This is a genomic window from Paenibacillus sp. BK033 (genome assembly GCF_004345425.1).
GTDB lineage: Bacteria > Bacillota > Bacilli > Paenibacillales > Paenibacillaceae > Pristimantibacillus.
In genome coordinates, this window is record NZ_SLVP01000002.1 from 460696 (window position 1) to 518366 (window position 57671).

The window sequence follows — 57671 nt, forward strand, 5'->3', positions numbered from 1 at the left end:
TTGACCCGTTTCCTTCTTGAAGAGGTAGCTTAAATAGCTGGGCGTTAAATAGACCTGTTCGGCAATTCCCTCTAGAGAGAGGTCCTGATCGTAACGCTCCTCGATCATCTGTTTGATCTGCTCAATGATCCTATTCGCGGATTCTTCTTTGTTCCTGGCGCCGGTGCAGGATTCTACCAGGTCGAAGACGCCGAGCATCAGATCCTTCAGCTCGTGCAAAGAAGAAGACCGGGAGATTTTGTCCAAGTAATCGTTAATAACCGCAAGACTTTTCTTATGCTCTTTCACCAGCAGCTTGTTCATGATCTCCGAGCATAAAAATTTCGTGTAGAGCGAAGAAAAATGACCTGTTGTTTTCAAATAGGAGAACAGCAGCTCGACCCCGTATTTGGCGCCTCGCAAGTCGCTGAAATTTACGCACTGGTAAATTTTATCCGAAATCGACTGTAATTCTACCTCGTCAAAAGAAGCTTCGGAGAAATGTTCTTCGGCAAACAAAATCGCTTGTTCATTCATGAAAAACTTGAATTCCAGCAAACGCTCAATCCCGCAGTAAGCGGAATGAACGCCATCCCATCCTTCGGCAGCGGCGCCGACAATAATGCCTACCGTCTGCCCGTAACGCTCTAACGTGCTTGCGGAGACCGTTTCGGCCAAAAACCGGAGTGTCTCCCTGGACAACGGAACGGGATGGCGGATGAACAGAAGGCTTTGATTCTCGTTCACGTTCAAATAGTCGAAAGGGAGATTGAGGCGTTCATGGAGCATCGCCAAAAAATCGTCATTATGCATATCGAAAAAATGACGAGGGCACTCCACGAGCAAGAGATGGATGGACTCCGGTTCCGCGTCATCTATTCGAGCAGCTGCGGGGGGCTTCATCGGTCTGGTTCCGTTTATCGCATCCAGCAGCATCTTTTCTCTCTCGTATGCCATTCCTAAGCGGTAGCCTTCCAGCAGCTGAAGCTCCCGCTTTCTATCGGCCTCCTTCTCCAGGCAAGCGTCCGTCGCCCGCTGGATCGCCGCAAGAAATTCAGGCACCTGTATCGGCTTCAGCAGGTAATTCGAAACGTTGGCGCGCATCGCTCTTCTCGCGTATTCAAACTCGTTGAATGCGCTGTAGATAATAAGCTCGATATCCGGATGTTCCTCCCGGATTTTCTCGGACAATTCCAGACCGTCCATAAAGGGCATCTTAATATCCGTAATGACAATATCGACCGGCTCGCTTCGCACGATTTGGAGGGCTGCCTCGCCGTTCTCCGCCACGAGGGGATCCAGCTCCAGCTTTAATTTTCGAATCAGATTGCGAATGCCTTCCCGTTCTATTCTCTCGTCGTCAACAATCAGAATCCGATGCATACGAAACTCCTTCCTGCACGCAAAAGCACAAAAAGGGCTTCTCTGTTGACAGAGATAACGCCCTTCTTATGCTTGCTGAACTATATACTTCTAAAAGCTATTGTACCCGCGTTTACGGAGTGGTTCGCCCGAACGGCTTCGTCTACCGCATGGAACGGCTTGCCCCACTGAAGCGTATAGCGGAATTCATAGAACCCGCCCAGCGTCGCCTTGAAATTCGTCTCCCAATAGTTGGTCAGAACCCAGGCGTACAAAGATTTGCGTTCGTGAGGCTCCTGGCCCTGAACCCTTCTCTCGCCGAACTCCAACGGCCCGGCCTGCATGAGCGGCGTGTCCGGCGTGGCTAGAGCAAGTCCGCCAGTCGGCGCGGCAAGCGCCAGCCCTTCCTGAATGCAATAGAAATCCGTCAGCGTACCCGGAATTTGGTCGATTCCCGGACGAATGGCTGCCCCTGCCTTCTCAAACCACAGCTGGCCGTTGTCCTCCCGCAGGAAAGGCAAGGAAATGTAAACGTTCTCGGGTTCCCACACGCTCGTTTTGTGCATGCGGACGGACACGTCAACTCTTGCCTGCCCTTTATATACCTTCAGGAAGAGCGAGTAGTGACTCATTCCTTCCACTTGGTAAACAAGCTCCACGATGGCGTACAGCGCTCCGTTTGTTATTTCTTTGACTCCGGAAAGACGGCCAAAGGAGCGCTCGACATTCATCCCTTTGCGGTTTCGGCCCATAATTCTTCTGACGGTCATCTGATCGCCGTGCTCTCCCTTGGTCACTTCATAGACTGGCGTAAAGGCGCCGCAGGCCTGATCGGCATCAATCAGTTCCTTGCCCGTACTCTTGTCTACCCAGGAGACGATTCCCGCTCCGCGCTGCCAAGAAATTCGCACTTCGGCGGACTCGACGCTATTTTCTGTAATCGTGATCTTGTTGGGTTCTTGCGCTTGCGGGATAAGATCGCGAATATCATGGATGCGGTCGGCACCTATCAAGCGCGTGCTGCTCGTGGTGCGTCCCGCGGCGGAAGCCGTGGCGCTACGGATCACGTATCGTTTCTCTTCCTTCGCGCCCAGCTTGGCCATAACCGCAATTTGATACCCTCTGCTCACTTTTTCCTGCTGGTGGGGCACAATCTCCCCGCTCTGTTCCTCGATGACTTCCATGCCGTTCCGGAAATAATCGGCCTCCCACTGCTCTTCCAGGTAGAAGAAGGCGAGATCCTCGACGGGGTAGTCAAACGAATTGATCACTTTATAAGTAAATTCCCGGTTCGGCCTCAGCAGCACGTCCCCCTGGTCCTGCAGCACTCTGTCCAGCGACCGGTAAACCAGGCGGCTTGCGTTCGCGGCATAGGCTTCTTTGCGAACCCCCAATTCCTGCACCATCTGATGCCACGGCTCGGAGATGGAGGAGTGATACCCCCAGGTATGCTCGGCGTACATCATTAATTGCTGCTCGGCTTCTTTCATCTCATTCGCTTGAACGCTCTTGCCTTGCGGATCAAGCCGTTTCACGACGGACAGCATTCGCTGGGCGTTGCGGAATATTTGCGTATGCATGGCGGTTGATGCCACACCGTCGGACCACCAATCCGGCCAGTCTCCCTTGTACACCGGGATCTCCGCATCTTGTTGCTTGACCAGATCGAAATAGCGGTTCAGCGTGGTCATCTCAATCTCTACACGGTCCCCATGCTTCGCATTCCATTCGTGAATGAAGCTCATGACGCGGCCGTTTGGCGCAGCGTTGTCCCGCAGAAGCCCCATGACGTTGACCAATATAAAATCGTACGGATAGTCTTCCTTCTCCAATTGCTCAAGATAACGCGTTATTCTCGTCTCGGCGATCTTCCAATGATCTTCGGCGATGCCCCAAACCGGCGTTTCGTCCCGAACGGAGTAGGATAACGTTCCGTCGGGATTAATCCCCAGATCATTGCCCATCATATAATGCTCGCCGCTCCAAACGAGAATACGCTTGCCGCTTGGCGCCTCCCAATAAAACGGGAATTGCTTGCGCCCAATGGCGAACATGCCATGGTGGGTATGGATGCAGCTCAGCAGGTGCTCAATGCCGGCATCGGCCAAGGCCTCCGCATATCCCCAGCTGTAGCCGTTGATGTCGGCGGTCATCGCCGATCTGACGCTAAGACCGTACGGCGCGGCGAATTTCCCGGCTCTTGCCAGCATCTCCGTAAGCAGCTCATATTGAATAAGTTCCGTCATGTTCAAATAAGTACCCGACAGCTCGATATCTCCCCTGCTCAAGGCGTCGACAAAACGTTTCTTCTCTTCATCCGTCGCGTTCTCGAGAAACTTCTCGACGGCCCAGAAGGTCTCGCACGTCCACTTGAAGCCTTTCCATTCCGGATGCTTTTCCGTATGCGATGCCTCGCAGATCGCTACGGCCTGTCTAATGAAATCCACATGATATTGCTCGATTTTTTCCTGTCTTTCCGTATAACCGATGTCCGTGTGAGAGTGATGAATCACATAAATTTTCCACTTTTTCTTTGCGGTTTGCATTTGCTGTCTCTCCCCTAATCAAGTGTTCTCTCCCTGCTTGCGATCAGTATAGCGCCAGGCCAAATAAAGCGGTAGACGACATTTTTGCGATTCATATCAGTTTTTTTCGTTCCCGTCCGGCAACCTTAAAAACTCGTGTACGCCAAGAAGCGTGCTGGACAACGTATCGCGGCTGACGCGAACTTCGGCCAACAGACGGGACTTTTCCGCCGCCTCCCGAAAAGCGGGAACGAACAGATGCGCGCTCCTCGAGATCTGGCCGCCGAGAACGATGCGATCAGGCTTAAAGCGGGTTAGCGACGGGATTAAGATATCGGCCATCCGCAATCCGAATTGCTCGAAAAGCTGCAACGCCGCCTTATCGCCTGCATCCGCCAGGCCGGCCAATCCCCGAACGTCCAGCTGCGCGCCATCCAGACCCAGCCCGGCGGCCAGCTGCAATACGCCCCTGCGGGAGACATAGTCGTCCGCGATGCCATCCCGATAAGGAACGGTATATAGCCAGCCTTCGGCCGGCACATCCCGGCGGTGTTTCACCAGCCGCCCGCGCTCTAGAAAGCAAGATCCCAGTCCCGTGCCGATCGTCAAGCAGACCGCTCGATCGGCACCTTCCGCCGCACCGCCCGGGCTTGTCTCGCCAAGACCAAACAGAGCCGCGTCGTTCTCGAAAGCGATCCGGAAATGTTGCGAGAGCCTCCCGCTCGTCCGCTCGTCCGCGCGCAGCGATTTCTCGAGCAGCCGACCGACAGGCAAACCGTACAGCGATTCAAATTTGCCCAGTCCTTGAATGCGGCTGACTCCTTCTTCATAATCAAACGGACCGGGAAAAGCTATGCCTAGTCCCTCCACCGCCGCATCCGGCCCGGCCTTGGAGAGAATGTCCGCGAAGATGTCCGCAAAATGGGCTATCATCGGTCCGGCTGCAAGATCGGCCCGCGATTCATAGTGGCCCGCGGTTTCTTCGGCAATTACGCCATCCCTTAAGGCGGCCGCTTTAATCTGCGTCCCGCCCACGTCAAAGGCAACTATCCAGGATAATTTCATTTGCGCAGCGCCTCCTATGCCCGGACATACGCTTTTATCGTAGCTAACGTCTTGCCCGCGCTTGGTCCGCTAGGCCGAATCGTGTAAGAAGCGACGGAGGCCGGCACAATAAACGTCTCGGCATAATGAACGACGAAAGGCTCGAAGGATCCGTCCGGGCTTTCGATCGTCGCTTCTTCTCCTTCAATTAGATTGAGCATATGGACGCTGCCGTTCTGCGTATGCAAGACGGGTTCGGAGAACCAGTGACGTCTCGTCTCGATGAACTCAAGCCCGTGAAGTCCCGTACGCTCTTCCTGCCAGCCCGCCCCTTCTCCGATAGGCTCAATGCTATTCACGCATTCCGCTTCGATCCATGGCGTAGTTCGATCCCATCGAATAACCTGCCCGCCATGCTCCAAATGCACCGGGCGAGGCTTGCCGTCTAGTCCCAACCGGTCCCAGTCCCATAGCTTAAAGGTGAAAATGTACGGCGTGGCGCTGATCTCCAGTACCATGCAGCCTGCCGCGGAGCAATGGACCGTGCCCGCGGGGATGAGAAAGTGGTCGTGCCTCGCTGCCGGGAACGAATTGACATACTTCTCCGCGGGGAACGTATATCCGCCTGCCTGCGCTTTGCGCAGATCTTCAAGCATATCCCCGGAGGAGACGTTCTCCCGCAGCCCGAGATACACTTGCGCCCCCGGAGAGGCGTCGAGAATGTAATAGCTCTCGTCTTGGGTGTAGGTCATGCCGAAGTGTTCGCGGATATACTCCGTTGTCGGATGGACCTGCAGGCTTAATGGCTGACCGCCTATGGTATCGAGGAAGTCGAAACGGATGGGAAATTCAGCTCCGAACCGCGCGTATACCTTCTCGCCAAGCAATTTAATAGATTGGAAGAATACCAGATTGATCGCCGGCAGCTCTACGAGAATGGTGCCATATTGAAAATACAGGCTGTTCTCCTCCGGTACGCCGTCGAACCCCCAGGCATAGGGATGCTCGCGCTTGGGCAGATCGATCCGCTTCTCCAGCCAAGTTCCTCCCCATACGCCGGGATCGAAATAAGGAACCAGCCGGAATGGACGGCTTGCCGCCTGGTCCATCCCCTCAAACAGCGCTTGACGGGTAACCATCTTGGGAGAATTCTGAACGTTCGTATCCAGATAGTAGTCGATTTCGCCGAGCCGCTTCTTCTTAAGCCGATCCGCCATGCGCCACTCGAAGAAGAACCCCCGCTTGTATAAGCGCAGGATATCGTCCTCGCGACGTCCCGCTCGCCAATTGCCGAGTTCTCCTGCCCGGTATCGCTGCTGGATCTCCCAACGGGCCAGATCCGCATAAATGACCAGGTCTCCCCGGGCGATCAGCGAAGCGCCGAAGCCGATGACAAGAACGATGCCATCCTCCAAAGCATCAATCCGGCTGCGAAGAGCGCGGATCCGATCCGTTTCATAAAACTCTTCGATTCGAAAAGGCGCCATAAAACCGAATACGCGGTCATCCGTCAGATAACGTTCTACTTTGCCGTCGACTGCATCGGGAGTCAACGCCGCTTCCTCGGCTTTAACGACGGCTAACGAATCCATAGCACGACTTAATCCTTCGACGACTTCCTCCTGGCTGACGCCCGGGTAGCATTCCAGCACAACCACCGTTTTTCTTTTCCCAAGGCGCTTGATCGCGGAAGCAAGCTCGAAGCCAATCGCTTCGTACCCCTCCCAAGCTTCGTCTTCCCATCCCCGAATCGCGATAAAAGGCTCTTTATCGTAGCTTGATGACATATGAATGATGCCACTCCTTTGCGTTGGTTTATTACAATATAACATAAACTAACACAAACTAACATAACTTTTCACAAATTATCGCGAATACGGATACGGAATAGACAATCGAGTTCTAGATGATGTGAAGCTCCACTCCGCTCTCCTCAATGAGCTTTCTATGTTCATGCGTCAAATTGTCATCCGTCACGAACACATGGATGTCCGTCAGGGCTGCAACCGGCGAGAAAAAGCGTTTGCCGATTTTGGAGGAATCAAGCAGCATCACGACTTTTTTGGCCGAACGCATCATTATTTTTTTAACTTGCGTATCCATGAGATTCGGATCCGTAAAACCCGCTTCCGGCGTATAGCCAAGCGCGGACAAAAACAAGGTGTCGGCATGAAAGCGCGAGAAGAACTCCTCCGCCATGGGGCCGACGAACGTGCCGGATATGTCCCTGAACATGCCTCCGCAGCTAATGATCATCCTATTGTCGGTTGCATAGGGACGGAAACGGCTAATGGTATCGATCCCGTTCGTCAATATGGTTAACTGATCCAGATGGGCCAACCGCTCTGCCATTCTCGATACGGTGGTACCGTTCTCGAGCACGATGGTATCTCCGCTTCGAACAAACCTCTGCGCGGCATACGCGGCCAGCCGTTCCTTGATATCTTGGTTGACGGCCTGCTTTGCTTCGATCTCCGGCTCGTCCTGGCTAATTTCCTGTTTTTGCTCCTCGTAGACCGCTCCGCCATGGGAACGGCGTATACGGTTTTCTTGCTCCAGCGCATTCAAATCGCGGCGAATCGTCATCTCCGAGACACCGAAGCGGTCACTCATCTCTTTTAACGTAGCAGCGCCTTTGTCGGCCAGATAGGCCAGTAACGCTTGTTTTCTTTGTAAGGGCAGCATAACGACACCTCGTCTATTTTTTTCTTATTCTATCACAAATGAACACAATCTGTATTTATGATGAAGATTACTTACAACCATATAATCCCGCACAGCAAAAAAAGGGCTTAGGTTTCCCCTAGCCCAAATGACGTTCATGAGTCTACTTCATCTCCCGTAAGAGGAGCCTATCACGTGAACAGCTGCTGTTTGTTTATACGTTCATCTTTTTTAGTTTAATGGATCGGCGCGTCTACTCTGCAGCCCGGTAATCCATCCAGTCGAAATAAGCCGGCGTTATAGAGCGGGCCCCATTACCTGTCGCATACATGGCGATAAATACGCCGGTGAACCCGCCGGCTACCTCCGTGGCCAGCAATCTGCATTCCCCTTGCCCCATTCGGATTGGCTCTTCTTCCCCGCTTCCGGCGAAGCCAAAGACGTAGCTCATTCCATCCGCATGAATGCTTAGTACAACGGAGTCAGTGGACCACGGAATCTCGCTTTCTACCTTCCAGAGCGTCCCAAGCCTTCGACGGAAAATCAGCTTGCGAGCGCCTGCTATTTGCGTGACCGCAATCTCGTAATGGAAGCGTTCGTTCATATACACGGCGATACCCGCTTCCTCCCCATCCCGCTTTGGCGCAAAGGTGAGGTGAGTACTTGCCCGGAATGAAAAATGCTGCTGCCTGCGCCCTACAAAAGACGGAGCTCCCGTTTCATTCAAGGTATCCCCGGAGCCGTATAACGTCAGGCTGCCTTTCTTCGCTGAAAGCGACCAATTGCTTGGATCCGGCGAGCGTAGAAAATTCCAGCACGAGGCAAGCGATGCCTCATCAAAGTCATCTCTTCCTGCAGGCTCCGTCTTGGGCTGCAGCGGAAGATTTCCCGCCGGCATGATTTCACCGATCGTTCCGTGATCTCCAATGACAGGCCACGCATCTTCCGTCCAAGTAACGGGAGCCAAGAAGGTCTCCCGCCCCAAATAATGATGATGGGGATAACCGGCAGGGCGAATGCCCAGGCAAACGGCCCACCAGCTGCCATCCGGCCCTTGAATAAAGTCGGCATGCCCCGTTGCGTGAATGGTCCTCAATTGACTGCGATGGGTTAGGATCGGATTATGCGGACATCCCTCGAATGGACCGTCCGGCCTCTTGCTCCTCGCAACGGTGACCATATGGCCGTACTCCGTTCCTCCCTCGGAGATCATGAGATAGTACCACTCGCCAATGCGGTAAACATGCGGAGCTTCCGGATATTGACCGCCGGTCCCCTTCCACAGCAAGCTCACGTCGGACAGGCGTTCCCCGGTTTTAATATCGATTCGGCTCTGATAGACGCCTTGTCCCTTGGCATCATGAGAGGTGGTGTAATAGACGGTGCCATCCTCGTCGAAAAACAAATCGGGGTCAATACCCGGCTGGTCCACAAAGACGGGATCCGACCATTTTCCTCTTGGGTCGTCTGCATGGACATAGAAGTTTCCGCCGCCGGATACATTGGTCGTTGTCATGAAGAACGTTCCGTTGTTATAGCGTATGGTTGGCGCATAAATGCCGCCCGAGCTTCCCGCTTTGCTTAAATCCAGCTGTTCCGTACGCGTTAGGACATGCCCGATCTGCTCCCAATTCACAAGATCCCTGCTGTGAAATAAGGGAACGCCCGGGAAGTATTCAAATGAGCTTGTCACCAAATAGTAATCTTCTCCTGCCCGGCACACGCTGGGATCAGGGTGAAACCCGCTAATAACGGGATTGCTATATTGCTTCACTATGTTCTCTCTCCTCATCCATTCCATTCCTTGAGGCCTATTCGCTCCAGAGCTTTACGCGGTCCTGAACATACTTCGTAAAGCCTTTTTCCATTTTCTCTACCCCTGCGTCCAGCAGTTCCTTCTGGTAGCCGTCCCACAATTTATCGAAGTCTTCCGGCTTCGCCATGACAATTCGCGGAATCTGCTTCCATGTAATGTCCTTCATTTTATTGGCGAGAATGGTCACTTCGTCATCGCCGGGCACGGTTATATTCCAAGCCGCTCCCCAAGCCTTTACCGGAAACTGATCCTCTTGCGGGAACAGGTCTTTCCAGGTAGTCGCGTTATACGCCTTGAGCGTTTCCTTATCGGCGCTTGTGTACGTGCTCACGATTTGCTCCGGGAAATTCTTCGTATAATAATTGCCCGTGGAATCTTTGACGCCATCACCGTAATGCGCGCCGATATTGGAATAAAAGCCAATGCCGGATTCTTGGCTAAAAGCCGTATTATCGTTAATAATGCGATTCTGAACGTCCTCCGGAACGACGCGTTTACCATCCTGCAACGTATAATGCTTGCCTTCAATGCCCCAGTTGTTAAGAACCTGGGCTTGCTCGGACGCCAGATAATCCAGGAATTTAATCGCTCTCACCGGATCTTTGCAGGATGTTGTGATGCCGATGCCCCAGCCAGCCATAAAGCCCGTGGACTGGAAGCGGTTATCCTTATAAGCGTCCGATAGCATAACCGAATAATGCCCGTAGGTTTGGTCCAGCTTGTTGTCCGCTTTCAGTGATTTTTCGCCGTCCGCATAACCCCAGTCCGCATCGATCAAACCGATGACCCGACCGGAAGCTACCTTCGCCAGGTACTGGTCATTCTTCTCTACAAAGCTTTCTTTGTCCAGCAGCCCGATGTTGTACATGTGGTTGAGCCACTGGAAATACTCTTTCTCGCCTTCCGTACGGTAATGATAGGTTGCTTCATTCGTTTTCGGATCAATGTAATACTCGCCGTCCCCTGACTTGCCGGTCGTTTCCGCTGCCGGGTTGGTAACGGAAATATACGTATGCCAATCATCCCCGTTGAGGGTGAGTCCGATATTTTTATTCCCGTTTTCATCCGTCGGGTGCTTCTCTATATAAGATTTGATGACATTCTCGTAATCTTGCAGAGTCTTGATCTCAGGGTAACCCGCTTCCTTCACCGCGCGGTGCTGCAGCTCGAATCCGCCCCCCGCTACAAACGTCTGTCCGTCAACAGCCGAATAGGTCGGGATCACATAGATGGACGGATCGTCGTTGCTGTAGCGCAACCGATTCATTTGATCGCCAAACAGCTTCTTGAGATTTGGGGCATATTTCTCGATCAAATCCGTCAGATCAAGCATGGCTCCCGCATCGACCATTTTGTTCAAATCCCCTTTGGGGCTGATCAGATCGGGATAATCCCCGCTGGTCGCGATGAGAGCTACCTTCTGTGCCGGGTCGCCAACCGCAAACTCGGCATCCAGCGTAACGCCCGTCTGCTTTGTAATTTCTTTGCCTACATCATCCTGCATATCTCTCCAGTTGGGATTGGGATCCTCGCCGAAGAACGAGAAGGTGACCGGGGAGGTATCATTTCCCTGCTCATTTCCCGTGTTATCGCTTACAACATTGCTATTGCCGCTATTTCCCGCGCATCCGGCCAGCACGCCTGCCGCGAGCGTCAAGACCATGCCCAGCTTCGAAATTTCTCCTGCTTTTACCATCTGTATACCCCCATTTAGATTAAGATTCGTATATTGTATAAACAGGTTTCCCTGCCGATACCGCTGTCGGATCCATCAGCTTTTCACCGCGCCAAGCGTCATCCCCGTAACGAAATACCGCTGCAGAAACGGATAGACCAGAAGAATCGGAACCGTAACAATGATTGTGATCGCCATTTTGACCGATTCCGGAGAAATTCTGTTCATCACTTGATTCATGTTCGTCCCGTTAACCTCTTGACCGTTGCTGCCCACCTGGGTGCTCTGCAGCACTTTCATTAACTCGAACTGCAGCGTGGTCAAATGCTCCTTCGAGCCGTTGTACAAATACGTATCAAACCAGGAATTCCATTGGCCAACCGCAAGGAACAGCGCAACCGTGGCCAGTGCCGGCAGCAATAACGGAAGAATGACGCGCCAGTAGATCGTAAAATCATTGGCTCCGTCCAGCTTGGCCGATTCCTGAAGAGCGTACGGCAGCCCATCAATAAACGAGCGAATGATAAATACGTTGAATGCGCTTACGAGTCCGGGCAGCACATACACCCAGAACGTTCCGATAAGATGCATATCGCGCATCAGAAGGTAAAAAGGAATAAGACCGCCCGATACATACATCGTAAGCGCCAGGAATAGGGACAAAAATTTACGTCCGTCGAAATCCGCCCGGCTTAGCACGTAAGCCAGCATGGAAGAACTGATAAGTCCCAATACCGTACCGGCCAATGTCCGCAGCACCGAAATCTTGAGTCCGGTAAGCAGCCCTGCGAACGAAAAAATGAGCGAATAATTGTCAAAGGTGAGGTGGCGAGGAAATACCGTAATGCCTCCCCTTACCGTATCGGTTGAATCATTCAGGGATATGGCCAGCACATTCAGGAACGGATAAAGGGTACAGACCGCTACCAGCGAAATAACGAGGTAAACGATCACGTCAAAGAGCCGGTCCGTAAGTGGGATGCGAACTTTCACTGTTTTGAAATCCTCCTTACATAATGCTTTCTTTGGTGATTTTCTTGAAAACGCCGTTCGCGACGAATAGCAGAATCAGGCTGACTACGGAGTTGAAAATGTTAATTGCCGTGCCGAAGGAATAACGTCCCATTCCTAGTCCGTAGTTAAGGGCATACAGGTCAAGCACCTCGGATTTCTCCTTTACCAGACTGTTGCCGAGGAGAAACTGCTTCTCGAAGCCGATGCTTATCAGATGTCCGATTGACATGATCAGCAAAATAATGATCGTGGAACGGATACCCGGCAGCGTAATATGCCAAATCTGTTTTAACCTGCTTGCACCGTCAACCCGGGCTGCCTCGTATAGTTCCGGGCCTATCCCGGCAATGGCGGCCAGATAGATAATCGCGTTCCAGCCGGTTTCCTTCCAAATATCCGCGCTGGTCACCAGGTACCAGAATAAATTTTCCTTCGCCATGAATTGAATCGGCTCATGAATGAGATGCAAGCCTGTCAGAATTTGATTCACGACGCCATTCTCAGCCGAAAGCATCTTCGTCACAATCCCCGCGACAACCACCCAGGAGACAAAATGCGGTAAATACGAAACCGTCTGCACGAAGCGTTTCAGAAACGAAACACGCACCTCGTTCAAAAGAACCGCGAAGAGGATCGGAATGGTAAAGCTTGCAATGAGCCCCATAAAACTCATCGCCAAGGTGTTTCGCAGCGCGTTAAAGAATTGATCGTCCTGAAATAACATCCGGAAGTTATCAAAGCCGACCCACTTCTGGTCGAAGAAGGATTTGCCTACTCGAAATTGCTGAAACGCCATCGTCCAGCCCCATAGCGGCAAATAGCTGAATAGAAAAACAAAAACGACAAAAGGAACTGACATGTAATAAAGATAGCGCTGCCTAACGATGCGTTGCCAGATGCTTACGACGGACAAATCTGTACCACTCCTCTGCTTTTTCTTGTTCACTTAGCATTATAATGGAGCGTATTAGACCTCATCCTTGATTTTAGGGTCTTAAAATAGCATGATTAGGACATTGGATTGTTGTGCCGGGGTTAAGAAGGGAGAGAGTCTTACGAGAAGTGTCCATTTGAATTGGTTTACATCCGACGAGCAATTTCTGTTCTATATCGGGTATGGCGGGCATGACGAGGACATGTATCTTCACGATCATGTGGATTTTTCCGAACTCGTTATTGTTTTGAACGGGAATGCGACTCATATCGTAAACACCGAAGCCTCGTTTATTAAGAAAGGGGATGTCTTTGTTATCGACGGCGCTACCTCCCATGCATACAAGGATCCCCATGATTTCCGGATCTGCAACATCATGTACCGCCCGGAGATCCTAACGTCAGCCGGCCCTGACCTGAGAACGTCAATCGGCTATCAGGCGCTTTTTGTATTGGAACCGTTTTATCGGAATATCCAGCCCTTTAACAGCAAGCTTAGCTTGCCGATCCCGAGCCTGGAATACGTATCCTCCCTCGTCGCCTTTATGATTGAGGAATACACGGGCAGGCTTCAGGGCTATCAGACCATGCTGCGCTCTCGTTTCATGGAACTCGTCGTCTATTTGTCCAGGCAATATCAGAACCAGGATCAGCAAGGAATCCAAGGAAATCTGATGCATTTGGCGAATGCCATTTCCTTCATGGAGGATCACTATCTCGAACCGCTTACGCGGGAGCAGATCGCGGATAAATCGGGCATATCGGTGAGGCATTTGAACCGGATCTTTCAATCCTATTATCAAACGACGCCCTTTGCCTATCTTCTGCGCCTCCGCCTGGAGCATGCGTGCAACCTGCTTAAGACAACCCGTATCCCGATTACGGAAATTTCTTATAAAAGCGGCTTTAACGACAGCAACTATTTCACCCGCCAATTTACGAAGGTTTTCGGAATGTCCCCGAAGGCATACCGCCGGGAGCATGTGAATTGACCCAATCAAAAAGCACCGCGCTGCTTGCCAGCGGGCGGTGCTTTCGTAAAGTTCACTTAAACATCGTGGAGATATATTTGGCGATGCGGACGCTAATCTCGGCGCGGGCCGCGTCGCGGATCATGGAGAAGCGGTCCTCGTAGCCGCGGCAGACAAACCTGTAATGAATAGCTCCATGCTCGCTGTCGCTCTCCTCGAGGAAGACCCGGATATTGCGCTCCTTAAGCGCTTTGCGAACAGCGGTTAGATCCGTGTGAATATGCCCCATCAGGACGCGCGAGGCTTTCATGTACAGCTGCTTCATGGAGTAAAAGGACAGCTCGATGTCCTTGCAGTTCTTATCTACGATCGTCAGCATCATGGGGAGCAGCACGTAATCGCGGATAAGCTCAAGCTCCTCTTTGCTTGGAACGGGGACAGGTCCGGAGGCTTGGGGCGGCTCGCGCCGTTCTAGATATTGCTCCCGGTGTTCAGGCAGCATCATACGGCTGGATTCCCAGCGGCCGTTTCCTTCCAGTTTCTTGCTCATTTGTAGTGTCCTCCAATTTTGACGCTGCGCTCACGGGCCTGGGCTGACTCGAGCAGCGAGGACGCCCGGAGAATCGAGGTCGTTCCGAATTTATGACGGATCGCGTCCGTGACGCGATCCAGCTTTCTTTCCTTCTCCCTGTTTCCGAACAGGGTAAGCTGATATTGGTCGTCGGGCACCAGCTTCGATAAGGTCACGCCAAGCTTGCGGACGGGGAGCCGGTCCCAATGGGCGTAAAACAACGTGCGGGCCGCAGCGAATACTTCCTTCGTAATATTCGTCGGATCGGGTACCGTCATCTGGCGAAAAAAACCGGTCGGGCGGTCGAAATCCGCGCCTTGCGCGCCTGCTGCAACGACGCTGCCCATATATCCCTTGGCTCGGCTGCGGCGGCATACCTCCTCGCTTAATTCCAGCAGAACAACGTCAATCTCCTGCGGCTTGCTGTAATCCCGGGGAAGCGTCATCTGATGGCCGACCGCTTGCTGCGCGTCATGGGTGCTTGGCTTGACCGGGCTCGGGTCAATGCCGTTTGCGGTCTGCCAGAACAGCTCTGCCTGAATATCGCTGTTGCGGCCCATCCGCGCCCGCAGCCTGCGCTTGAATTCCGGCAGGGGAAGACAGCCGAGATCTCCGATCGTTGCAATCCCCATCCGTTGGAAATGCGCGGTCATCCGCGAGCCGACGCCAAACATTTTATTCACGGGCAGCGGCCATAATAAAGATTCCACCTCGGATTTCGGGAGAGTGAACTGGCCGGTCTCGTTTTTTTTCGCCCAAATATCCGTGGCCATCTTGGCCAGAATCTTGTTGGAGCTGATGCCAACCCGGGCCCATACGCCGGTGTAGAGCATAATCTTGGTCTGGATTTGCCTTGCGATCTCGTCGGGCGTGCCGAAGTAAGACAAGGAACCGGTAACGTCCAGGAACTGTTCGTCGATGGAGAAGGGCTCCACCAGATCGGTAAACGAACGAAAAATGTCGGTAATCATTAGTGAGACATCGATATAAGCTTGCATCCTCGGCTTGATAATGACGAGATGCGGACATTTGCCCAGCGCCTCGCCAAGGGTCTCGGCGGTCGTCACGCCGTACTGCTTCGCAAGCGGACAAGCTGCCAGAATAATGCCCGAACGCCTCGAAGGATCGCCGGCCACAACGACCGGATCGTTCTTATATTCGGGATGCGCGGCCTTCTCGACGGACGCGTAGAACGACTGGCAGTCAATCAGCATAATGACACGTTCCATAATCCCCACTCCAATGCAAATGCGAAAGTATGTTCGTATATTATTATATACCGAATGTACGTTCGCTATGCAAGGGATATTTAAAGGTAATTTCAAACAGTTGGGCCGGCCGAAAAAATCTGCGATGGAAAAAGAAGCCTGAAGTCCGGCTCGAACTTCAGGCTTCTTTTCGTTTTCAAGGATGCTCCTGCTGCCTCAGCTGCTGGGCAGCAAGCACGGCGAGCTCAATCTTGTTGAGCAGCAGGCCGTACTCGCCCGTCAGCTCGAAGCTGCGGGGCAGCTTCAGCTTTCGGAAATAAGGCATGATGCCGGAAGCCGAAGCGAACCAGTCTTCCCGCTTCGCGCTCTCGAGCTTCCGGTCCGCCCAGGCGTCGCGAAGCTCCGGGCTGTATAACGGCGCCGCGCCAGGCAGTAGCTTGCCGCCCAGCAAGCGCTCCTTGTACAGCGCGGCTGGCGGCTCCCGGCGTATCCGGGCGAACAGATGCGGGGCATAATCTGCCCTTGACCCGGTATGGCGTCCTTTGCCCGCAAAAGCAAGCGCTCCTTCCCGCACCCGGGGGACGCCGAACAAAATCGCATACAAGGACTTGCCGAATTCAATCCGTTCGGACACATCGTCGAAATCCTCCATGATTAATCCCGCCAGCCGCAGCTCTGGCTCCGCTTCGGTATGATACGGGAACATCACCGCGTTCAGCTGCAGCAGCGACTGCATGCCGAAGAAGAAGGTATCGAGCACGTTTTTGCGGAAGTAATCGTCCTGCACCACCCGCTGCTCGATGAAATGCTGCTCGTTCACAATTAGCGCGACCGTCAGCGGCGCGGGATCGCGTGTTCGCCAGAACTGCTCCCACACCGGCTTCATAAACCGCGTTACTCCGAAGGCCGGAAGCAGATGAAACAACGGACGTCCCAGGCGGACGCTTTCCCCGTAGAGCAGCAGCTGCGGAAAAGCATCGCCAAAAATAAACGAATTCGCATGCTCGAGCAGCAGGAAGACGGACTGGCGTTTATCGTCCGGGAGCAGCTGCGGCAGCCATTCGCCTGCCAGATCCGTCATATTCCAGCCCCCGTTGCGGGAAACGAGATGGGCCAGCATCGCCCAGTGCAGCTCCGGATGGCGTTGATGCATCAGCCGGTAGGCTTCCGTCCGCGTCACGTTATTGCGGTTCAGACGGGAGGTCTCCTCCCGGATCCGTTCGATCAGGATTTTCTCCTCCCCGCTCCATGCGCTCGTCACCGGCTCCGCCTGCTGCTCCTCCAGCTTCCGCCATTCCCCCTCCAGCCCGGCAACCGCATCCTCGGCAAGCTGCAATGGAGCAGCTTCCGCTAGCATCTCATGCGAAGCCTCCAGCCCATGCCATTTGCCGACCGCATAATCCCATGCCGCAGCGGGCAGAGAAAAGAACTGTTTGATTTTGCGAAGCCGTAGTCCGTAGCGGCCGCGCCCTCTCCCCCTGCTTAACATCGATCGCCCTCCCATACTGATACTGGTAACACAAGTATTTGCCGTCAGGCCGCCTGTTCATGCATAATAAAAAGTAAACAACGGACGTGAAGCGTATGCTTTCGAAGTAAGTTTTTCATTTCCAAAAAATTTTTCAGGAGGACTTGCCATGTGCGGAAGATACACCATCACCGTATCGCTCGAGGAGCTGATGATCCGTTATATGATCGGCGAGACGAAGGTGCCTTACCATCGTCCCAAATATAACGTAGCGCCGGGCCAGCAGGTGCTTGCCATTATAAATGACGGTCAGCGCAACCGGCTCGGCGAGCTGAAGTGGGGACTTGTTCCGCCTTGGGCCGACGACCCGAAGATCGGCAATAAAATGCTCAATGCCCGCTCCGAGACAGCGGCCGAGAAGCCGGCCTTCAAGACGCCGCTCCGCCGCAAGCGCTGCCTCATCCCGGCAGACGGCTTCTACGAATGGAAAAAGACGAACGGCGGCAAGCAGCCGATGCGTATTGTCCGCAAGGACCGCTCCATCTTCAGCATGGCCGGTCTTTACGAGTCGTGGCTTGCGCCGGACGGCACAACAACGGTCAGCACCTGTACCATTCTGACGACCTCGCCCAACGAGCTGATGGCTCCGATCCACGACCGGATGCCGGTGATTTTGCGCCCGGAGGACGAGCCCTTCTGGCTTGACCGAACCGTGCAGGATCCGCAGTCCCTGCAGCGTCTGTTCCTGCCGTATGCGGCGGAAGAGCTCGAAGCCTATCCGGTATCCCCGGCAGTCGGGAGCGTCAAGAATGACACCGCCGAATGCATCGAACCGCTAAACACGGGCAACCAGCTGCATCTATGGTGAAAACTAGGCAGCACCGCCAAACAAAAAAAAGCCGACCGCAAGCGGTCAGCGGAACATCCCCCATAGCTTCAGCAAATGGAAGGTGTTGTTTGGATCTATTTTTTGCGCGAGGACAAAATCGATAATCTGTTCTTCCTGAATATCCGTCAGCGGTTCCTGCAAAATAGAAGTCGCCGATTTCACCAGCTTCCGCACCTTTACCCGGTCCTGCAGATCATACTTCGTGACATTGCCCAGCAACAGCCGCATCCGGTCCTTAACGACCGGATTTTTCAATTTGATTTTGACGCGTTCGACCAATTGCGGCCGAATGCCGTACTTTTGGTAACTCACTTAGGCTTACACCTCCATCCGGCATTCCGATAATTCGATCGTTTAACTATATGCCGCAAGAGGGAAGATATTGCTTAGTCGAGCTGTTCACCTTGAAAAATTTGATCCTTCAGCAGCCGGACGCGCGCCCGTTCAAACGCCGGATTCGTCCAAAAATCATCCCGTCCGGCAAGCTCCGCCGCATCGTCGCGGGCAAGCTCCAGCATCTCGTAATCCGCTGCCATATCGGCGATCTTGAACTCCGGCAAGCCGCTTTGCTTCGTCCCGAAGAAATCCCCCGGTCCCCGGAGCTCCAGATCCCGGCGCGACACTTCAAAGCCGTCGTTGGTCTCCGTCATAACCTTCATCCGCTCGCGTCCGTTCTCCGACTTCGGATCCGCCACCAGCACGCAGAACGACTGATGCTCCCCCCGCCCGACGCGCCCGCGCAGCTGATGCAGCTGGGAAAGTCCGAACCGCTCCGCATCCATGATAATGATAAGCGTGGCATTCGGAACGTCGACGCCAACCTCAACGACCGTTGTGGCAACTAGCAGCTGCGTCTCGTTCGCGCCAAACGCGCGCATCACTTCTTCCTTCTCGGAAGCCGACAGCCGGCCATGCAGGAGCCCCACCTTCAAATCCGGAAAAGCCTGCTGCATTTGCACGTGCAAATCTATCGCATTTTGCACATCCAGCTTGTCCGACTCCTCGATCAGCGGGCAGATCACGTACGCCTGGCGTCCCTCGCCAACCTCGCGCCGGATAAAGCCAAGAACGCGGTCCATCATGTCATGCTTTACCCAATACGTTTTAATCGGTTTCCGGCCATGGGGGCGCTCCTTGATCGTGGATACGTCCATATCCCCAAACGCCGTAATGGCAAGCGTCCTCGGAATCGGAGTAGCCGTCATCGTCAGCACGTCGGGATTCAACCCTTTGCGGCGCAGAATGCTCCGCTGGTTCACCCCGAACCGGTGCTGCTCGTCCGTCACAACAAGACCCAGGCTGCGGAAAAAGACATCGTCCTGAATAAGCGCATGCGTGCCGACCAGAATATCGATCATGCCCATCTGCAGCCCGGCAAGCACGTCCCGGCGCTTCTTCTCCGTCAAGCTGCCCGTCAGGAGCGCGACTTCAATACCCGTACCCGCAAACAGCTTCTGCAGCGAACGCAAATGCTGCTCGGCCAGAATCTCCGTCGGCACCATAAGAGCTCCTTGATGGCCGGCCTTGATCGTGCAATACAGCGCAATAGCGGCAACGACCGTTTTGCCGGAACCGACATCCCCCTGCAGCAGACGGTTCATCGCGGCCGGTTGACGCATGTCGGCCATTATTTCGTTAACAACCTTCTTCTGGCCGTCCGTCAGCTCGAAAGGAAGCGTAGCCGCAAAGTTGCGGATCGTCTCCCCGTTTACCTGATGAACAATGCCGTCCCCGCGTTTCCGGGTTATAGCCCGGTAAGCCTGCAGCTTCAATTGAAAGAGAAACAGCTCCTCATAGACCATCCGACGGCGGGCTTCGAGGCCTTCCTTAACCTCTCCCGGATCGTGGATCCGCAGCACGGCATCACGCCTTGCCATAAGCCGGTGGCGCTCGACAAGCTCATGCGGCAGCACTTCCTCAATCATGGAGCCGTATTGGAGAAGCGCTTGCTTGATCGTCTTGCGCATCCAGGCCTGCGTAATGCCTCCGCCCACGGAATAGACCGGCTGAAGCGTACCCGATCTCACCATGCCGGTAGACTTGTCCGCAAATTCGGATTCCGACACGGTAAGCTGCAGGCGCTGCTGCTCCCATTTGCCCGTCAGCATAATTTCTCTGCCCGGCGTCAGCTGATTTTGCAAAAAATGACGGTTGAACCAAACAGCCGTCACCAGCATATGGTTAACCTCGATTTTGCAGGTCAAGCGCGATTTGTTTTTGCCGTACCGCTGCAAAATCCCGTTCCCGCGTATCGTCCCCTGCACCGTCACCTTCTCGCCGTCTTTGATCTCGGCAAGCTCCCGGATGCGGTAATCTTCATATCGAAATGGAAAATAATCCAGCAAATCGGCGACGGTCTGAACGCCAAAGGCGTGAAGCTCTTCTTCCTTCGGAGCGCTCACGCCTTTAATTTGCCGGACCGAATACTGTTCCAGCGTCATTGTTCTCTACCTCACACTCTGCGCACGAACACAGCCATCGTGCCGGGACCCACATGGGTTCCGATTACGGCACCGACGGTTGCGTATTCAACCCCTTGAACATTGAAGCGAGCCTTGATCAGCTCGAGGAATTCCAAAGCAGCTTCCTTATTCGTGTTCCAGGCGATTGTTACAATAACCGGATCCTGGCCGCAAGCATCGCCAAGCATATCCATAATCCGAGCCATTGCTTTTTTTGTACCGCGCATTTTATCTACGGCATACACCATGCCTTCTTTGTCGAGCGACAGAATCGGCTTAATATTAAGAATGGATCCGATAAGAGCGGAAGCTTTGCCGATCCGTCCTCCTCTTTGCAAATATTCAAGCGTATCCACGAGAAAATACAACTGCGTTTCCCGCTGCATCCGCTGGATTTCAGCCATAATCGCTTCCTTCGAAGCCCCTTCTCTTGCCATTCTGGCCGCGGCTACAACGCGCATGCCATAGGCATAGGAAGCTGTTTTTGAATCGATAACCGTAATGTCCGGATCCCCGTCAATCATCGAGCTGGCAATAACGGCGGACTGGTAAGTCCCGCTGACCGCCCCCGACAAGTGAATCGAAATAATGGACGCCCCCGGATCCTCCTGCAAAATGCGCTCGTACACCTCTTGATACTCCATCGGCGATGGCTGGGACGAAGTAGGCATTTGCGGCGATGCCGCTACCTTCTCGAAAAACTGCTCCGTATTAATCGTAACGGCATCATAGTAAGTCTCTTCCCCGAACAGAATTTTCAGCGGAACCATCTCGATGCCAAGCTCTTGCCTCAGCGCGAGTGGAATGTCCGATGCGCTGTCGGTTACGATGCGTATGTTCCCCATACGTCCCCTCCCAACTTATTATGGCTACTCCATAGCGAACAAATAAGGATATAAAGGCTGGCCGCCGTTATGCACCTCAAGCTCGATATCCGGATATGCCTCTTCGATCCATTCGCATAATTGCGCGGTGTCGGATTCTTTCGCATCCTCGCCGGTCAGGATCGTCAGCAGCTCGCCGCCTTCCTCGGCCATCGCCGCCATCAGCAGCTGGCAGGCCTCAAGCAGGGTTGGCTTGGAGGAGACAATCGTCTTCTCTTTAATCCCCATGTAGTCGCCTTCTTGAATGTTTACGCCGTCAATCGACGTATTCCGCACCGCCTGCGTCACTTGACCGGACACGACCTGCTCCGCCGCGCTCTTCATCCATGCGGCGTTGCGCTCCGCCGATTCCTCTTCCTTGAAGGCAAGAATCGCTGCCAGGCCCTGCGGAATCGTTTTTGTCGGAATAACCGTTACCTGGCGTCCGCTCAGCTCTGCCGCTTGTTCTGCCGCGAGAATAATGTTGCTGTTGTTAGGCAGCAGGTAGATATGCTCGGCAGGCAGCGATTCGATCGCGTTCACGAAATCCTCGGTGCTCGGATTCATCGTTTGCCCCCCGGACAATACGATATCCACCTCGTTGCCGAGGAAAATATTCGCGATGCCTTCGCCAAGCGCAACCGCAATAATGCCAAATGGCGCAAGCTCATGCAGCTGCTCCGGCGCGACTACCTGCGCGGCCGGTCCCGCCAGCAGCTCGGTCGACGAAATGTCGCCGGTCAGCGCGTACTCGGGTACCGGCGCAAAAGGCTCCGCCGCCGCTTCATGCTCAAGCAGATCGCGGTGCTGTTCCCGCATATTCAGAATGTGAAAGTCCGTAAGCTCGCCATAAGCCATTGCAAGGTTTAATACATCGCCAGGCTTGCGGGAATGGACATGCACTTTGATAATATCGTCGTCTGCAATGACGAGAATCGAATCGCCGTCCTTTTCCAGCGCCTTCTTGAAAGCGTATTCATTAAAAAACGCTGCAGGTTTCCCGCTGATTTTGCGATTAATAAAGAATTCCATGTCGTACAGGAACTCGATATCCTCTGTCGCCAGCTTCGATTGCGCGGATGCCGGGGCCGACGGTTTTACGGCGGCTGACGTTCTGTGCACCGCTGCCGGCTGCGCTGCAGCCACTTCTTCGGGTGCCGCCGCTTCGGACGGGAATGCGAACACCTTTTCCTGAATCGTACCGCTATGCGTCAAATACTGAACAAAGCCCTCGTAAATAAAGACGAGACCTTGTCCGCCGGAATCAACGACGCCAACCTGCTTCAATACCGGCAGCAGATCCGGCGTGCGCTGAAGCGCTTCATTTGCCTTCGCATGAATCTCTTGCATCAGTTCAACGACATCGCTCGTTCTGCGGGCATACTGAACGGCATGCTTGGCGGCTTCTCTTGCTACCGTAAGAATCGTTCCTTCTACCGGCTTCACGACCGCTTTGTAAGCCATGTCGACGCCATTCTGGAAGGCGGCGGCAATCTGCAGCGTCCCGGCCTCTTCCAGATTGGAGAGCGATTTGGCAAAGCCGCGGAATAACTGGGACAAAATAACCCCCGAGTTGCCCCTTGCCCCCATCAGAAGTCCTTTGGACAATGCTTCAGCAGCCTTTCCCAAATGGGCGGACGGCTTGTTCCGCAGTTCACGAACCCCCGAGACAATCGTTAGATTCATGTTCGTACCCGTATCTCCGTCTGGCACCGGAAACACATTTAATGCATTCACCCGGTCTACATTTCTTTCTAAATATTCCGCACCGAGCAGTGCCATGGCGGTAAAATCAGATCCGTTAATGGAGCGCTTACTCAACGACAATTCCCCTTCCTAAAAGAATTGCAAAAGCAATTCTAACTTCGTAAGCATGGACTACGTAGATACCCTTACGTCTTGAACAAATATATGGACCTGGTCCACTTGAAGACCAATTACATCATTGAGGACGTACTTTACCTTGTTTTGTATATTATGCGCCACTTCGGAAATTTTCGTGCCGTAGCTTACGATAATATGCAGCTCGATATGAAGCTGTTCATTCTCCCGGCGTACCTCGACGCCCTTCGACATGTTTTCTCTGCCGAGCAGCTCGGCGATGCCATCCTTAAGCTGTTTGCGGGAAGCCATCCCGACAAGCCCATAACAATCCATGGCTGCAGAGCCTGCAATCACTGCAATGCAGTCATCATTCACAATTATCTGTCCAAGCTCGTTCTTAATCTGCAGTGGTATGGGAATACACTCCTTTACCGTAAATAATATGGACTAAGGATTATTGTACTATAAACCGCTTGATTATAGAAGGGCGCAAGGCAAAAACGATGACAAAATCCATCATTTCATGTACATTTAAGTTGCTGATACACAACAATTGTGATACGATAGTCAAGTGTGTTTATGTGCAGGCTTGACCCAGTATTTTTTAATACAGCTTGTGCTAACAATGCAGCTAATAGCTCAATAAGCAAACTCTAAGCGCATGCTTGCAGGAAAGCCCTGCTTTCTTGCGGCACAAACTTAAGGAGGTGTACTCATGTCCCGCAAATGTTTCATTACTGGTAAATCGCCTGGTACAGGCAACCATGTATCCCACGCAAACAACAAAAACCGTCGTTCTTGGGGTGTAAACGTGCAAAAGGTTCGCATCTTGGTTGACGGCAAACCGAAACGCGTTTATGTCAGCACACGTGCACTGAAATCCGGCAAAGTAACTCGCGTTTAATTGACGGATTCCAACCGAGCGGTCTAGCGCAAACGGCTGACGCCGTCATTTTGGCGGCGCAGCGAACGTTCGCTATGAAATATAAGCGTCGTATACTTGTTTATACTTTCTTATATTTAGACAAAAAGCACCTGAGCCCAGGTGCTTTTTCTTTGTTTACCGCTCCGGAATGCGACCGCCCTCTGACACTGAAAGGTGGAGCCGTTTCACCTCGAATTCTAAGGATTCATAAGGTTACTCTTATATCGCTTAGAATTCTCCGGATCGGAACGCCTCCCGCCGCCGCTAAAATGGCGGACCGTTCCGCCTTGAATTCTAAGGATTATAAGTTTACCTTATAATCTCGCTTAGAATTCTACGGATCGGAACGCGTCTTGCTGCTTATAGACAGCAAAACCGTTCCGCCTTGCCCACGATCGTTCGTTAAGCCGTGCATCGGACCTAGTTTTTTTGGAAGGTATTCAATATTGCTTTTACGAATCCGCCCAGAAATTTCGGCAGTTTGATCGTGTAAAATTTCATGCCCATCCCTCCTCAGACACGCTCATCGAAATTGGATGTGTACCAAATAATATAAACGCAAAAATGGCTACACGAACCTTCGTTCATGTAACCATCCTATGCGATGCTAAGCTGTCCTATTCCAAAGCGCCAGCTAGTATTCTATTAGCCTGCCGGCACCGGATTATCGCGCATATAGACAACGATTGCGATTACCAGAGCCGTAGCGAAATAAACGATTATTGCAGAAACGATAAAGGAAATCCGCGGTCCCCAGGTAGAGAAGCGCTTGAAGCATTTAATCGCGATGTACAAAGCCACCAGGGAGAAGACGTACTTGATAGGCGAGCTGATGGCCGTAAAAAGTCCTAGCAAAACGCCTGCTGTTATCGCGTAAAAAGCGATCCAAAATAATTTCTTCCAAATGCTTTCCTCTAACTCGAAATCTTCGTCCACACTCGTTACCGAAGCGCAGCAATCGCGGCCGCGCGATCCCTTTCCCCGAATACGGCATTGCCTGCGACAAGCACATTCGCACCGGCTTCTACAACCTGCTTAGCAGTAATACTGTTAATACCGCCGTCCACTTGCACATGAACATGGCTGAGGCCGCGTTCGTTAAGCATTTTGCGCAGCTGGCGAAGCTTATTGAGCGACTCCTCGATAAAGGCTTGTCCGCCAAAACCGGGGTTAACCGTCATAATGAGAATCAGATCAACGTCCCCGAGAATATGTTCCAGAACCGACAACGGCGTGCTCGGGTTAAGCGCAACGCCGGCCGGCAGACCCAAGTCCTTGATCTGCTGGATCGTGCGGTGCAGATGCACCGTTGCTTCGGCATGAACCGTAATCCGGTCCGCTCCCGCGGCTGCATAGCTCGGAATCGACAGCTCCGGGCGTTCGATCATGAGATGCACGTCAAACGGAAGCTTCGTAGCCGGACGAACGGCCGCGATAACCGGAGGACCAAAGGTTAGGTTTGGTACGAAATTGCCGTCCATAACATCGACGTGAATCCAATCCGCTCCCGCCTGTTCCGCTGCTTTAATCTCGTCTCCAAGCCGTGCGAAATCCGCCGACAGGATAGATGGTGCGATAATAGCCATATGGTTTAGTACCTCCGCTTTCTCTCTTTCATTTCCGTCATAAACGTCAAATAATTCTGATGGCGGCTAGGCGCAACCGCGCCCTCCTCCACCGCCTTCAGCACGGCGCATCCCGGCTCGTGCACATGGGTGCAGGCCCGGAATTTGCAGTCCGGCGCAAGCTCGCGCATCTCGCGGAAGCAGTACCCCAGGTCCTCAATGCCAAGCTCCGTGAAATCAAGCTGGCTGAAGCCCGGCGTATCCGCCACGTAACCGCCGCCTATCTCGACGAGTTCTACATGGCGCGTTGTATGCTTGCCCCGGCCAAGTCTGTTGCTGATTTCGTTTGTCTCGAGCTTAAGGCCCGGTACGAGAGCATTCAGCAGCGAGGATTTGCCCACGCCGGATTGACCCGCGAAGACCGCTACATGCCCTTTAAGGCGGTCATGCAGCTCCTCGACGCCCACTCCCCGGCGCGAACTTGTTCCGTATACTTCATAGCCAATAGCCGTATAAATCCGGTTTACCGCTTCGGCGGCGGCTATCGCTGCTTTCGTCTCCTCGCCGTCCTGCTCCAAATCCTGCTTGCTTAAGCAAAGCACCGCCTCAATACCCGAATGCTCGATATGGACAAGAAATTTGTCAAGCAGCTGCAAATTCAAGGTGGGCTCCGTCACGGAAAAGACGAGGATAGCCAGGTCTACGTTGGCGACCGGCGGCCGGATCAGCTCCGAAGAACGGGGCAGGAGCGCTTCCACCGTGCCCTCGCCGTTCTCCGTCAAGGTGTACAGCACGTCATCGCCTACAAGCGGCGTTAAACCTCGCTTCTTGAATACGCCGCGAGCACGGCATTGCACCGTCTGCTCCGGCGATTCCGCATCATGCGGCAATACGTAGTAATAACCGCTGAGCGCCTTGACGATTCTTCCCTTGGCTTCACTAGTGCTGCTCATCTGGAGTGCCTCCGTTGTCGTTGCTATCTGCCGGATCCGCATTTGCCGGCTGATCCGGGTTCTCGGTTTTCTCTGTCGGGTCGGTGCTGGTCTCCGTGTCCGTGCCGTTATTACCGTTATTGCCGTTATTGCTGTTGCCGGAGCCCGGTATGGTAAGCGAGGAGGAATTCGAGCCCTGGGCCAGCTCCTCGTAAGTGATCGTGCGCGTATCCACGAACTGGCCGTCCCGGTATACCGTCACTCTGGCTTCCGTATTTGGCGCCAAAATGACCTGCACGGGGAAGGATTGGGTATCTTGAATTTGGCGTTTGCCCCATTCGATATCCTGACCGCGAGCATCGGAATACACAATCCGGATTTCGCTGGTTTTCCCCGCTTCGGCCGGCGATATCGTTACGTTGAACGTATGGTTCTTCGCATCCTTCGGCGGACCGGAGCTGACGCGGATCGTTATTTTCGATCCTTTAGGCACCGGATCGTTAGGCTTGAACTGATCCTGGTCAATGACGAATCCTTTGCCTTGCGTATAGCTTGGCTCCTCCAGGATGTCGTCATCCTGCAGGACCAGCCCATTCGACTTCACGATATCCTTCGCTTCGGCAACGGTATGGCCGATCAAATTTGGCATAGGGATCGTTTCCCGTCCTTTACTCACCATAAATTTGATGGTTGCCGTCTTCGGATCAAATTCCGAGCCAAACTCCGGCGTCTGACTTATAATTGTGTCCGGATCCTGGTCGCTGAATACTGGCTCCGATGAAATCTGATCTTCAGGTACACCGAGTGCCATCAAATCATCTTTGGCCTCCTGCAGCTGCTTACCCTTATAGTCGGCTATCTTCTCCAGTACGGCGCCGTCACTGACGGACAGCTGAATCCAAGAGCCTTCCTTCACCCGCATGTTGGCCTTGTCCTGCTCAAAGACCTCGCCGGCAGGCACATCGCCCATAAACTCGTGAATAACGGGCTCCTTGACCCTAAGCCCGGCATCCTCGATCATAGCCCGAGCCACATCTTCCTGCTTGCCGACTACGAAAGGCACGTCCACTTCCGGCACGTCAAGCTTGTTCAGCAGAGCAAAGAAGCCCCAGATAATCAAACCCAAAATGACCAGGGTTACCGTTACAATCGTTGTAGGGCGTTTCCAGCCTTTGGGCTTGCTGCTTGCTTTCTCATCCTTCCATTCCGCTTCCGGCTGACTGGATGCAGCCGCCGCTTTACTTGCCCGTTCAAGCGGAGCGGATGCTTCCGGGGGCGGAACAGGCGATAATTCGTACTGCGGAACGGAGCTGAGCATATCGCCCCGTATCGCAGGCATCACGCGGGTCTCATCGAGATCGCTGCCGCTCGTGAACGTCGCCTTCGGCTCGCTCAAGCGGCTTGGCTTCAGGCACGTATCCAGGTCGTTAAGCATCTCGCGGGCCGACTGATAGCGTTCGTTCGGGTTTTTGCGCATCGCGCGCAAAATGACGTTTTCCACGCTCTGCGGGATGTGAGGGTTTACCTTCCTAGGCTCCTCGAACTCCTCCTGCAAATGCTTGAGCGCAACGCTGATCGGGCTTTCTCCGAAAAACGGAAGCTTCCCCGTCAGCATCTGGTAGAGCACGATGCCAAGGGAGTACAGGTCGGACTTCTCTCCCGTACTGATGCCCTTGGCATGCTCGGGCGAAAAATAGTGAACCGAACCGACAACCGATCCGGTCTGCGTAATCGTTGAGGAGGTTACGGCACGGGCAATCCCGAAGTCCGTCACCTTCACTCTTCCGTTTTTGCCAATCAAGATGTTATGAGGCTTAATATCGCGATGAATAATATGATTCTGATGGGCGTGCTCCAGTGCATCGCAAATCTGCACGGCAATCCGCACCGCTTCGTCGGCCTGCAGCGGCGCACGCTCATGAATGATTTCGTTAAGATTATGACCCTCGATATATTCCATTACGATGTAGTGGGTATCCTCTTCCTGCCCTACATCGTAAATGCTGACGACATTCGGATGAGACAGAGAGGCAGCCGACTGCGCTTCTCTCCGGAATCTCCGAATAAATTCTTCGTCGTGGACGAATTGCTGTCTCAGCACCTTTACTGCGACATTACGGTTTAGCAGAATATCGTGCGCCTTATAGACCAGCGCCATTCCGCCTCCGCCGATTCTCGTTAAAATTTCATAGCGACCACCTAATTGATGTCCGATCATCCGTTGTCACCCCCTCGATAAGCAGCGCTTTCCTCCTGAAGAAGCACGACCGTAACATTGTCGTCTCCTCCGGCTTGCAGCGCCAATTGAATGAGGCGATCCGCTTTATCATCCAATCCGAGCCCTTCCTCACGAACCGTCTGCAGCATCTCTTCGTCGCTAACCATATTGGTCAGACCGTCGCTGCACAGCAGCAGTACATCGTTATCGGACAAGACTGCGGTATAAATATCCACCTCTACTTGCGCGTCCGTGCCGACGGCGCGCGTAATCACATTGCGGCGCGGGTGATGCGCCGCTTCATCCAGGCTGATCTGGCCGGATTTGACCAGTTCGTTGACGAGAGTATGATCCTCCGTCAATTGCGCAATTCCATCTGCGGTAATGAGATAGGCGCGGCTGTCCCCGATATGCCCGATGATCAATTGCTGCTCCTTGTACAGGGCAGCAACGATCGTCGTTCCCATATTGTAGTACTGCTCGTTTCGTGATGCCATATCGTAGACGACGTCATTGGCCATGACAAGCGCCTGGCGAATCAGCATTTTCCCCTCTTGCATCGATAAATCCGCCTTCGACGCGCTCTTCTCGAGCATGTCTCTGAACGTATTAACCGCCAGCTGGCTCGCTACATCCCCCGCTTGATGACCGCCCATTCCGTCGGCGACAATCGCTAAAGTAATGCCGTTATCCAGCTGTCCTACCCACGAACGATCTTCGTTAATATGACGAATTCGTCCGACATCGCTTCGGTTTGCCGTAATCAACCGTGATCACCTCGTCGTGGACTCCATATGTTTCGCCCTCAATTGGCCACATGCAGCCGCAATATCATGGCCTTGCTCCCTGCGGATCGTGCAATTGATTTTATTCTTTTCCAGAATGCGCTGGAATTCGAAAATGTCATTGCGCGGCGTACGAACGTAGTTCCGCTCCGGCACGTGGTTAACCGGGATCAGGTTGACATGGCACAACATGCCTTGAAGCACGTCCGCAAGCTCCTGCGCATGCTCGGCCTGGTCGTTAACCCCGCCGATCAATGCGTATTCGAACGTGATGCGGCGGCCGGTCTTTGCAATGTGATTGCGGCAGGCTGCCATTACATCCTCAAACGGGAAGCGGCGATTAACCGGCATCAGCTTGGATCTGAGCTTGTCATTAGGCGCATGGATTGAGATGGCCAGGTTGATCTGCGTATTCTCTTCCGTGAATTTATACATGCTTGGAACGATACCGCTTGTCGAAACGGTGATATGGCGCTGGCCGATATTCAGACCCTTCTCATGAATCATAATACGCAGGAAGGTCATGGTGGCGTCATAATTTTCGAATGGTTCGCCTGAACCCATGATAACGATGCTTGATACGCGTTCCCCGGTGGCATCCAGCATCTGCTGGGCCGTTACCACTTGCGCGACAATCTCGCCCGCGGTCAGATTGCGTTTCAGGCCGCCAAGCGTCGAAGCGCAGAACGTACAGCCGATCCGGCAGCCCACCTGCGTCGTTACGCAAATGCTGTTGCCGTAATCATGGCGCATGATAACGGTCTCGATCGCGTGGTTGTCATGCAGACCGAACAGGAATTTGACCGTGCCGTCCTTGGACTCGAATCTTGTAATCTCCGACAGCGTCACGAACTGGAAGGACTCTTCCAGCTTTTCGCGAAGCGGTTTCGGCAGATTGGACATCTCTTCAAAGCTCTTCACGCGCTTCACGTACAGCCAATCGAACAGCTGTCCGCCGCGGAAGGCCGGCTCGCCGTTCTCTTTCATCCAGTCTTGAAGCTGATCGAGGTTATAGTCATAAATTATTGGTTTCATCTTCTTATTATCACACCTGACTCTGAAATAGCGCGCCTGTTATGCCGGCGCTGATGATTTATTTTACCACAAACGCCCATGCTGAGCCACAAGGGCCCTACGGGCGTCTGCGGAGACGGGCAATAAAGAAGCCGTCGCTGCCGTAATGATGCGGAAGCAGCTGCGCTTGTCCGTCAAATGAGCTGTCGACAATGCCTTTCTCGCGCAGCGGCTTAAGGGCTTCTTCCGGCCATTCGGCGTCAAGCCGGAATTCGGGATGCTCCTTCAGGAAAGCGGCCACCTGCTCTTCGTTCTCGGTGCTCTCAATCGTACAGGTGCTGTAGACCAGCGTCCCGCCAGGCTTAACCAAGTCTGCCACTGCCCCGAGCAGCCTGCGCTGAATCGCCGCGATATCGGCTACATCGCCCGCTGTTTTCGTCCATTTGATTTCCGGCTTGCGGCGAATAACGCCAAATCCGGAGCAAGGCGCGTCCAGCAGTACCGCGTCCATCGAAGCCGGAGCGAACCGCTCGCCGAGCTTGCCCGCATCTTCGGTGGTTGCCTCGATGTTCTGAAGGCCGAGACGCACGGCCTGATCGACGATAAGCTGGCGTTTGTGAGGATGAAGGTCGTTGGCATAGACCTTGCCTTTGCCGCCCATCAGTTCCGCCATATGGGTTGTTTTGCCGCCAGGCGCCGCGCAGCAATCCAATACTTGCATGCCCGCCTTAGGCTCCACAACCTCTGCGACCAGCATGGAGCTTTCGTCCTGCATCGTCCAGAGGCCTTGGCGGAAGCCTTCCGTATCGGCCAGATTGCCGCCGCGGCGAACCACGATACCGGCAGGCGCAAGCCTCGATGCTTCTGCATCGCCGCCCTGTTCGGCCAGCAGGCTCAGCACTTCGTTGCGCGTTGCGCGGAGCGGATTGACGCGGACGCTGGCATGCGGCGGCTCATTGCCCGAAGCGCAGATGGCTTCGGCCGTTTCCGCGCCGTAAGCTTTGACCCAGCGTTCAACCAGCCATTCCGGATAAGAATGCCTGACGGAGATCTGTACGACAGGGTTCTTGTCCACAATGGCGTCAACCGTCAGCTCCGAACGGTTCCGGTCAATGCTGCGAAGAATGCCGTTAACCATTCCCGAAATCCCTTGATGTCCTCTGCGCTTTGCAATGGTTACCGCCTCGTTCACCGCAGCATGGGCCGGAATACGGTCAAGATACAGCAATTGATAGGCGCTCATGCGCAATAGCTGATGCACCCAGGGCTCCAGCTTGCGCAGCCCTTTGGCCGCAAATTTGCCAAGCCAATGATCCAGCGTCAGCTGACGCTGGATCGTTCCGTATACCAGCTCGGTTACGAGAGCAGCGTCAGCGCGCTGCAGCTGTGCATCCTGCAGGACACGGTTGAGCTGCAGGTTGCTGTACGCACCGGTCTCCGCCACCTTCACCAGCGTATCAAGCGCAAGCTCGCGCGGCGTACGGACGCGTGCCGGGCGCTGTTCCTTGCGCCCCTCCTGTCCGGGGCCGCGGCCTTGGCCTTTTCCGCCCGGTCTCCGCTTTGACTGAGACTTTAAAGATTCCCGTTCGCTCATGCTTCGCCACCGCCAAATACGGCGCCGTAAGATAGCCGCGCGCCCGGCAGCCAGTCCGCAATCGTCATAACCCGCTTGCCCGCGGGCTGAACCTCTAGCAGGCGGAGCAGCCCGTCACCGGTTTGTACGTCAATGCCGGAGGTGCTTGCCGCAACTACGGTACCCGGAGCAGCGGCACCGTTGCCTGCCTTGCCTTCTTCAGGCTTCGCGCATGCCCATACTTTAAACACTTCGCCGTTCAGGTATGTAAAAGCGCCTGCCATCGGAGACAATCCGCGCACTTGGTTATAGATGCTGCGCGCCGGCTTGCTCCAGTCGATCCGCTCGTCCTCGCGCGTTAAGTTAGGCGCGTACGTAGCCAGCTCGTTATCCTGGGGCTCGGCCTTCAATTCGCCTGCAATAAGGGCGGGAAGCGTGCGTCCGAGCAGTTCGGCGCCGGCAGCGCTCAGCTTCTCGAACAAAGTACCCGATGTATCCTCGTCCGTAATCGGAACTTCAACCTTGCTGATCATATCGCCGGTATCAAGACCTTCCGCCATATACATAATCGTTACGCCGGTAACCGTTTCGCCATTCATAATCGAGCGCTGAATCGGGGCACCGCCGCGGTAGCGCGGCAGCAGTGAGCCGTGCACGTTAATGCAGCCAAGCCGCGGGATGTCCAGAAGCGCCTTCGGCAAAATTTGTCCGTAAGCGGCCGTGACAATCAGATCCGGCTGGAGCTCGGCAATGGCCGCAACCGATTCGGGGCTGCGCATTCGCTCAGGCTGAAGAACCGGCAGACCAAGCGCAAGAGCCGCTTCCTTCAGAGGAGGCGGCGTCAGCACGCGTTTGCGTCCTTTCGGGCGATCCGGCTGCGACACGGCAGCGACTACATCATAGCCCCGCTCGATCAAAAGCCGCAGAGAAGGAACGGCGAATTCCGGCGTTCCCATAAATACGATACGCATTCCTTACTCGCCGCCTTTTCTTTGTCTTGCCGTAATGTCATACACATTTTGCGCAATATCCGTGAACAGAATACCGTTCAGATGATCGATTTCATGCTGGAAAGCAACCGCAAGGAAGCCGCTCGCCTCTACCGTAAACGGATTGCCCTCCGCGTCCTGCCCGTTTACGACGATGCGCTCGTAGCGCTTTACGTCGCCGTTCAGGTTCGGAATGCTGAGACAGCCTTCAGGACCAAGCTGTTCTCCTTCTTTTTCGACGATAACGGGATTAACCATCGAGATCAGACCTGTCTCGTCGCCGATATCCACGACAATGACGCGTTTCGAGATGCCGATCTGCGGAGCCGCAAGCCCTACGCCGTCCGCATCGTACATGGTTTCTGCCATATCCTTCAGAAGCTTTTGCAGATTGGAGTTGAATTTCGTTACTTCCTTTGCCGTCTCGCGGAGCACCGGATCGGGTTCTTTGACAATAATACGAATGGCCATAGCCGTTACCTTCCTTTACAATCGTTATCTATTTTATAAAATGACTTGCGGGTCGACATCGATGCTGAACTGCACCTGCTTTGCCGGCGAGCTCTCCACAAAAGGCGCCATCGCGTGCCTTAGCAGCGCCGGTATGTCGATGTTTCCACGATATTTTATCACACATTGAAAACGGTAGCGATCTTTCATTCTGGAAATAGGCGAGGCGACCGGTCCTAGAATGTCCATCGCCCTCGGCAGACCGCCCTCAAGCGGGCCAAGAACCCCCTCGCCTGCCGCGAGACCCCTAAGCCGCTCGGCAAACTGTTCGCTAACCGAAGACAAAAGAGGCAGCTGTTCATGCGACATCGTCACCAGAACCAGCCTGCAAAAAGGCGGATAGCCCATCACGCTCCGGTGCTTGAGCTCTTCCCGCACAAACGCGGCATAATCATGATGCTGGGCGGTAAGAATGGCGTAATGCTCTGGAGAATAAGTCTGGATAATAACCTCCCCGGGAAGATGATGGCGCCCGGCGCGTCCCGCTACCTGCGTCAGCAGCTGGAACGTCCGCTCCGCCGAACGGAAGTCCGGCAGATTGAGCGACGTATCCGCGGCTATTACGCCAACCAACGTAACGTACGGAAAATCGAGCCCCTTGGCCACCATCTGAGTGCCCAGCAGCACATCCGCTTTCCGCTCGCCGAATTGCTTGAGCAGCTTCTCGTGCGCATGCTTCTCGGAGGTTGTATCCACATCCATCCGGATCACCCGGATCCCCGGGAACAGCTTCGCCAGCTCTTCCTCCACCCGCTGCGTCCCCGTCCCGAAATAGCGGATATGCTCGCTGCCGCAGGACGGGCATTCCTTCGGAGCCAGCTCGGCGTGACCGCAATAATGACAGCGCAGCGCCCGCGATTTCTGATGATAGGTCAACGAAATGTCGCAATGCGGACATGCGGCCGTATACCCGCAGGAGCGGCACATCACAAACGTCGAATAGCCCCGCCGGTTAAGCAGCAGCACCGACTGCTCGCCGCGCTCGAGCCTGTCGGCCAGCGCGGCATGCAGCTTGCGGCTGAACATCGAGCGGTTGCCGTCCTGCAGCTCGCCGCGCATGTCAATGACTTGAACCGGCGGCATCGGACGGCTGCCGACCCGCTCCGGCATGGGCAGCAGCGCCGATTCCTTGCCGGGCGCAGGCTGGCGGCTGGCGGCGGCGAACGATTCCAGCGACGGCGTCGCGGAGCCCAGCACAACCGCGGCCCCATGCTGCCTGGCGCGTCTTACGGCGACATCCCGCGCATGGTATTTCGGGCTCTCCTCCTGCTTGTAGGAGGATTCATGCTCTTCATCAATAATAATAAGCCCAATCCGCTCAAAAGGTGCAAAGATCGCCGAGCGGGCGCCAATGGCGACCTGTACGCGGCGGCTCCGGATTTTGCGCCACTCGTCGTAACGCTCGCCGTTCGACAACCGGCTGTGCAGCACGGCGACGGCTTCGCCGAAGCGCCCCTTGAACCGCTCCACCATCTGCGGAGTGAGCGAAATTTCGGGAACGAGCACAATCGCCTGCTTGCCTAATTCCAGACAATGCTGAATGGATTGCATATAGACCTCTGTTTTGCCGCTCCCCGTAACGCCATGAAGCAGCAGCACCTGCGGCTCGCCGCGGCTTACCGTGCCCGCAATCCGTTCATACACGTCCTGCTGGCCGGGCATAAGGGGTAGCGGCTGCGTCCGCTGGAAATCCCGCCCTGCGTACGGATCCCGTTCCTGCTCGACTTCATGCAGGCCAAGCAGGCCCTTGTCCGCGAGCGCACGGACGCTGGCAGGCGAACCGCCTGCTTCCGCCAGCAGCGCTTGCAGCGGCATGGCCTCGCCGCGCTCCAGCATGAAGGCGAGCAGCTCGCGCTGCTTCGCGGCCCGGGCCGGGAAGCTCTCCAGCGCTTCGCGCGCCGCTGCTTCGTCATCCGGCGGGAACACGGTCAGCACCTTGCGAATCGCCAGACGGTCCCGGATCGAAGTCTGCTCCTGCAGCAGCCCGTCGCGGAGCGCTTCCTTAATAGCCGCCGAATGCTCCGGATACCGCTGCTGCAGCGTCTCCAGCTTAAGCTGCTTCTGCCTGCCGATCCACGTCAGCATCTCCTCCGGCAGCAGCGCCGTCAGGCCATAGTCCTCCGCCGTATAATCCGGATCCTCGTTCAGGCTGATATACCTTTCCGCTTTCCCTTTCAGAGCGGCCGGAATCATGGCTTGCAGCGCTGTCGTCCAAGAACAGCAATACTTGTCGCTCATCCATTTGGCCAGCTCGATCAGATCGGGCAGCAGCGGCGGAACCGGATCGAGCAGCTCGGATACGGCCTTCAGCTTCATGGGATCCACGTCGGCCGTCTCCGCAAGCTCAATGACAAAGCCCTGCAGGACCCGGGGACCAAAAGGAACGCCTACCCGGCTGCCGACCTCAATCCAGCTCTCCATGCCGGGCGGTACTTTATAGTCAAACGGCCGGTCCGTCTGGCGGCTCGGCACGTCTACGATCACTTTGGCAATCATTCTTCGCCCCGACCTCCATCGCGGGAGGCTACCTCCGCAAGGCGCCGGGCAGCAATCGTCAGAATGCGCTGCGCCGTCTCGCGCTTGGACAGCAGCGGCATCGCTTCAATTAATCCGCCTGGGCCGTACAGCTGTACGATATTCGTGTCCCCGTTGAAGCCCGCGCCTTCCTGGCTGACATCGTTGCCCACGATCAGATCGGCATTTTTGCGCTTCAGCTTGTCCATGGCATACTTCTCCAGCTGCTCCGTCTCGGCGGCAAAACCGATCAAGAGCTGATGCGTCTTCCGCTCGCCAAGCGTCTGCAAAATATCCGTCGTTTTCTCCAGCTCCAGCGTTAAGGTTTCGCCGGACTTCTTGATCTTCTGGCCGTGTCTCGTCACCGGGCGGTAATCCGCCACTGCTGCCGATTTAACCACTATATCCGATTCGTCGAATCGTTCCAGCACGGCGTCAAGCATTTGCTGCGCCGACTCTACCCGTATAACCTTCACGCCGGCAGGCGGATCAACGGAGGTTCTGCCCGCGATAACCGTAACCTCGGCACCCATCACCTTGGCGGCTTCCGCAATGGCAAAGCCCATTTTGCCGGAAGAATCATTCGTCAAATACCGGACCGGATCAAGGCGCTCCATCGTGCCTCCCGCCGTTACCAGCACGCGCTTGCCCGCAAGCGCTCCGTGCTCCTTCGCTTTCAGCAAAGAATGAACCGCAATGACGATATCCTCCGGCTCCGCAAGACGGCCTTTCGCCACGTAACCGCACGCAAGCTGACCCGTTCCCGGCTCAACGAACATCACGCCGCGGGATGCCAATAGCTCCAGATTGCGGACAACCGCCGGATGCTCGTACATATGCACGTTCATGGCCGGCGCCATCAAAACCGGACTTGTTGCCGCGAGCAGCGTGGTGCTCAGCATATCGTCGGCCAGGCCGTTAGCCGCTTTTCCAATAATATTCGCGGTTGCCGGCGCGATTACGACCAGATCGGCTCGATCAGCCAAGTCAATGTGCGTAACGACCGAAGGGTCCTTCTCGTCGAACGTATCGATGTGCACCGGATGGCGTGACAAGGTTTGGAGCGTAAGCGGCGTAATGAATTTGGCTGCCGACTCCGTCATGATGACGTGCACCTCCGCCCCCGCCTGCACGAGCTTGCTGCAGAGCGCCGCGCCTTTATAGGCTGCAATGCCGCCGGTAATGCCTAGTACTATCGTTTTTCCTCTCAACATACTGTTTCCCCCGATTTATGCTGTTAATCTATGTATTGACCGTTTAGGCAAGACCCATTCGCGCTTTTTCCTATCATACCATAGGTCATCCCAATTTGTAGCCTGGGCCGTTCCCAGATGGAGGAATGGAAATCTTCTATTCAAATCCGTATACTAGAGAGTAGCTATTATTTTTTCTAATCCTAACAGAGGTGAGAGCAACTCCATGGACGAACTGAAACGAGCTTACGAAACGATGGGTCTTCCTGAAAACGCTTCGAAAGAAGAGGTCGATAAGCGTTACACCACCTTGATGCGGCAAGCTCGGGCAAGACAAAGAGAAAATCCCGGCGGAACCGATCAGGCTGACTTTGAGGAAGTAACGCGCGCCTACCGGTATATTCTCGACGAGGACAACCGGAAAGCCAGCGAAGCATTCAATCAGCAGGAATACGGCAAGTACAAGAAAATGGCCGGCTCCGCGGAGAAGGTAGACCATTTCTGGCGCTACTACAAATTCCACGTGCTTGGCGGCATCATTGCCCTCATTCTTGTTATCGTTGGCATTAACAGCTACCTGGACCACCGGGCGGAGCAGGAACGTCTCGCAAAGCTTCCGCCGGTAGACCTGTCCATCATGTTCCTTGGCGAGTATTACATGAGCGACAGCACGGGCAAGCAGACCGAAGAAGCCGATATCGAAGAAGCGCTCCTGAAGCAGTTCCCGGAGTTCAAGCGCTTTAAAGTCAACTTTACGTACGTACCGCTGGATGCGAAGGATCAAATGGACATTGCCTCCCAGCAAAAAGCCATGGTCGTGCTTGCGACGGAACGCCCGGACATCTATATCACGGATACGGCAGCGTTTAACTGGGTAGGCCCGCAAGGCGCGTTCATGAACCTGGACTCGCAGGCGGATATCGCCAAGCTGCTTAAGCCGGAGGACGGCTACAAGCAAAAAACGGAAGAGGATCCGGCCGAGCATACGTATGGCGTGAAAATCTCCGATAGCCCGATCATTAAAAATATTCCGATGCAGGCTAAAGACAACTATATCGCCAGCGTGCGCGAAGGCTCCAAAAACACCGAAAAAGCGGTTCAGTTCATCGAGAAATTCCTTGAGACCAAGCAATAGGATGAAGCAAAAGCAGCAGGTTCCCGGAGGGGAGCCTGCTGCTTTTATATGGCAAGAAACCGGTCGACCCGATTTACCCAGTCACCCTGCTCGTCGGCGAGAAGAGTTGTCCAGCCTCGCAGCTCGGGCTCCTTGAAGTTTTTCGCCTGATCGTCGACAAACAGAATGGACGCCTTTGATTCGAAATGCTGCTCAACCCGTTCGTATATGGGTGCATCCGGCTTGCAGCAGCCGGCTATGCTGGAGATCGTCACGCTGCGCAAATATGGACGCAGAGGGGAAACAATCGGCTCCAGCCATTCCGAGCGGTGGTTGCTGAGCAGATGGATATTGGCATGCCGGCTCCAGCCCGGTATCCGTTCCGCCGCGGGCAGCGGCGTAATCCGGGACAGCAGCTTGATTCGGGCCTCCTCCCTGTCGATTGCAGGGAACCGACTGCAAAGCTCGTCCCAGAATTCCACTTCGGTTATAGCGCCGCTCCATAAACTCACTCGGATCTGTTGTTTGAATCGGGCCAGTCTATCATAAGGCAGCTCGTACCGCATTCCAAGCTCCTGCCAAAAACGCGGCGAGAAATTCGCCGCAATCACGCCTGCCGCGTCTAGAACCAACTCCGGTTTTGCCTTCACGGGCAACGCCACCTCCTCACGGATAATCTCATTACTCCCTTTTATTAATTAAATTCATTCGAGTCATTTCCTGCTTGCTCTACAGCAATGCTTGACACGTTTACGATGCGAGGCGCCGTTAAATGTTCGGTGCATCAGTATTTTCGGTGAAATAGCCCCCCGTTTGGTCTCTCTTAACGATGCCCGCATCGTTAAGCGATGTAAAAATCGCCGGAATCGGCGAAATGACAGATTTGGCATCCCTTAAAGAGGTGCCTGCTGATGCCAAAAAAGCCCGCAAGCTCTAATCCGGCGCCGGAAGCGCCAGCCCAAGCATACGGGCATGCACAAATTAACCAACTAGCAAAGCGTAGACGACGCCGGGTCCGTGAACGCCGATCGTCAGGTCATTCTCGATATCTGCCGAACGGCTTGGACCGGAAATAAAGTGAATCCCGGCCGGCAGCTGCTCGCGTCCCGCTTCATCGAAATTGATCAAGATCTCGCCTAGTCGCGTCTTCAAACGATCAAGCGGGATCAGAACAAACAATACGGTCGGCAACAAGCTTACCGAGCGGCCTTTATCCTTCGAGGATAAGACGGTAACGGAGCCCGTATAAGCAGCCGCGTAATCAGCCGTTACTATACCGAAGTCCGATTCCGCCGCGCGCGCTCTCCAGTTCTCATCCGCATCGTCGTTCCATACCCGGACTACCGCACCCGACGCGGCAAGCGTCTCTTCGAGACCAAGCTCATTCAGCTCCGGCTCATTTTGCCGGATGACGTATTTGGCGCTTAGCGCTTCCGCTTTCTCCGCGATAAACCGTTTAGCCGCTTCCATGTCGGCAAGCCGCTCCACATGCCCGCCGGCTGCCTTGAAGTTCGCCTCGAATCGGTCCATTCGCTCCTCAAGCGGCCATTCGAAGACTTGCCAGAAATCCGGCGCGCCCCGGAACGGATGCTCGGGCGCCGAGGTCATCCGGGAACGTTTCAGCTTCTGGGCGATCCCGTTCATGAACGCCTCCTGCTTCCGCTTGGACTCTTCCTCTAACTGCTTCAGCCATTCCTCATGGGAATCCACCTGCTTAGCCATGACCGTTGCCTCCCTTGCCGTCTCTGCCTTGCACAATGGCTTCCATCCGGCTGCGCACGTCGGGATCAAGCTCCTTCAGCCCATGGCGCAGTTCCTGCTCAAGTGTCCCCCATTGCTCGCGGAACGACTTCTTCGGCAGGCTTGGCGTTACCCGGTACGTATTCCAGCCCTTAAGCGGTCCAAGCTTGAGACGAATGCCGCCATCCCGCACAACCAGCTTCTGCCCGAGCTTCCCAAGCTTCACAAGGCCGGCATAACGCTTCGAGCTGCCCATGACGGCAGCAAAGCCCTTCATCCCGATCGACTCAGCCGCATTGCCATGCCCTTGCTCCTGCTTGCGCCGGCGCAAATAAATGAGCATGTCGTGAAGCGGAATTTTGACCGGACAAGCCTCGTAGCAGGCTCCGCACAAGCTTGAAGCGTTGGCGATATCATCCCACTCCGCTACGTTTTTCTGCAGGGCAGGGGTCAACACGGCCCCGATAGGACCGCTGTACGTTCCGCCGTATGCATGCCCGCCGATGTGACGGTATACCGGACAAGCGTTTAGACAAGCACCGCAGCGAATACAGTTCAAGAGCTCCTGGAACTCCGGATCGCCCAGCTGCAGGGAACGTCCGTTATCGACGATAATAATATGCATCTCATCCGGTCCGTCCGCGTCAACCTCGCGTCTTGGTCCGGTAATGCCGGACATGTATACCGTCAGCTTCTGCCCTGTCGCCGAACGCGGCAGCAGAGTAGCCATAACCTCCAGGTCCGCCCAGGACGGAATAATCCGCTCCATACCCATCAGCGTAATCTGCGTCTTCGGAACGGTCGTAACCATCCGGGCATTGCCTTCGTTCTCGAAAAGCACCATCGAGCCGGTCTCGGCAATCGCGAAGTTGCAGCCGGTCATCCCGATATCCGCCTCCAGGAACTTCTCCCGAAGCTTCTTGCGCACAAAGCCTGCAAGAATGGACGTATCCGGAGCAAGCGTCTCGCCCGCTTCCTGGGACAGAAGATCAGCCACCTGATAACGGTTTTTGTGAATAGCCGGGATAATAATATGGGAAGGCGTCTCGCCGGCCAGCTGAATGATATACTCGCCAAGATCCGTTTCGATGGCCTCAACGCCAATGGACTCAAGCTCGTGATTCAAATGCAGCTCTTCCGTAACCATCGATTTCGACTTTACAACCGACTTCGCCTGCTTCCGCTGCGCAATCTCAAGAGACAGCTTGACCGCTTCGGCAGACGTCTCGGCAAAATGCACATGCACGCCGTTAGCGCGCGCCTGATTCGCAAACATATTTAAGTAGTAATCCAAATGAGCGATCGTATGAAGCCGGATTTGCCGTCCGCGCTCCCGCCAGTCATCCCAATTGCCATGCTCGGCGGAAGCCTGCTTTTTGCCGTTCCGAAGACGTTCCGTCGTGAACTTGACGGCTTTGCGCAGAAACTCGTCATTTAGCGCCAGTTCCGCTCGTTCTTTCACCGTTGATGCCGTTCCGGCCGTTTTCATCCCTGCTTCACCCCTTCATACAAGAGCTCTGCCAAATGCATCACCTTTACCGGCTGATTGCGGTACCGCAGGTTGCCGGCAATATTCATCAGACATGCCAAGTCCAGCCCAACCAGCACCTCGGCTTCCGTCTCCAGCACATGGTCCACCTTCTCGGTAACCATCGCGCCGGAAATATCGGCCATCTTCACCGCAAACGTGCCGCCAAAGCCGCAGCAATCCTCCGCGAATGGAAGCGGAACAAGCTCCAGCCCCTTCACATGCCGCATAAGCTGCATCGGTTCCTCCTTAATGCCCAGCAGCCTGCTGCCGTGACAAGAAGGATGGTAAGTCACTTTGTGCGGAAAAACCGCGCCAACGTCTTTAACGCCAAGCACTTGAACAAGAAATTGCGTAAATTCGTAGGATTTCCGTTGAAGCTTCAATGCCCGCTCATGCATAACCGGATCCGCTTCAAACAGCTTGGGATAATGATGAATCATGCCCGTACAGGAGCCGGAAGGCGAAATAACGAAGTCCGAATCCTCAAAGGCATCCAGAATCGTCTTCGCGCTCTCACGCGCTTCCTTCCAATAACCGCTGTTGAAGGCGGGTTGGCCGCAGCAGGTTTGCACGGTTGGAAAATGAAGCTGAACCCCGTACTTGGCCAGCAGTCTGACCATTGCCTCTCCCACTCGGGGATATATCGTGTCGCTAAGACAGGTGATAAATAATGAAACCTTCACCTCGTCACCTCACAAACGTATCGATTCGTTAAACCATCGTAACCGGTATTGAACGCTCGGATAGCCCCGCTGCAGCCTCCTGGGAAAGCCGGCGGTCCGTGATAATGGCGTTAACCTCCGCCAGATCGCCTACGTGGGTAAACGCCTGAACGCCAAACTTGCTGGAATCCGCAAGCAGGATGACTTGTTCCGCGATACCGAGCATCTTATGTTTAATGCGCGCCTGGAGCTCATTCGATTCGCTGATGCCGCGCTCCAGATGCACGCCCTTGCAGGATAAAAACAGCTTGTTTACATGATAGGTTTCAAGCGACCGTTCGGCGAGCGGCCCTACATAGGATAAAGAGCGCGAGGCTAGTATACCGCCGGTCGAGATCACTTCGATCTTCTCCTTGTTGCTTAGGGCGACGGCAACTTTAATCGAATTGGTCAAAACCGTGAGCGGAATATCCGGCAGGATCGATGCCATATACCATGCCGTGGAACTGGCGTCCAGCAAAATCCGGTCATTGGGCTTAATCAGCTTGACCGCTTCTTCCGCAATACGTCGTTTCTCGTCTGCATGCATAATTTCCCGTTCCGCGACCGGAGTCTCCGGCTGCGTATCCTTGACGCTGACCGCGCCGCCATGCGAGCGGCGAAGCCGTCCCGCCTGCTCCAGTCGGTCAAGATCCCGGCGGATCGTCTCCTCCGTGACCTGACAAAGCTCGCTCAGCTCCGATACCCGGATGCTGCCCCGCTCATTTACCAATCGAACTATCGTTTCGTACCGTTCCGCAACCAGCATAGCCTACCTCTTTCTCTATCTTCTCATTTTTCGATTCCTATCGATATTTTAAGGCCAAGCTATCTATTATACAACGAAGGATCAGAACCAGAGGGACAATGCGCAGGGTTAACAGGAATCCCATAACTTACGAGCCATTTTGTTTCCCCTCCGACTAGATTTGTTTTTGTTTGTTTCTATGTTAACATGTTTGTTTATTTTTGAAAACTGTTATTTCAAACAAAAACGGACATGACCGGAAACGAATAAAAACAAAAAAAGGATGGAGCTGGTTAGCTCCATCCTTTCTTCAGTCAAGCTTATTGTTGTTGTTTGTCCGCTGTTTGTTCAACTTGCACGATGTCATGGAAGATTTCCTCCAGGGCAACACCGACAAATTTACGGGATCTCGGGTTGCGAAGCTCGGATTTTTCACCGTTACGCAACATGCGCGCGCGTCTCGAAGCCGCAACTACAAGCGAATATTTGCTATCTACTTTTTTCACCATTTCATCAATCGATGGATACAACATTGTTCTTCACCTCTCGCTCAGACTTTCTCGGTAGCAGCCGGCAGCTCTGCCAAATGGGAATAATACCGGTCTCTGCGGCAATGCTCAGCCACGATAATGCTTTGAATACGATGGCATGCGGCGTCAATCTCGTCGTTAACGACCGCATAATCATAATGACGGATTAAGCTCATTTCTTCAACCGCTACCGTCATCCGGTTATTGATCGTATCCTGGGTTTCCGTTCCCCTGCCCGTAATGCGGGACTTCAACTCATCCAGCGATGGAGGAAGCAGGAAAACAAACACGCCTTCCGGGAACTTCTCTTTCACCTTCAACGCGCCTTGCACTTCAATCTCGAGAATAACGTCCTTGCCGCTGGCAAGCGTACTCTCAACGAAATCGCGCGGAGTACCGTAGCAATTGCCCACATACTCGGCATGCTCAAGGAGCGCGTCTTTGGCGATCATCTCCTGGAACTGCTCTCTCGTCTTGAAGAAATAATTAATGCCATCGATTTCGCCTTGTCTTGGCTTCCGCGTCGTTGCCGAAACGGAATAGACAAGCTCAGGCACCTTTTGGCGCAGGACGGAACACACGGTTCCTTTACCTACGCCTGAAGGTCCGGACAATACAATCAACAATCCCTTATCCATATGACTCCCCGTGTTATTCGTCGTTATCGTCATCCTTGGTCGACAAGCGGTGCGCAACCGTCTCGGGCTGCACGGCCGATAAAATGACATGATCGCTGTCCGTAATGATAACGGCGCGCGTGCGTCGTCCGTAAGTCGCGTCAATCAGCATATGCCTGTCGCGCGCTTCTTGAATGATCCTTTTAATTGGTGCCGACTCCGGACTAACAATTGAAATAATGCGATTGGCCGAAACAATATTGCCGAAGCCGATATTAATAAGTTTAATAGCCAAGTCAGGTTCCCCCTCCGGTCTTCCTCGTGCAACTCCCGAATAATCATATATTTGTATAAAAGTATTGGACCCTGATGGATTGCTCCACCCTGCCAAATAACGACAGAACCATTGCACTATTGTTGACGAAAAAAGTCCGGAGCATACGTTCCGCGCCGCGCCTACACGCCTGTTCCCGCTATTCCGGAGACACTGCCTGTCCCGGGAAAGATGCAGCCGGTCAAACAGGCAGCCCGATCCATTGTTATATAGTTTAATGGATTTTGAAGAAACGAACAAGAGAAAACAAGAGAAATTGCGAAAACAGACTATTTTAGCGTCTTTGCACGCCTGTTTTCGCCCATACGTACTCGGTCAGCTCTACCGCCATTTCGTAGAACATAAACGGCGTCATGAAGTAGATGCCCTTGAAATGACCGACGGCAATGTCGAGCAGCTCCCGGGAGATTCGAACGCCTTCCGCGCGTCCCGCCGCGCCTTCAAGTCCCGCCATCCTCTTCCGTACTTCATCGGGTAATTGGATGCCGGGGACCTCGTTATGCAGATATTCGGCATTGCGCCCGCTTGCAAGCGGCATAATGCCAATGAACACCGGAACGGGCAGATGCTTTGTCGCTTCCGCGATTTTCTCCATGAGAGCCGGATCGTATACCGGCTGGGTCATAATATAATCCGCGCCGGAAGCGATCTTTTTCTCCAGCCGCTGGACCGCCTTGTCCAAATGCTTGACGTTTGGGTTAAACGCCGCGCCTACGACGAATTTGGCTTTCTGCTTAAGCGGCTTGCCCGAGAAAGCGATGCCGTCGTTAAGCTGCTTTGTCATCCGGATCATCTCGAAGGAAGTAAGGTCGTATACCGAGCTGGAATCCGGCAAATCGCCGAAGCGCGCCGGATCTCCGGTTACCGCCAGCACATGGTCGATTCCGAGTGCGTCCAGCCCCATCAGATGCGACTGCGTTCCAATCAGGTTGCGATCCCGGCAAGCAATATGAACGAGCGGGCGCAAACCGATTCGGTCCTTCACCAGCGCGGCAAGCGCCAGATTGCTCATGCGGGTCACCGCCAGCGAGTTGTCCGCCATCGTAACGGCATCCGCTCCGCAGGCTTTAATGGCAGCCGCGCCGGCCATAAATTTCGCAATATCGAGATCGCGCGGCGGATCCAGCTCGACAATGACCGTATGCCTTACTTTTACGGTGTCGACCAGCGATGGTTCCGAAACGATTGGCGTGTCCGCCCGCTCCCCGGAAGCATTCTTCACCACCTCGGCCGCTCCCGCCTCTATGACGATAACCTCCGCCTCCGGGGGGGCGGCAATCGCAACGGCTGCCGCGCCGCCTATCGGGGCATAATCCTCCAAAGCCCTCGCCATGGCCGCGATATGCTCCGGCGTTGTTCCGCAGCATCCGCCGATGATCCGAGCGCCGCGATCCGCGAATTGCAAAGCGGTCTCGGCAAAATAATCTGGCCCGGCCGAATACTTGTATTTGCCGTCAACATAATCCGGGATACCCGCGTTCGGAAAGATCGAAAGCGGCAGCTCTACCGGTCCGCCAATCGATTCAACCGCCCGCATGATTCCGTTTGGACCGCTCCGGCAATTGAAACCGACGACATCCGCTCCCTCATCCTTCAATAAAGCGAAGGCATCAAGCAAGCCCGTGCCGTCCTGCGTGCGTCCGACATCCTCCACCGCAAACTGGCAAAGCACAGGCAGCTGGGTCCTCTTGCGGGCAAGTCCCAGTGCCAGGCGCATTTCGTCAAAATCATAAAACGTTTCAAACAGAATTCCGTCCACGCCTTCGACAAGCAAAGCATCCAGCTGCCGCTCAAACGCATCGCTGACTTCGGATGTCCGCACATCCTTCAGCTTGCCGGCGCGGATCGAGCCAATAGCGCCAACCACGTAGGCATCCTCGCCAGCGGCCGCTTTCGAAATACGCACCCCGGCACGGTTAATCGCTTCCATATCCGGCTCCAGACCGTATTTGGACAACTTGACCAAATTGGCCGAGAACGTATTGGTCTCGATGACGCGCGCGCCTGCTTCGTAGTACCGGCGATGCACGCCTTCAATGACATCCGGGCGGGTCATATTCAATTCTTCGTAAGAAACGCCGACAGGGAACCCCATCTGATACAGATAGGTTCCCATTGCGCCGTCCCCGGTCAAGATACGCTGCTTAAGCTTCGTTCTTAAATCGGGCTTCATATTCATTTCTCCCTATTCCCATTCGCCGCGGTATACTTCGGCTGCAGGTCCAGTCATATAAACATGATTATCCGCTTCATTCCACTCGATCGTCAGGTCGCCGCCTTTAAGCGTTACGACCGCCGTGCGGTCCGTTAAGCCGTTCAGCACTGAGGATACGACCGTTGCGCACGCGCCGGTGCCGCAAGCCAGCGTAGGTCCGGCACCGCGCTCCCATACGCGCATTTCCGCGTGTTCGCGGGAGGTTACGGTAACGAATTCCACATTGATCCTGCGCGGGAACATCGGATGCGTCTCGAGCTTTGGCCCCCAAGTCGCAAGATCAAAGCTGGCCGCATCGTCCACGTAAATGACGCAATGCGGGTTGCCCATCGATACCGCGGTGAACCGGAATTCCCGGCCGTCCACTTCAATCGGGTGCTCGATAACGCGTTCTTCGTCCACCGTTGTAGGCACCTGCAGGCCGTTCAGAATCGGCTCGCCCATATCCACGCGCACCTGCCGCACTTTGCCGTCCGCCACTTCCAGCTGAACCGTCTGGGCGCCGGCGCCAAGCGTTTCGATCGTTAATTCCTCTTTATCCGTAAGACCGTTGTCGTAAATGTATTTCGCCGCGCAGCGAATCGCGTTGCCGCACTGCTCCGCCTCCGAGCCGTCGGAGTTGATGATGCGCATGCGGAAATCCGCCACTTCCGAAGGAAGGATGTACACCAGCCCGTCTGCGCCGATGCCGAAAAACCGGTTGCAGCGGTCTATAGCCAGCTCCGCTGCATTGCCCGGCAGCTGCCGCTCGCCGGCGATTACGATAAAATCATTCCCCAAACCATGCATTTTTGTAAATTTCGTCATGGTGTTCCCCCTTTACTGCAGCCAATGGATAAAATAAGCTATCATTTTTCCTTAGCATACCGCAAAGCAAAGGGAAACGCTATTCATAATTCCGATCATCGTTTGTACTTCGTTACACATTTTTGAACGCCATTTTGGCCGGTTTGTTCTTAGGCTTGCTGGTTCCAAGCACGCTTCCGATGCCCATCAGGAAGGTCGGAATGCCGGCGGCCACGAATACCAGGCACCATTCGCGGAAATTAAGCGGCACCGTCTTGAAGATCGGCTGAAGCATCGGAATGTAGAGCACCCCGATCATCAGAATCAAAGACGATAGAACGGCAAGCACCAGGTAACGGTTCTGAAACAGGTTGCGGTGGAAAATGGATCGCGAGCTGCGGCAGTCGAATACGTGAATGAGCTGAGCCAAGACCAATGTGGCAAATGCGACCGTCTGCGCCTTGGTAAGCTGCTCGGCGGCCGTACCCGGAGCAAGCTTGAGCGTAATCCAGAAGGCGCCTAGCGTGCATACGCCGATCAATACGCCGCGGCTGATGATCTTCCAGCCAAGCCGTCTTGCAAACACGCTTTCCTTTGCCGAACGCGGCTTCTGCTGCATCAGATCCTTCTCCGCCTGGTCGACTCCGAGCGCCATGGCCGGCAGACCGTCCGTCACCAGATTCACCCATAAAATCTGAATCGGCACGAGCGGAAGCGGAAGACCCGCCATCATCGCCAGGAACATCGTCAGAATCTCGCCGACGTTGGAGGCCAGCAGGTAACGGATGAATTTGCGGATATTCTCGTAGATGCTCCGGCCTTCTTCGATGGCCGACACGATGGTCGCAAAGTTGTCGTCGCTTAATACAAGCGCGGAAGCTTCCTTGGAGACGTCCGTGCCGGTAATGCCCATTGCGATGCCGATATCGGCGGCTTTGATAGCCGGAGCGTCGTTTACGCCGTCGCCGGTCATGGCAACGACATGCCCTTTTCTTTGCAGGGATTTGACGATCCGGAGCTTATGTTCCGGCGATACGCGGGCATAGACATAGATGTTGTCCACATGCTTGTCGAGCTGATCATCCGTCATATTTTCCAGCTGACTGCCGCTCAGCGCTACTCCGCCGCGAGGCATGATGCCAAGCTGGTGGGCGATCGCTTCGGCGGTCAACTGATGGTCGCCCGTAATCATTACCGTCTTGATGCCTGCTCGGCGGCAGGTCGCAATCGCATCGCGCACCTCGCGGCGCGGCGGGTCGATCATGCCGGTGAGGCCAACAAATACAAGATGGCATTCCACGTCGCTTTCCGTCTCCGCCGCTTCGCCGCTGCGGATATCCCGGTAAGCGAGGCCAAGCACGCGCAGCGCGTTTTGCGCCATCTGTTCGGCGGCATCCGCGCATTTTTTCTTGAGCGTAGCGGTAAACGGCACAACCTTGCCGTCCCATAATACGTAGCTGCAATGATCCATCAGCATGTCGGAGGCGCCTTTCGTATAGACGACCCTGCCGCCCTGATGCGAGACCAGCACGCTCATCCGCTTCCGTTCGGAATCAAACGGGAATTCCTTTTCCCTCTTATATAAGCCCTCCAGCGATTTGGCGGACAGCCCGAGCTTCGCTGCGAGAACGGTAAGGGCTCCTTCCGTCGGATCTCCCTTTAGCACCCATTCCTCTTGCGGCTCTTTGCTTTTCCGCTTCTTCGAATCCTGCTGCTCCGCCTGCGTAACGGTTGCGTTATTGCATAGCGCCGAAATCTGCAGGAGACGCTTGAGGGCAATATCATGCTTTACGTCCACCATGGAGCCATCCTCGAAAGCAGCTCCGACCGGCTCATAACCCTCGCCCGTCACCTGAAGATGCCGCCCGCCCAGCCAAACGTTCGTGACGGTCATTTTATTTTGCGTAAGCGTGCCGGTCTTGTCGGAGCAGATCACCGAAGCGCAGCCCAACGTTTCCACGGAAGGCAGCTTGCGGACGATCGCTTTCCGTTTAATCATCCGCTGTACGCCAAGAGCCAGCGCAATCGTAACGATGGCCGGAAGCCCTTCCGGAATAGCGGCAACCGCAAGGCTGACACCGGCCAGAAACATGCCGTAGGCAGGCTGTCCATGCAGAATGCCGGCAACAACAACCATAATCGTAAGTCCGATCGCAACGGCGATTAAGATTTTTCCAAGCTGCTCCAGTCTGTGCTGAAGCGGCGTTTCCATCGATTCGGTCTGCTGAATAAGGCCGGCGATTTTACCCATTTCCGTTTCCATGCCCGTCCGGACAACAACCCCTTTGGCTGTTCCGCGGGTAAGCATGGTCCCCATAAAGCCCAGATTCCGCTGGTCGCCAAGCGGCAGCTCCTCTTCATGAATAGCCGCGGCATGCTTGCCGACCGGTACCGATTCGCCTGTCAGGGCGGATTCCTCGGCATAGCAGCTGTTCGCTTCGATCAGCCGGATATCGGCGGGAATGCGGTCGCCGCTCTCGAGCAGAATAACATCCCCTTTAACCAACTCTTTGGCCGCTATCATCACCTGCTGTCCGCCGCGAATCACTTTTGCCGTAGGCGCGGACAATTCCTTGAGGGCACTAAGCGACTTTTCCGCACGGAATTCCTGAATGAAGCCCAATACCGCATTAATCGCGATAATGGCCACAATCGTCACGGCATCCAAATATTCGCCCAAGAGTCCCGATATGAGAGTAGCGCCCATTAGCACAAGCACCATGAAATCTTTGAATTGATTCAGGAAAAGCATAACCGGGGAAATGCGCTCGCCCTCCGCCAGCTCGTTTCGCCCGTTCTTCGACAGCCTGTCTTCTGCTTCCGATGCAGACAGCCCTTGCGCAAGCGAGCTGCCCAGCTTATTCGCCAGCTCGCCCGCCTCCATTTGGTGCCATTTCAATTGTTCCATTGTACGACTCCCTCCCGTATATGCCGAGCGCTCTCGGACAGCCTCTCAAGCCTAAATGTATTCGGACAAACTGCAAAATATCCCACTTAAAGACTTAAGTTTTTGGTTTAACTATGGCATGATAGAGAAAGACATTGAAAAAGGAGACTTAAACCCTCATGGCCTTAGACGGCATTGTTATTCACGCAGTAGTTGAAGAGCTTCAGCGCTGCATAGGCGCTCGCATTCATAAAATCCACCAGCCGACGGACAATGATCTCGTATTCAGCATCCGCGGCGCCGGGGCGCAGGGCAAGCTGCTCCTGTCCGCCAATCCGACGTACCCGCGCGTTCATTGGACGAATGCTTCATACGTTAATCCGCTGGAAGCACCGATGTTCTGCATGCTGATGCGCAAATATTGCGAAGGCGCAACGATTGAAGCAGTCAAACAAATCGGACGCGAACGGATTATCCATATCGACGTCCGGCACCGCGATGAGCTTGGCGATATCTCGCTCAAGACGATCGTTATTGAAATTATGGGACGCCACAGCAACCTTATTTTGCTGGACCCCGCAACCGGGACGATTCATGACGGCATCCATCACGTCACGCCTGCCATCAGTACATTCCGGATTGTTATGCCGGGCAGCAAATACACCGCCCCGCCCGATCAAGGAAAGACGGATCCTCTTGCCATAGCAAGCGAAAAGGAATTTCTGGCCGTGCTCGGGCAGCATGCGGAGGAAAGCCAAGAGAGCCTGCCGCCTCAGCGGCAGCTTGTTCAGGCCTTTAGCGGACTAAGCCCTCTGCTCGCCAAAGAGATGGTATTCCGCGCGGAGAGAGCAAGCAGCAGCCTCTGGGACAGCTTCCAGGCGCTGATGAACGAAGTCCGGGCGCATGCCTACGCGCCAACCATAGCGGTGGATGCGAACGGCAAAGCCTACTTCTCCGTAACTCCACTGACCCACGTGCAAGGTTCTTCCGAGCATTTTGCTTCCATCAGCGAATGCCTGGAGGCCTTCTATGGCGATAAAGCGGAACGGGATACGGTTAAGCAGCGTGCCCTTGATCTCATCCGGTTCGTCCAGAATGAGAAGGTCAAGAACGAGAAGAAGATAGAAAAGCTGAAGGAAACGGTCGAGGAAGCGCAAGACGCCGATAAATACCGCGTCATGGGCGAGCTTCTGACCGCCTACATGCATCAGATCAACCGCGGGGACACATCGGTCGAGCTGATCAACTTCTATGACGAAGAGCAGGCAATGGTTACGATCGAGCTGGACCCTCAGCTTACGCCGTCGGATAATGCGCAGCGCTATTTCCGCAAATATACGAAGCAAAAGAACAGTATCGCTGTCGTTGAAGAGCAAATGGCTATCGCCCAAAGCGAGATCACTTATATGGAAACGCTGCTGCAGCAGCTGGACAATGCATCGCTCGCCGATATCGAGGAGATCAGGGATGAGCTTGTGGAGCAGGGTTATCTTCGCAGCAGGGTAAAGCGCGGTCCAAAGCGGAAAAAACCGGCTCGCCCAACCCTGATTTGCTACACTTCTTCCGAAGGCGTCAGCATCTATGTCGGCAAGAACAATACGCAGAACGAATACTTAACGAACCGGCTTGCTTCTCCTTCGGATGTTTGGCTTCATACGAAGGATATTCCGGGCTCCCATGTCGTCATCCGCGGAGGCGACTTTGGGGATGCCACCTTGGAGGAAGCGGCAATGCTGTCCGGCTATTACAGCCAGGCACGGCAATCCAGCCAAATCCCGGTCGATTACACGTTTATCCGCCATGTCCGCAAGCCAAGCGGGGCTAAACCGGGCTTTGTGATTTACGACCACCAGAAGACCCTGTATATTACTCCTGATGAGCAACGAATCAAAGCGATGCCTTCGCGCAGCGTGAATTAAGAGCGTCTCAAACGGCAAGCAGCCCGTCCTTCAAAGAGGACGGGCTGCTTGTTCGTTCATGGCCTTTCACCTTTATTCTGATACGAAGCTGAAAATTAGAAAACTTTAACTAACGGTTCCCCCTCTAAATCCTCGATTTGGAAAAAACTCATCTTCCAACAATTTATAAGCCTTATTTTCCCTTTCTGATTTTAAACATCCAAACTCAATTCGATTACCATTGCATAATTTTCACTTTCAGCCTAATTAATCATTTATTCTCGATTTTATTAACATTTTATTCAATATAGGATTATTAAGGATTAATAAAAGAATATTTATTTTATTGTTTTAAAATAGAATTGGTAACTTTTATTAGCTGACTACACCGATAGAAAGTCATTAGTATAAAAGTGCCAAACAAAACTTGAACTGGCAGCCTACACGCTTTCCTGCACAAAAAAGCCATATGGGAGGAATACATACATGACGAAAAAAACGATTTTCAAAAAAGGGATCATCACTTTGGCAGGCGTTATTGCTTTAACCGGTGCTGTACAAGCCCCTGCACTGGGAGTAACCACCCCTAAGGCGGCAGCGGCAACCGCGACCCAAAGCACGCAGCTCAGCAAACTGATTGCGAAAGGCAAAACCCAGCTTGGCGTAAAATGGCGCAGCGGTGTGCAGAAGGCCGGCTACGGCTTTGACTGCTCCAACTTTACTTCCTGGGTATACAGCAGCACGCTCGGAATCAAGTTTTCCAGCGCTTCCCGCACGCAGCGTTACAGCAGCAGCATCGGCAAGCAAGTGATCGTTGATTCCAAAAATAAATATAAGAATCTGAAGGTCGGAGACCTGCTGTTCTTTAAAAACTCGGCCGACCCCGGTGACGGTTCGTTAAATCGTTCCACAAGCGGAGGCGGCGGTCACGTCGGCATTTACGCCGGCGTCGTCAACGGCAAGCATTACATCCTTCAATGCGGCGGCGGACGCGCGAAAGTAACTTACGAGCCAATGGAAGGCACATGGTTCGCCTCTTCGCTGGTTTACGCGAAAAGAATCGTAAACTAAACTTAACTAAACCGACCGGCATATATTAAAAAATAGCGGCGTAAGGGATATCATCACCCTGCACCGCTATTTTTCGTCAAAGCTATCTGTTCTTTCGAAGCTGTTCCAGTACGGAGACGTCTACGGTTTTGCTGCCGATCTCGCCATGGAACACCTCGCCCTGACGCTCCCCGTGGAAGTCCGAGCCCCCGGTTATAATGAGTCCGTGTTTCCTCGCCAGCCCTGCGTAACGCTGCTCTTCTTCCGTTCCGTGGTCGGAATGGTATACTTCGATCCCTTGAGCGCCCTTCCCGATCAGCTGCTCGACCAGATCGTCCCGGCCATACAAACCCGGATGCGCGATCACGCTTGTCCCGCCCGCTTCCCGAATCCATTCGATCGCCTCAAATGGATGGAGACGCGGAGGATTCACGTATGCGGCGCCGCCTTCCCCCAGATACCGCTCGAATGCTTCCGCCATCGTGGAAACGGCACCTTTCCGGATCAGAAGCTCCGCAATATGCGGACGGCCAATCGTTTTCCCTTTGCCTTTGCCGCCTCCTGCCAAAGCCTGCTCGGCAGCGATATGCTCGACCTCTTGCATCTTAACGGGAATCCCGAGCTGAGTTAGCCGTTCGACAATCATCTCGTTGCGCGTGCCGCGTGTCGCCCGAAGCCCGGCAAGCCGCTCCTGCCAGAGCTCATTCTCCCAATCCGGATAGTAGGCCAGCACGTGAATGTCTCGCCCGTCGGCAACCGTGCTCAGCTCTGCGCCGGGAACAACGGTAATCCCCAGCTTCCGTCCTTCCGCAAGCGCTTCCTCGACTCCTGCCATCGTATCATGATCGGTGATCGCAACAGCCGCTAGACCTGCCGCCTTCGCGCGGGCAACAACGGCGGCTGGCGGCATCGTGCCGTCCGAGGCGGTCGTGTGATTGTGCAAATCCGCTTTTCCTATAACCATTGCTGCAAATCCTTCTCTCTTAAAAAGGTGAGGAACGTAACCGCCGAGATCGGCAAAAGCGTGGATTTCAAATAAATCGAGTAGAACTGCCGTTTGAACCGGGTATCTTCAATCGGAATCACATGGAGAAGCCCAAGCGCCACCTCATGCTTCACCGAAGATTCGGAGACAAAGGAAACGCCGAGACCGGCTTCTACGGCCGACTTCACCGCCCCTGTACTGCCGAGCTCCATCACAATCTTCAGATCGGCCGGATCGATTTTTTTCCGTTTTAGCTGCTCCTCCATTACTAATCGCGTACCGGACCCCTGTTCGCGGACGACAAAAGGATAATCCGCCACTTCATCCAGCAGAACCGTCGGCCGCTTCGACAAAGGATGATCTTTTGGGACAATCAGCTTGAGCTCGTCGCTCATAACCGCCTCCATCTGCATATCCGGGTGATTAACGGGAGCTTCGATCAACCCAAAGGTCAATTGATGATTTATAATCTCTTCAATGATTTGAGCGGTATTCATCACCTTCATGCTGATCGATATTTCCGGAAACGTCTGCCCGAACGGACCAAGCAGGCGCGGCAAAATGTATTCTCCAATCGTCAAGCTGGCGCCAAGCTGAAGCCGCCCCTTAAGCTGCTTGGTAAACGCCGACATCGCTTGATCGGTATCGCGGATCAGCTCGATGCTTCTCCGGGCGTAAGGCATCAACGCTTTTCCCGCTTCCGTCAAGTCGATCCGTTTGGTAGACCGCTGCAGCAGCTTTGTCCCGAAATAGTCCTCCAGCGACTGCACCTGCATCGTTACGGCCGGCTGAGTCATATGCAGCGACTGGGCGGCCGCCGAGAAGCTGCCCCGTTCCGCTACCGTATAAAAAATATGCAATTGATGAAAATTAAGCGCCATCTGTCCGACCATCCTCTCTTCTTAGCGGTTATTATACTACAAATGAACGCAAAAAAGCGCAGCACCCTTCGAAAGGATGCTGCGCCAGCGTTTCTTCGATTATTTCCTTTTTCGGCTGTTTTTCACCAAGGTCATTCTTCTGGAGTGACGAAGCCATGAATAATATGATTTCAAATCCCGCAATTCGATCGTCTCCGACATGCGTCCCAAAAAGGTTACTACAATCATCTTGTGCAGCGGATTGCCAAGCAGATCAATGTCTGTTTCCGATGGAGCAAATTCAGCAACAAACACCAGATCATCATCAATCAGGTAAACATCCTCTTCTTTCCGGTAATAAGGCTCAATTCGTCCTTGCTTCAGGCATTCCCATAAGAATTCGGCGATATCCTCGTATCCCGTCCTCTCACTTTCAACCCGATCCACCCACCGGCTCCTGGCATGGTTAGTAATAACGATGTCCGCCACTTTCTTATCGCCCAATTCGATATAAAAAGTCTCATAAGTGCTCCATCTTCTAGTCGTTTTGTCCTTCATCGTTCACCACACCTCCGTCTTAGGAACCAGGTCTTTTTTACCACTTTTATGTATAAGGATATTTTAACCATGATTGTCCGAGATTTCAACAATAAAATAAACTCAGCCCATAAATGTAATTATTTGTAAAACTTTATAAAAGAAAGAAGATCGCCGTACATTGGTCTCTCTGTGTACCAGCGATCTTCCCGCAATTTTATTTAATTATTATTAACTTCCTTGCTTGAATTTCATAAATGTTCATAGCTTATGAAATTCTAGTTCTACATGCTGTAGAATCTGGTCTTATCCTCGGCATCTTTCGTATATTCCGTCTTTAATTCGTTGCGGTAAGATCGTTCAACCTTGCGCACGAACGGCAGTCGGCTTATTGTCTTTACCGCTTCCTCCGCGCGCTCTGCGTTCATATAGATCACGACATAATGCATCTTGCGCGACATATAATGAACGGTTCCGTACTTTTCCAGCGTTCTGGCCGCTTTCAGATCGCTCACCCATATGATATAACCTGTCCGTTCCGGTAACAACATCTATTCCCTCCGTCGAGTCGAATCAAGCAAAGGTTTATCCGCAGCCGCCGCTTCCGCAGCTGCAGGATCCGCCGCCTCCGCAGCCGCCCGTTTTCCCTTCATTGCCCGGCACCTTAATGGTATCGGATACCGATTCCGCAATCATGCGGGATACGTCATACAGCATCGTATCTACGAGCTGCTCCGCCGTCTTGAACCGTTTGACCGCTTCTATCTGGTCCAGCTCTTTCTCGATTTGCTTCACTTTATCCTTAGCTGCATGGTAATCCGGATGGAATCTGCCGAATCGCTCGCATTCCGAGAACAGCTCTTTCGCTTTGGCGAATTGCTTGGACAGCAGCTTTACCTGCTCGTCCTTTTGCACAGCTTCTTTCCAATATAGATAATCGGCAACTTCCGCCGATTGGTTAATAAAATCACCCAGCTCGTAGGCGCACATCAACAGCGATGCCATATCCAGCGAAGAAACGCCGCTTGCACCATCATAGGGCAGAACTGTGGTCGTTGGCATTTGTTCACCCTCTTTTCTTTTACCTTGCTTAGAATCTATCATATCATAATCATTCAAGGAATAGATACAATTTTACACAAATCCACTGACTCCCGGCGCAACCAGCTTCATCCCTTCCCACATTTCCGGGGACAGGCATACTTCGCGGTGCGTCTCCGCTTCCCGCAGCACGCCGGTGACGGTCCAGCCGTTCCCGCTTCTCTCCAGTCTGGCAGGCACGAATGCCACGGTGTTGTCGTTCATCCTTAATTGGACCGGCGCCTGCCAGCTCAATGCCCTTTCCAGAATCTCAAGGCGCGTGGAATGATGATAGGACCTGAACTGCTGCATCCAATTTATAGGTACCCGCTCAAGCTCGGGCAGAAACCGTTCAATCCTGAAATCCTCATGATTCATAAGCTCGCAGCCCGTAAACTCTCGTTCCGAAGAACGCAAGGGGAACCCGAATTCTGCTGATGGATACTCAAGCGACAATTCGGGATACGCGTCCGCGAGCGGCTTCTTATCCGCTTCCGTTTGTTTTCCCCAGTCCGTCAAACTTGATGCAAGCAATGGCGAGATAGGCATTCCACCGGAAGCCGATTGCAAAA

At 54.0% G+C, this 57671-nt stretch carries 52 protein-coding genes (2 of these 52 only partly in view); 6 read left to right on the forward strand and 46 right to left on the reverse strand.

Going from position 1 to position 57671, the window contains the following annotated elements; all coding sequences use genetic code 11:
* The 9 genes from EV294_RS09085 to EV294_RS09125 all read right to left on the reverse strand — a co-directional run.
* Nucleotides 1–1362 carry the 5' portion of a response regulator gene (locus EV294_RS09085; RefSeq protein ID WP_132306016.1) on the reverse strand. Its footprint begins 183 nt before the window's first position, so only the first 1362 of its 1545 coding nucleotides appear in the window; the start codon lies at nucleotides 1360–1362; its stop codon lies off the left edge, out of view.
* Between the two features lie 80 nt (nucleotides 1363–1442).
* Nucleotides 1443–3887, reverse strand: coding sequence for a glycoside hydrolase family 38 N-terminal domain-containing protein (locus EV294_RS09090; protein WP_132306018.1), 2445 nt, complete (start codon nucleotides 3885–3887; stop codon nucleotides 1443–1445).
* Between the two features lie 96 nt (nucleotides 3888–3983).
* Nucleotides 3984–4931, reverse strand: a complete 948-nt coding sequence (locus EV294_RS09095) for an ROK family protein (protein WP_132306020.1) — start codon at nucleotides 4929–4931, stop codon at nucleotides 3984–3986.
* 14 nt (nucleotides 4932–4945) lie between these two features.
* Nucleotides 4946–6697 carry a class I mannose-6-phosphate isomerase gene (locus tag EV294_RS09100; RefSeq protein ID WP_132306022.1) on the reverse strand — a complete coding sequence of 584 codons (1752 nt, stop codon included), beginning with the start codon at nucleotides 6695–6697 and terminating at the stop codon, nucleotides 4946–4948.
* A 115-nt stretch (nucleotides 6698–6812) separates the two neighbouring features.
* On the reverse strand, nucleotides 6813–7595 hold the full coding sequence (locus EV294_RS09105; protein ID WP_132306024.1) for a DeoR/GlpR family DNA-binding transcription regulator: 783 nt from the start codon (nucleotides 7593–7595) through the stop codon (nucleotides 6813–6815).
* Nucleotides 7596–7827: 232 nt separating this feature from the next.
* The gene (locus EV294_RS09110) at nucleotides 7828–9348 is read right to left on the reverse strand and encodes a glycoside hydrolase family 43 protein (protein WP_481856058.1); all 1521 of its coding nucleotides are present in this window, start codon (nucleotides 9346–9348) and stop codon (nucleotides 7828–7830) included.
* A gap of 37 nt (nucleotides 9349–9385) precedes the next feature.
* Complete coding sequence (locus EV294_RS09115) at nucleotides 9386–11086, reverse strand: ABC transporter substrate-binding protein (protein WP_132306026.1); 1701 nt, start codon at nucleotides 11084–11086, stop codon at nucleotides 9386–9388.
* A gap of 75 nt (nucleotides 11087–11161) precedes the next feature.
* A complete protein-coding gene (locus EV294_RS09120) occupies nucleotides 11162–12058 on the reverse strand; it encodes a carbohydrate ABC transporter permease (RefSeq protein WP_132306028.1) in 897 nt (298 codons plus the stop codon).
* A 16-nt stretch (nucleotides 12059–12074) separates the two neighbouring features.
* On the reverse strand, nucleotides 12075–12938 hold the full coding sequence (locus tag EV294_RS09125) for an ABC transporter permease (RefSeq protein ID WP_243711642.1): 864 nt from the start codon (nucleotides 12936–12938) through the stop codon (nucleotides 12075–12077).
* Between the two features lie 145 nt (nucleotides 12939–13083).
* Here EV294_RS09125 and EV294_RS09130 point away from each other — a divergent pair, with 145 nt between their 5' ends.
* A complete protein-coding gene (locus EV294_RS09130; protein WP_132306032.1) occupies nucleotides 13084–14004 on the forward strand; it encodes a helix-turn-helix domain-containing protein in 921 nt (306 codons plus the stop codon).
* Between the two features lie 52 nt (nucleotides 14005–14056).
* Here the strand turns inward: EV294_RS09130 and EV294_RS09135 are convergent, their stop codons facing one another.
* The 3 genes from EV294_RS09135 to EV294_RS09145 all read right to left on the reverse strand — a co-directional run bounded on the left by EV294_RS09135 (nucleotide 14057) and on the right by EV294_RS09145 (nucleotide 17251).
* Nucleotides 14057–14533 (reverse strand): YhjD family protein, encoded by a 477-nt coding sequence (locus EV294_RS09135; RefSeq protein ID WP_132306034.1) that lies wholly within the window; start codon nucleotides 14531–14533, stop codon nucleotides 14057–14059.
* Nucleotides 14530–15783, reverse strand: a complete 1254-nt coding sequence (locus EV294_RS09140; RefSeq protein WP_132306036.1) for a DNA polymerase IV — start codon at nucleotides 15781–15783, stop codon at nucleotides 14530–14532. The genes EV294_RS09135 and EV294_RS09140 overlap by 4 nt, the downstream gene beginning before the upstream one ends.
* 175 nt (nucleotides 15784–15958) lie before the next feature.
* Complete coding sequence (locus EV294_RS09145) at nucleotides 15959–17251, reverse strand: DUF2515 domain-containing protein (RefSeq protein ID WP_132306038.1); 1293 nt, start codon at nucleotides 17249–17251, stop codon at nucleotides 15959–15961.
* A gap of 148 nt (nucleotides 17252–17399) precedes the next feature.
* Here EV294_RS09145 and EV294_RS09150 point away from each other — a divergent pair, with 148 nt between their 5' ends.
* Nucleotides 17400–18098 carry an SOS response-associated peptidase gene (locus EV294_RS09150; RefSeq protein WP_132306040.1) on the forward strand — a complete coding sequence of 233 codons (699 nt, stop codon included), beginning with the start codon at nucleotides 17400–17402 and terminating at the stop codon, nucleotides 18096–18098.
* Nucleotides 18099–18143: 45 nt separating this feature from the next.
* On the opposite strand, the gene EV294_RS09155 is transcribed toward EV294_RS09150, so the two are convergent.
* The 5 genes from EV294_RS09155 to EV294_RS09175 form a co-directional block, all read right to left on the reverse strand.
* Nucleotides 18144–18431, reverse strand: coding sequence for a stage VI sporulation protein F (locus EV294_RS09155; protein WP_132306042.1), 288 nt, complete (start codon nucleotides 18429–18431; stop codon nucleotides 18144–18146).
* Nucleotides 18432–18505: 74 nt separating this feature from the next.
* A complete protein-coding gene (gene recG / locus EV294_RS09160) occupies nucleotides 18506–20560 on the reverse strand; it encodes an ATP-dependent DNA helicase RecG (RefSeq protein ID WP_132306044.1) in 2055 nt (684 codons plus the stop codon).
* Nucleotides 20561–20571: 11 nt separating this feature from the next.
* A complete protein-coding gene (locus EV294_RS09165; protein ID WP_132306046.1) occupies nucleotides 20572–21426 on the reverse strand; it encodes a DegV family protein in 855 nt (284 codons plus the stop codon).
* A 24-nt stretch (nucleotides 21427–21450) separates the two neighbouring features.
* A complete protein-coding gene (locus EV294_RS09170) occupies nucleotides 21451–23265 on the reverse strand; it encodes a DAK2 domain-containing protein (protein WP_132306048.1) in 1815 nt (604 codons plus the stop codon).
* A gap of 57 nt (nucleotides 23266–23322) precedes the next feature.
* Nucleotides 23323–23682, reverse strand: a complete 360-nt coding sequence (locus EV294_RS09175; protein ID WP_015845316.1) for an Asp23/Gls24 family envelope stress response protein — start codon at nucleotides 23680–23682, stop codon at nucleotides 23323–23325.
* 301 nt (nucleotides 23683–23983) lie between these two features.
* Here EV294_RS09175 and rpmB point away from each other — a divergent pair, with 301 nt between their 5' ends.
* Complete coding sequence (rpmB, locus tag EV294_RS09180; RefSeq protein WP_015845317.1) at nucleotides 23984–24172, forward strand: 50S ribosomal protein L28; 189 nt, start codon at nucleotides 23984–23986, stop codon at nucleotides 24170–24172.
* 441 nt (nucleotides 24173–24613) lie between these two features.
* Here rpmB and spoVM read toward each other — a convergent pair whose 3' ends face one another.
* From spoVM to coaBC, 12 genes are all read right to left on the reverse strand, one after another.
* On the reverse strand, nucleotides 24614–24694 hold the full coding sequence (gene spoVM / locus EV294_RS09185) for a stage V sporulation protein SpoVM (RefSeq protein ID WP_010345573.1): 81 nt from the start codon (nucleotides 24692–24694) through the stop codon (nucleotides 24614–24616).
* 144 nt (nucleotides 24695–24838) lie between these two features.
* Nucleotides 24839–25048 carry a hypothetical protein gene (locus tag EV294_RS09190; protein WP_165930610.1) on the reverse strand — a complete coding sequence of 70 codons (210 nt, stop codon included), beginning with the start codon at nucleotides 25046–25048 and terminating at the stop codon, nucleotides 24839–24841.
* Between the two features lie 86 nt (nucleotides 25049–25134).
* Nucleotides 25135–25779 carry a ribulose-phosphate 3-epimerase gene (rpe, locus tag EV294_RS09195; protein WP_132306052.1) on the reverse strand — a complete coding sequence of 215 codons (645 nt, stop codon included), beginning with the start codon at nucleotides 25777–25779 and terminating at the stop codon, nucleotides 25135–25137.
* A gap of 5 nt (nucleotides 25780–25784) precedes the next feature.
* Entirely contained in the window at nucleotides 25785–26711 is a 927-nt protein-coding gene (rsgA, locus tag EV294_RS09200) for a ribosome small subunit-dependent GTPase A (protein WP_132306054.1), read from the reverse strand.
* Complete coding sequence (gene pknB / locus EV294_RS09205; protein ID WP_132306056.1) at nucleotides 26698–28908, reverse strand: Stk1 family PASTA domain-containing Ser/Thr kinase; 2211 nt, start codon at nucleotides 28906–28908, stop codon at nucleotides 26698–26700. Before pknB ends, rsgA begins: the two co-directional genes overlap by 14 nt.
* The gene (locus EV294_RS09210; protein WP_132306058.1) at nucleotides 28905–29675 is read right to left on the reverse strand and encodes a Stp1/IreP family PP2C-type Ser/Thr phosphatase; all 771 of its coding nucleotides are present in this window, start codon (nucleotides 29673–29675) and stop codon (nucleotides 28905–28907) included. The genes pknB and EV294_RS09210 overlap by 4 nt, the downstream gene beginning before the upstream one ends.
* A gap of 6 nt (nucleotides 29676–29681) precedes the next feature.
* Nucleotides 29682–30728 carry a dual-specificity RNA methyltransferase RlmN gene (rlmN, locus tag EV294_RS09215; RefSeq protein WP_132306060.1) on the reverse strand — a complete coding sequence of 349 codons (1047 nt, stop codon included), beginning with the start codon at nucleotides 30726–30728 and terminating at the stop codon, nucleotides 29682–29684.
* A 97-nt stretch (nucleotides 30729–30825) separates the two neighbouring features.
* On the reverse strand, nucleotides 30826–32301 hold the full coding sequence (rsmB, locus tag EV294_RS09220; RefSeq protein ID WP_132306061.1) for a 16S rRNA (cytosine(967)-C(5))-methyltransferase RsmB: 1476 nt from the start codon (nucleotides 32299–32301) through the stop codon (nucleotides 30826–30828).
* Complete coding sequence (fmt, locus tag EV294_RS09225) at nucleotides 32298–33251, reverse strand: methionyl-tRNA formyltransferase (RefSeq protein ID WP_132306063.1); 954 nt, start codon at nucleotides 33249–33251, stop codon at nucleotides 32298–32300. Before fmt ends, rsmB begins: the two co-directional genes overlap by 4 nt.
* A 3-nt stretch (nucleotides 33252–33254) precedes the next feature.
* Nucleotides 33255–33740, reverse strand: coding sequence for a peptide deformylase (def, locus tag EV294_RS09230; RefSeq protein WP_132306065.1), 486 nt, complete (start codon nucleotides 33738–33740; stop codon nucleotides 33255–33257).
* Between the two features lie 33 nt (nucleotides 33741–33773).
* Entirely contained in the window at nucleotides 33774–36275 is a 2502-nt protein-coding gene (priA, locus tag EV294_RS09235; RefSeq protein ID WP_132306067.1) for a primosomal protein N', read from the reverse strand.
* Nucleotides 36272–37507, reverse strand: coding sequence for a bifunctional phosphopantothenoylcysteine decarboxylase/phosphopantothenate--cysteine ligase CoaBC (gene coaBC / locus EV294_RS09240; protein WP_132306069.1), 1236 nt, complete (start codon nucleotides 37505–37507; stop codon nucleotides 36272–36274). Before coaBC ends, priA begins: the two co-directional genes overlap by 4 nt.
* A gap of 205 nt (nucleotides 37508–37712) precedes the next feature.
* Here coaBC and EV294_RS09245 point away from each other — a divergent pair, with 205 nt between their 5' ends.
* Entirely contained in the window at nucleotides 37713–38621 is a 909-nt protein-coding gene (locus EV294_RS09245) for a DnaJ domain-containing protein (RefSeq protein ID WP_132306071.1), read from the forward strand.
* Nucleotides 38622–38665: 44 nt separating this feature from the next.
* On the opposite strand, the gene EV294_RS09250 is transcribed toward EV294_RS09245, so the two are convergent.
* The 11 genes from EV294_RS09250 to EV294_RS09300 all read right to left on the reverse strand — a co-directional run bounded on the left by EV294_RS09250 (nucleotide 38666) and on the right by EV294_RS09300 (nucleotide 50710).
* On the reverse strand, nucleotides 38666–39250 hold the full coding sequence (locus EV294_RS09250; RefSeq protein ID WP_132306073.1) for an HAD family hydrolase: 585 nt from the start codon (nucleotides 39248–39250) through the stop codon (nucleotides 38666–38668).
* 331 nt (nucleotides 39251–39581) lie between these two features.
* The gene (locus EV294_RS09255; protein WP_132306075.1) at nucleotides 39582–40322 is read right to left on the reverse strand and encodes a LutC/YkgG family protein; all 741 of its coding nucleotides are present in this window, start codon (nucleotides 40320–40322) and stop codon (nucleotides 39582–39584) included.
* Nucleotides 40315–41829: a LutB/LldF family L-lactate oxidation iron-sulfur protein gene (locus EV294_RS09260; RefSeq protein ID WP_132306077.1), complete on the reverse strand. Its 1515-nt coding sequence runs from the start codon at nucleotides 41827–41829 to the stop codon at nucleotides 40315–40317. Before EV294_RS09260 ends, EV294_RS09255 begins: the two co-directional genes overlap by 8 nt.
* Nucleotides 41826–42554, reverse strand: a complete 729-nt coding sequence (locus EV294_RS09265) for a (Fe-S)-binding protein (RefSeq protein ID WP_132306079.1) — start codon at nucleotides 42552–42554, stop codon at nucleotides 41826–41828. Before EV294_RS09265 ends, EV294_RS09260 begins: the two co-directional genes overlap by 4 nt.
* 28 nt (nucleotides 42555–42582) lie before the next feature.
* Entirely contained in the window at nucleotides 42583–43341 is a 759-nt protein-coding gene (locus EV294_RS09270) for a DeoR/GlpR family DNA-binding transcription regulator (protein ID WP_132306081.1), read from the reverse strand.
* A gap of 299 nt (nucleotides 43342–43640) precedes the next feature.
* Complete coding sequence (gene rpoZ, locus EV294_RS09275; RefSeq protein ID WP_132306083.1) at nucleotides 43641–43853, reverse strand: DNA-directed RNA polymerase subunit omega; 213 nt, start codon at nucleotides 43851–43853, stop codon at nucleotides 43641–43643.
* A 17-nt stretch (nucleotides 43854–43870) separates the two neighbouring features.
* Complete coding sequence (gene gmk / locus EV294_RS09280) at nucleotides 43871–44488, reverse strand: guanylate kinase (protein WP_132306085.1); 618 nt, start codon at nucleotides 44486–44488, stop codon at nucleotides 43871–43873.
* A gap of 13 nt (nucleotides 44489–44501) precedes the next feature.
* A complete protein-coding gene (remA, locus tag EV294_RS09285; protein ID WP_005548256.1) occupies nucleotides 44502–44762 on the reverse strand; it encodes an extracellular matrix/biofilm regulator RemA in 261 nt (86 codons plus the stop codon).
* A 313-nt stretch (nucleotides 44763–45075) separates the two neighbouring features.
* Nucleotides 45076–46974 (reverse strand): bifunctional homocysteine S-methyltransferase/methylenetetrahydrofolate reductase, encoded by a 1899-nt coding sequence (locus tag EV294_RS09290; protein WP_132306087.1) that lies wholly within the window; start codon nucleotides 46972–46974, stop codon nucleotides 45076–45078.
* A 12-nt stretch (nucleotides 46975–46986) separates the two neighbouring features.
* Nucleotides 46987–47823, reverse strand: a complete 837-nt coding sequence (gene dapF, locus EV294_RS09295) for a diaminopimelate epimerase (protein WP_132306089.1) — start codon at nucleotides 47821–47823, stop codon at nucleotides 46987–46989.
* Nucleotides 47824–47935: 112 nt separating this feature from the next.
* Nucleotides 47936–50710, reverse strand: coding sequence for a calcium-translocating P-type ATPase, SERCA-type (locus EV294_RS09300; RefSeq protein WP_132306091.1), 2775 nt, complete (start codon nucleotides 50708–50710; stop codon nucleotides 47936–47938).
* Nucleotides 50711–50868: 158 nt separating this feature from the next.
* On the opposite strand from EV294_RS09300, the gene EV294_RS09305 reads away from it, so the two are divergent.
* Complete coding sequence (locus tag EV294_RS09305) at nucleotides 50869–52608, forward strand: Rqc2 family fibronectin-binding protein (protein ID WP_132306093.1); 1740 nt, start codon at nucleotides 50869–50871, stop codon at nucleotides 52606–52608.
* Nucleotides 52609–53073: 465 nt separating this feature from the next.
* Complete coding sequence (locus EV294_RS09310) at nucleotides 53074–53658, forward strand: C40 family peptidase (protein WP_132306095.1); 585 nt, start codon at nucleotides 53074–53076, stop codon at nucleotides 53656–53658.
* A gap of 82 nt (nucleotides 53659–53740) precedes the next feature.
* Here the strand turns inward: EV294_RS09310 and EV294_RS09315 are convergent, their stop codons facing one another.
* From EV294_RS09315 to EV294_RS09340, 6 genes are all read right to left on the reverse strand, one after another.
* Complete coding sequence (locus EV294_RS09315; RefSeq protein ID WP_132306097.1) at nucleotides 53741–54601, reverse strand: PHP domain-containing protein; 861 nt, start codon at nucleotides 54599–54601, stop codon at nucleotides 53741–53743.
* Nucleotides 54592–55503, reverse strand: coding sequence for a selenium metabolism-associated LysR family transcriptional regulator (locus EV294_RS09320; protein WP_132306099.1), 912 nt, complete (start codon nucleotides 55501–55503; stop codon nucleotides 54592–54594). The genes EV294_RS09315 and EV294_RS09320 overlap by 10 nt, the downstream gene beginning before the upstream one ends.
* A gap of 99 nt (nucleotides 55504–55602) precedes the next feature.
* The gene (locus EV294_RS09325; RefSeq protein WP_132306101.1) at nucleotides 55603–56040 is read right to left on the reverse strand and encodes a hypothetical protein; all 438 of its coding nucleotides are present in this window, start codon (nucleotides 56038–56040) and stop codon (nucleotides 55603–55605) included.
* 263 nt (nucleotides 56041–56303) lie between these two features.
* Entirely contained in the window at nucleotides 56304–56567 is a 264-nt protein-coding gene (locus EV294_RS09330) for a YlbG family protein (RefSeq protein WP_041614405.1), read from the reverse strand.
* Between the two features lie 37 nt (nucleotides 56568–56604).
* Nucleotides 56605–57081, reverse strand: a complete 477-nt coding sequence (locus tag EV294_RS09335; protein WP_132306103.1) for a YlbF/YmcA family competence regulator — start codon at nucleotides 57079–57081, stop codon at nucleotides 56605–56607.
* 72 nt (nucleotides 57082–57153) lie between these two features.
* On the reverse strand, nucleotides 57154–57671 hold the end of the coding sequence (locus tag EV294_RS09340) for a helicase-associated domain-containing protein (RefSeq protein WP_132306105.1). The gene runs 1246 nt beyond the window's last position; the window shows 518 of its 1764 coding nt (coding positions 1247–1764); the start codon falls outside the window, past its right edge; the stop codon is at nucleotides 57154–57156.

Bases quoted from the DNA above. Each gene is read 5' to 3' on its own strand.
- EV294_RS09090 (WP_132306018.1), bottom strand. From the start codon at position 3,887: ATGCAAACCGCAAAGAAAAAGTGGAAAATTTATGTGATTCATCACTCT.
- EV294_RS09095 (WP_132306020.1), bottom strand. From the start codon at position 4,931: ATGAAATTATCCTGGATAGTTGCCTTTGACGTGGGCGGGACGCAGATT.
- EV294_RS09100 (WP_132306022.1), bottom strand. From the start codon at position 6,697: ATGTCATCAAGCTACGATAAAGAGCCTTTTATCGCGATTCGGGGATGG.
- EV294_RS09105 (WP_132306024.1), bottom strand. From the start codon at position 7,595: ATGCTGCCCTTACAAAGAAAACAAGCGTTACTGGCCTATCTGGCCGAC.
- EV294_RS09115 (WP_132306026.1), bottom strand. From the start codon at position 11,086: ATGGTAAAAGCAGGAGAAATTTCGAAGCTGGGCATGGTCTTGACGCTC.
- EV294_RS09125 (WP_243711642.1), bottom strand. From the start codon at position 12,938: ATGTCAGTTCCTTTTGTCGTTTTTGTTTTTCTATTCAGCTATTTGCCG.
- EV294_RS09130 (WP_132306032.1), top strand. From the start codon at position 13,084: ATGATTAGGACATTGGATTGTTGTGCCGGGGTTAAGAAGGGAGAGAGT.
- EV294_RS09135 (WP_132306034.1), bottom strand. From the start codon at position 14,533: ATGAGCAAGAAACTGGAAGGAAACGGCCGCTGGGAATCCAGCCGTATG.
- EV294_RS09140 (WP_132306036.1), bottom strand. From the start codon at position 15,783: ATGGAACGTGTCATTATGCTGATTGACTGCCAGTCGTTCTACGCGTCC.
- EV294_RS09145 (WP_132306038.1), bottom strand. From the start codon at position 17,251: ATGTTAAGCAGGGGGAGAGGGCGCGGCCGCTACGGACTACGGCTTCGC.
- EV294_RS09150 (WP_132306040.1), top strand. From the start codon at position 17,400: ATGTGCGGAAGATACACCATCACCGTATCGCTCGAGGAGCTGATGATC.
- recG (WP_132306044.1), bottom strand. From the start codon at position 20,560: ATGACGCTGGAACAGTATTCGGTCCGGCAAATTAAAGGCGTGAGCGCT.
- EV294_RS09165 (WP_132306046.1), bottom strand. From the start codon at position 21,426: ATGGGGAACATACGCATCGTAACCGACAGCGCATCGGACATTCCACTC.
- rpmB (WP_015845317.1), top strand. From the start codon at position 23,984: ATGTCCCGCAAATGTTTCATTACTGGTAAATCGCCTGGTACAGGCAAC.
- spoVM (WP_010345573.1), bottom strand. From the start codon at position 24,694: ATGAAATTTTACACGATCAAACTGCCGAAATTTCTGGGCGGATTCGTA.
- rpe (WP_132306052.1), bottom strand. From the start codon at position 25,779: ATGGCTATTATCGCACCATCTATCCTGTCGGCGGATTTCGCACGGCTT.
- rsgA (WP_132306054.1), bottom strand. From the start codon at position 26,711: ATGAGCAGCACTAGTGAAGCCAAGGGAAGAATCGTCAAGGCGCTCAGC.
- pknB (WP_132306056.1), bottom strand. From the start codon at position 28,908: ATGATCGGACATCAATTAGGTGGTCGCTATGAAATTTTAACGAGAATC.
- rlmN (WP_132306060.1), bottom strand. From the start codon at position 30,728: ATGAAACCAATAATTTATGACTATAACCTCGATCAGCTTCAAGACTGG.
- rsmB (WP_132306061.1), bottom strand. From the start codon at position 32,301: ATGAGCGAACGGGAATCTTTAAAGTCTCAGTCAAAGCGGAGACCGGGC.
- fmt (WP_132306063.1), bottom strand. From the start codon at position 33,251: ATGCGTATCGTATTTATGGGAACGCCGGAATTCGCCGTTCCTTCTCTG.
- def (WP_132306065.1), bottom strand. From the start codon at position 33,740: ATGGCCATTCGTATTATTGTCAAAGAACCCGATCCGGTGCTCCGCGAG.
- priA (WP_132306067.1), bottom strand. From the start codon at position 36,275: ATGATTGCCAAAGTGATCGTAGACGTGCCGAGCCGCCAGACGGACCGG.
- coaBC (WP_132306069.1), bottom strand. From the start codon at position 37,507: ATGTTGAGAGGAAAAACGATAGTACTAGGCATTACCGGCGGCATTGCA.
- EV294_RS09245 (WP_132306071.1), top strand. From the start codon at position 37,713: ATGGACGAACTGAAACGAGCTTACGAAACGATGGGTCTTCCTGAAAAC.
- EV294_RS09255 (WP_132306075.1), bottom strand. From the start codon at position 40,322: ATGGCTAAGCAGGTGGATTCCCATGAGGAATGGCTGAAGCAGTTAGAG.
- EV294_RS09260 (WP_132306077.1), bottom strand. From the start codon at position 41,829: ATGAAAACGGCCGGAACGGCATCAACGGTGAAAGAACGAGCGGAACTG.
- EV294_RS09270 (WP_132306081.1), bottom strand. From the start codon at position 43,341: ATGCTGGTTGCGGAACGGTACGAAACGATAGTTCGATTGGTAAATGAG.
- rpoZ (WP_132306083.1), bottom strand. From the start codon at position 43,853: ATGTTGTATCCATCGATTGATGAAATGGTGAAAAAAGTAGATAGCAAA.
- gmk (WP_132306085.1), bottom strand. From the start codon at position 44,488: ATGGATAAGGGATTGTTGATTGTATTGTCCGGACCTTCAGGCGTAGGT.
- EV294_RS09290 (WP_132306087.1), bottom strand. From the start codon at position 46,974: ATGAAGCCCGATTTAAGAACGAAGCTTAAGCAGCGTATCTTGACCGGG.
- dapF (WP_132306089.1), bottom strand. From the start codon at position 47,823: ATGACGAAATTTACAAAAATGCATGGTTTGGGGAATGATTTTATCGTA.
- EV294_RS09300 (WP_132306091.1), bottom strand. From the start codon at position 50,710: ATGGAACAATTGAAATGGCACCAAATGGAGGCGGGCGAGCTGGCGAAT.
- EV294_RS09305 (WP_132306093.1), top strand. From the start codon at position 50,869: ATGGCCTTAGACGGCATTGTTATTCACGCAGTAGTTGAAGAGCTTCAG.
- EV294_RS09310 (WP_132306095.1), top strand. From the start codon at position 53,074: ATGACGAAAAAAACGATTTTCAAAAAAGGGATCATCACTTTGGCAGGC.
- EV294_RS09315 (WP_132306097.1), bottom strand. From the start codon at position 54,601: ATGGTTATAGGAAAAGCGGATTTGCACAATCACACGACCGCCTCGGAC.
- EV294_RS09320 (WP_132306099.1), bottom strand. From the start codon at position 55,503: ATGGCGCTTAATTTTCATCAATTGCATATTTTTTATACGGTAGCGGAA.
- EV294_RS09325 (WP_132306101.1), bottom strand. From the start codon at position 56,040: ATGAAGGACAAAACGACTAGAAGATGGAGCACTTATGAGACTTTTTAT.
- EV294_RS09335 (WP_132306103.1), bottom strand. From the start codon at position 57,081: ATGCCAACGACCACAGTTCTGCCCTATGATGGTGCAAGCGGCGTTTCT.